General features: G+C 69.3%; 61 protein-coding genes (1 of these 61 only partly in view). 44 read left to right on the plus strand and 17 right to left on the minus strand.

What is annotated here, in order from left to right:
* Window positions 1-35 precede the first annotated feature (35 nt).
* The 7 genes from ACIRON_RS13820 (at window position 36) to rplI (ending at window position 5,716) form a co-directional block, all read left to right on the plus strand.
* The gene (locus tag ACIRON_RS13820; RefSeq protein ID WP_045550265.1) at window positions 36-356 is read left to right on the plus strand and encodes a metal-sensitive transcriptional regulator; all 321 of its coding nucleotides are present in this window, start codon (window positions 36-38) and stop codon (window positions 354-356) included.
* Between the two features lie 33 nt (window positions 357-389).
* Entirely contained in the window at window positions 390-593 is a 204-nt protein-coding gene (locus ACIRON_RS13825; protein WP_402992851.1) for a heavy-metal-associated domain-containing protein, read from the plus strand.
* Between the two features lie 5 nt (window positions 594-598).
* Window positions 599-3,823: a heavy metal translocating P-type ATPase gene (locus tag ACIRON_RS13830; RefSeq protein WP_402992852.1), complete on the plus strand. Its 3,225-nt coding sequence runs from the start codon at window positions 599-601 to the stop codon at window positions 3,821-3,823.
* Window positions 3,824-3,927: 104 nt separating this feature from the next.
* Window positions 3,928-4,215: a 30S ribosomal protein S6 gene (gene rpsF, locus ACIRON_RS13835; protein WP_091044123.1), complete on the plus strand. Its 288-nt coding sequence runs from the start codon at window positions 3,928-3,930 to the stop codon at window positions 4,213-4,215.
* Between the two features lie 107 nt (window positions 4,216-4,322).
* The gene (locus tag ACIRON_RS13840) at window positions 4,323-4,919 is read left to right on the plus strand and encodes a single-stranded DNA-binding protein (RefSeq protein WP_091044125.1); all 597 of its coding nucleotides are present in this window, start codon (window positions 4,323-4,325) and stop codon (window positions 4,917-4,919) included.
* A 96-nt stretch (window positions 4,920-5,015) separates the two neighbouring features.
* Entirely contained in the window at window positions 5,016-5,252 is a 237-nt protein-coding gene (rpsR, locus tag ACIRON_RS13845) for a 30S ribosomal protein S18 (RefSeq protein WP_008355445.1), read from the plus strand.
* A gap of 11 nt (window positions 5,253-5,263) precedes the next feature.
* On the plus strand, window positions 5,264-5,716 hold the full coding sequence (gene rplI, locus ACIRON_RS13850) for a 50S ribosomal protein L9 (RefSeq protein WP_091044128.1): 453 nt from the start codon (window positions 5,264-5,266) through the stop codon (window positions 5,714-5,716).
* A gap of 147 nt (window positions 5,717-5,863) precedes the next feature.
* Here the strand turns inward: rplI and ACIRON_RS13855 are convergent, their stop codons facing one another.
* Entirely contained in the window at window positions 5,864-6,439 is a 576-nt protein-coding gene (locus tag ACIRON_RS13855) for a DinB family protein (RefSeq protein ID WP_402992853.1), read from the minus strand.
* 150 nt (window positions 6,440-6,589) lie between these two features.
* Between ACIRON_RS13855 and ACIRON_RS13860 the strand changes: the two genes are divergently transcribed.
* Window positions 6,590-6,916: a helix-turn-helix domain-containing protein gene (locus ACIRON_RS13860; protein WP_402992854.1), complete on the plus strand. Its 327-nt coding sequence runs from the start codon at window positions 6,590-6,592 to the stop codon at window positions 6,914-6,916.
* Window positions 6,917-7,030: 114 nt separating this feature from the next.
* Window positions 7,031-7,702 carry a hypothetical protein gene (locus ACIRON_RS13865; RefSeq protein ID WP_402992855.1) on the plus strand — a complete coding sequence of 224 codons (672 nt, stop codon included), beginning with the start codon at window positions 7,031-7,033 and terminating at the stop codon, window positions 7,700-7,702.
* Between the two features lie 40 nt (window positions 7,703-7,742).
* Here ACIRON_RS13865 and ACIRON_RS13870 read toward each other — a convergent pair whose 3' ends face one another.
* Window positions 7,743-9,098, minus strand: coding sequence for an MATE family efflux transporter (locus ACIRON_RS13870; protein ID WP_402992856.1), 1,356 nt, complete (start codon window positions 9,096-9,098; stop codon window positions 7,743-7,745).
* Window positions 9,099-9,568: 470 nt separating this feature from the next.
* Here ACIRON_RS13870 and dnaB point away from each other — a divergent pair, with 470 nt between their 5' ends.
* Both dnaB and ACIRON_RS13880 read left to right on the plus strand, forming a co-directional pair.
* A complete protein-coding gene (dnaB, locus tag ACIRON_RS13875; RefSeq protein WP_402992857.1) occupies window positions 9,569-10,999 on the plus strand; it encodes a replicative DNA helicase in 1,431 nt (476 codons plus the stop codon).
* Window positions 11,000-11,076: 77 nt separating this feature from the next.
* Window positions 11,077-11,823, plus strand: a complete 747-nt coding sequence (locus ACIRON_RS13880) for a GNAT family N-acetyltransferase (RefSeq protein ID WP_402992858.1) — start codon at window positions 11,077-11,079, stop codon at window positions 11,821-11,823.
* A 40-nt stretch (window positions 11,824-11,863) separates the two neighbouring features.
* On the opposite strand, the gene ACIRON_RS13885 is transcribed toward ACIRON_RS13880, so the two are convergent.
* Together ACIRON_RS13885 and ACIRON_RS13890 are read right to left on the minus strand one after the other, a co-directional pair.
* Window positions 11,864-14,893 carry a family 16 glycoside hydrolase gene (locus ACIRON_RS13885; RefSeq protein ID WP_402992859.1) on the minus strand — a complete coding sequence of 1,010 codons (3,030 nt, stop codon included), beginning with the start codon at window positions 14,891-14,893 and terminating at the stop codon, window positions 11,864-11,866.
* A 112-nt stretch (window positions 14,894-15,005) separates the two neighbouring features.
* A complete protein-coding gene (locus tag ACIRON_RS13890) occupies window positions 15,006-15,611 on the minus strand; it encodes a TetR/AcrR family transcriptional regulator (protein ID WP_402992860.1) in 606 nt (201 codons plus the stop codon).
* An 82-nt stretch (window positions 15,612-15,693) separates the two neighbouring features.
* On the opposite strand from ACIRON_RS13890, the gene ACIRON_RS13895 reads away from it, so the two are divergent.
* The gene (locus ACIRON_RS13895) at window positions 15,694-16,179 is read left to right on the plus strand and encodes a DUF1992 domain-containing protein (RefSeq protein WP_402992861.1); all 486 of its coding nucleotides are present in this window, start codon (window positions 15,694-15,696) and stop codon (window positions 16,177-16,179) included.
* A gap of 14 nt (window positions 16,180-16,193) precedes the next feature.
* On the plus strand, window positions 16,194-16,541 hold the full coding sequence (locus tag ACIRON_RS13900) for a hypothetical protein (protein ID WP_402992862.1): 348 nt from the start codon (window positions 16,194-16,196) through the stop codon (window positions 16,539-16,541).
* On the opposite strand, the gene ACIRON_RS13905 is transcribed toward ACIRON_RS13900, so the two are convergent.
* The gene (locus ACIRON_RS13905; RefSeq protein ID WP_402992863.1) at window positions 16,538-16,978 is read right to left on the minus strand and encodes an iron chaperone; all 441 of its coding nucleotides are present in this window, start codon (window positions 16,976-16,978) and stop codon (window positions 16,538-16,540) included. The two genes, ACIRON_RS13900 and ACIRON_RS13905, sit on opposite strands and share 4 nt — an antisense overlap.
* A gap of 75 nt (window positions 16,979-17,053) precedes the next feature.
* Window positions 17,054-17,731, minus strand: a complete 678-nt coding sequence (locus ACIRON_RS13910) for a TetR/AcrR family transcriptional regulator (protein WP_091044157.1) — start codon at window positions 17,729-17,731, stop codon at window positions 17,054-17,056.
* Window positions 17,732-17,834: 103 nt separating this feature from the next.
* Between ACIRON_RS13910 and ACIRON_RS13915 the strand changes: the two genes are divergently transcribed.
* The 4 genes from ACIRON_RS13915 to ACIRON_RS13930 are packed head-to-tail and all read left to right on the plus strand — an operon-like array spanning window position 17,835 to window position 22,323.
* Window positions 17,835-18,992, plus strand: a complete 1,158-nt coding sequence (locus tag ACIRON_RS13915) for an acyl-CoA dehydrogenase family protein (RefSeq protein ID WP_402992864.1) — start codon at window positions 17,835-17,837, stop codon at window positions 18,990-18,992.
* Between the two features lie 13 nt (window positions 18,993-19,005).
* On the plus strand, window positions 19,006-20,007 hold the full coding sequence (locus ACIRON_RS13920; RefSeq protein WP_402992865.1) for a diiron oxygenase: 1,002 nt from the start codon (window positions 19,006-19,008) through the stop codon (window positions 20,005-20,007).
* Window positions 19,994-20,818 carry an alpha/beta fold hydrolase gene (locus ACIRON_RS13925; RefSeq protein WP_402992866.1) on the plus strand — a complete coding sequence of 275 codons (825 nt, stop codon included), beginning with the start codon at window positions 19,994-19,996 and terminating at the stop codon, window positions 20,816-20,818. Before ACIRON_RS13920 ends, ACIRON_RS13925 begins: the two co-directional genes overlap by 14 nt.
* A complete protein-coding gene (locus tag ACIRON_RS13930) occupies window positions 20,815-22,323 on the plus strand; it encodes a flavin-containing monooxygenase (RefSeq protein ID WP_402992867.1) in 1,509 nt (502 codons plus the stop codon). Before ACIRON_RS13925 ends, ACIRON_RS13930 begins: the two co-directional genes overlap by 4 nt.
* Here ACIRON_RS13930 and ACIRON_RS13935 read toward each other — a convergent pair.
* From ACIRON_RS13935 to ACIRON_RS13945, 3 genes are read right to left on the minus strand one after another with little or no spacing between them, the layout of a single operon-like run.
* Complete coding sequence (locus ACIRON_RS13935; RefSeq protein WP_402992868.1) at window positions 22,320-23,201, minus strand: RimK family alpha-L-glutamate ligase; 882 nt, start codon at window positions 23,199-23,201, stop codon at window positions 22,320-22,322. The two genes, ACIRON_RS13930 and ACIRON_RS13935, sit on opposite strands and share 4 nt — an antisense overlap.
* 32 nt (window positions 23,202-23,233) lie before the next feature.
* The gene (locus tag ACIRON_RS13940) at window positions 23,234-23,875 is read right to left on the minus strand and encodes a class I SAM-dependent methyltransferase (protein ID WP_402992869.1); all 642 of its coding nucleotides are present in this window, start codon (window positions 23,873-23,875) and stop codon (window positions 23,234-23,236) included.
* A 16-nt stretch (window positions 23,876-23,891) separates the two neighbouring features.
* The gene (locus ACIRON_RS13945; RefSeq protein WP_402992870.1) at window positions 23,892-24,611 is read right to left on the minus strand and encodes an IclR family transcriptional regulator; all 720 of its coding nucleotides are present in this window, start codon (window positions 24,609-24,611) and stop codon (window positions 23,892-23,894) included.
* Between the two features lie 152 nt (window positions 24,612-24,763).
* On the opposite strand from ACIRON_RS13945, the gene ACIRON_RS13950 reads away from it, so the two are divergent.
* The 10 genes from ACIRON_RS13950 to ACIRON_RS13995 all read left to right on the plus strand — a co-directional run bounded on the left by ACIRON_RS13950 (window position 24,764) and on the right by ACIRON_RS13995 (window position 33,175).
* Window positions 24,764-25,348, plus strand: a complete 585-nt coding sequence (locus tag ACIRON_RS13950) for a tripartite tricarboxylate transporter TctB family protein (protein ID WP_402992871.1) — start codon at window positions 24,764-24,766, stop codon at window positions 25,346-25,348.
* A gap of 4 nt (window positions 25,349-25,352) precedes the next feature.
* A complete protein-coding gene (locus tag ACIRON_RS13955) occupies window positions 25,353-26,858 on the plus strand; it encodes a tripartite tricarboxylate transporter permease (protein WP_402992872.1) in 1,506 nt (501 codons plus the stop codon).
* A 36-nt stretch (window positions 26,859-26,894) separates the two neighbouring features.
* Window positions 26,895-27,890, plus strand: coding sequence for a Bug family tripartite tricarboxylate transporter substrate binding protein (locus ACIRON_RS13960; RefSeq protein ID WP_402992873.1), 996 nt, complete (start codon window positions 26,895-26,897; stop codon window positions 27,888-27,890).
* On the plus strand, window positions 27,890-28,573 hold the full coding sequence (locus ACIRON_RS13965) for a methyltransferase (RefSeq protein ID WP_402992874.1): 684 nt from the start codon (window positions 27,890-27,892) through the stop codon (window positions 28,571-28,573). Before ACIRON_RS13960 ends, ACIRON_RS13965 begins: the two co-directional genes overlap by 1 nt.
* Window positions 28,570-28,971: a universal stress protein gene (locus tag ACIRON_RS13970; RefSeq protein ID WP_402992875.1), complete on the plus strand. Its 402-nt coding sequence runs from the start codon at window positions 28,570-28,572 to the stop codon at window positions 28,969-28,971. The genes ACIRON_RS13965 and ACIRON_RS13970 overlap by 4 nt, the downstream gene beginning before the upstream one ends.
* Window positions 28,972-29,004: 33 nt before the next feature.
* On the plus strand, window positions 29,005-29,823 hold the full coding sequence (locus ACIRON_RS13975) for an NAD(P)-binding domain-containing protein (protein WP_402992876.1): 819 nt from the start codon (window positions 29,005-29,007) through the stop codon (window positions 29,821-29,823).
* Window positions 29,820-31,163 carry a TRAP transporter large permease subunit gene (locus ACIRON_RS13980; protein ID WP_402992877.1) on the plus strand — a complete coding sequence of 448 codons (1,344 nt, stop codon included), beginning with the start codon at window positions 29,820-29,822 and terminating at the stop codon, window positions 31,161-31,163. The genes ACIRON_RS13975 and ACIRON_RS13980 overlap by 4 nt, the downstream gene beginning before the upstream one ends.
* Window positions 31,164-31,178: 15 nt before the next feature.
* Window positions 31,179-31,427, plus strand: a complete 249-nt coding sequence (locus ACIRON_RS13985) for a hypothetical protein (RefSeq protein WP_402992878.1) — start codon at window positions 31,179-31,181, stop codon at window positions 31,425-31,427.
* A complete protein-coding gene (locus tag ACIRON_RS13990) occupies window positions 31,424-32,401 on the plus strand; it encodes a cyclase family protein (protein WP_402992879.1) in 978 nt (325 codons plus the stop codon). Before ACIRON_RS13985 ends, ACIRON_RS13990 begins: the two co-directional genes overlap by 4 nt.
* A gap of 66 nt (window positions 32,402-32,467) precedes the next feature.
* Complete coding sequence (locus ACIRON_RS13995; protein WP_402992880.1) at window positions 32,468-33,175, plus strand: CPBP family intramembrane glutamic endopeptidase; 708 nt, start codon at window positions 32,468-32,470, stop codon at window positions 33,173-33,175.
* A gap of 7 nt (window positions 33,176-33,182) precedes the next feature.
* Here the strand turns inward: ACIRON_RS13995 and ACIRON_RS14000 are convergent, their stop codons facing one another.
* Both ACIRON_RS14000 and ACIRON_RS14005 read right to left on the minus strand, forming a co-directional pair.
* Window positions 33,183-34,094, minus strand: coding sequence for an NAD(P)H-binding protein (locus tag ACIRON_RS14000; RefSeq protein WP_402992881.1), 912 nt, complete (start codon window positions 34,092-34,094; stop codon window positions 33,183-33,185).
* 65 nt (window positions 34,095-34,159) lie between these two features.
* Window positions 34,160-34,546 (minus strand): pyridoxamine 5'-phosphate oxidase, encoded by a 387-nt coding sequence (locus ACIRON_RS14005; RefSeq protein WP_402992882.1) that lies wholly within the window; start codon window positions 34,544-34,546, stop codon window positions 34,160-34,162.
* A 58-nt stretch (window positions 34,547-34,604) separates the two neighbouring features.
* Between ACIRON_RS14005 and ACIRON_RS14010 the strand changes: the two genes are divergently transcribed.
* Window positions 34,605-35,525 carry a patatin-like phospholipase family protein gene (locus tag ACIRON_RS14010; protein ID WP_402992883.1) on the plus strand — a complete coding sequence of 307 codons (921 nt, stop codon included), beginning with the start codon at window positions 34,605-34,607 and terminating at the stop codon, window positions 35,523-35,525.
* Window positions 35,526-35,550: 25 nt separating this feature from the next.
* The gene (locus tag ACIRON_RS14015; protein ID WP_402992884.1) at window positions 35,551-36,327 is read left to right on the plus strand and encodes a pentapeptide repeat-containing protein; all 777 of its coding nucleotides are present in this window, start codon (window positions 35,551-35,553) and stop codon (window positions 36,325-36,327) included.
* A 13-nt stretch (window positions 36,328-36,340) separates the two neighbouring features.
* Here the strand turns inward: ACIRON_RS14015 and ACIRON_RS14020 are convergent, their stop codons facing one another.
* Window positions 36,341-37,387, minus strand: coding sequence for an NAD(P)-dependent alcohol dehydrogenase (locus tag ACIRON_RS14020; RefSeq protein WP_402992885.1), 1,047 nt, complete (start codon window positions 37,385-37,387; stop codon window positions 36,341-36,343).
* Between the two features lie 33 nt (window positions 37,388-37,420).
* A complete protein-coding gene (locus tag ACIRON_RS14025) occupies window positions 37,421-37,879 on the minus strand; it encodes a MerR family transcriptional regulator (RefSeq protein ID WP_402992886.1) in 459 nt (152 codons plus the stop codon).
* A 103-nt stretch (window positions 37,880-37,982) separates the two neighbouring features.
* Between ACIRON_RS14025 and ACIRON_RS14030 the strand changes: the two genes are divergently transcribed.
* Complete coding sequence (locus tag ACIRON_RS14030; RefSeq protein ID WP_402992887.1) at window positions 37,983-38,372, plus strand: DUF1801 domain-containing protein; 390 nt, start codon at window positions 37,983-37,985, stop codon at window positions 38,370-38,372.
* An 8-nt stretch (window positions 38,373-38,380) separates the two neighbouring features.
* Here the strand turns inward: ACIRON_RS14030 and ACIRON_RS14035 are convergent, their stop codons facing one another.
* Window positions 38,381-39,040 (minus strand): LysE family translocator, encoded by a 660-nt coding sequence (locus ACIRON_RS14035; RefSeq protein ID WP_402992888.1) that lies wholly within the window; start codon window positions 39,038-39,040, stop codon window positions 38,381-38,383.
* Window positions 39,041-39,103: 63 nt separating this feature from the next.
* Between ACIRON_RS14035 and ACIRON_RS14040 the strand changes: the two genes are divergently transcribed.
* From ACIRON_RS14040 to ACIRON_RS14055, 4 genes are all read left to right on the plus strand, one after another.
* On the plus strand, window positions 39,104-39,562 hold the full coding sequence (locus ACIRON_RS14040; protein ID WP_091044191.1) for an Lrp/AsnC family transcriptional regulator: 459 nt from the start codon (window positions 39,104-39,106) through the stop codon (window positions 39,560-39,562).
* An 81-nt stretch (window positions 39,563-39,643) separates the two neighbouring features.
* Window positions 39,644-40,441 (plus strand): ABC transporter ATP-binding protein, encoded by a 798-nt coding sequence (locus ACIRON_RS14045; protein WP_402992889.1) that lies wholly within the window; start codon window positions 39,644-39,646, stop codon window positions 40,439-40,441.
* Entirely contained in the window at window positions 40,438-41,202 is a 765-nt protein-coding gene (locus ACIRON_RS14050; RefSeq protein ID WP_402992890.1) for an ABC transporter permease, read from the plus strand. The genes ACIRON_RS14045 and ACIRON_RS14050 overlap by 4 nt, the downstream gene beginning before the upstream one ends.
* Before the next feature lie 53 nt (window positions 41,203-41,255).
* Window positions 41,256-42,029 (plus strand): MerR family transcriptional regulator, encoded by a 774-nt coding sequence (locus tag ACIRON_RS14055; protein ID WP_402992891.1) that lies wholly within the window; start codon window positions 41,256-41,258, stop codon window positions 42,027-42,029.
* A gap of 12 nt (window positions 42,030-42,041) precedes the next feature.
* On the opposite strand, the gene ACIRON_RS14060 is transcribed toward ACIRON_RS14055, so the two are convergent.
* Complete coding sequence (locus tag ACIRON_RS14060; protein ID WP_402992892.1) at window positions 42,042-43,040, minus strand: AraC family transcriptional regulator; 999 nt, start codon at window positions 43,038-43,040, stop codon at window positions 42,042-42,044.
* A 114-nt stretch (window positions 43,041-43,154) separates the two neighbouring features.
* Between ACIRON_RS14060 and ACIRON_RS14065 the strand changes: the two genes are divergently transcribed.
* Genes ACIRON_RS14065 through ACIRON_RS14090 form a run of 6 tightly spaced genes read left to right on the plus strand, consistent with a single transcriptional unit; the run spans window position 43,155 to window position 48,484 of the window.
* Window positions 43,155-44,129, plus strand: a complete 975-nt coding sequence (locus tag ACIRON_RS14065; RefSeq protein ID WP_402992893.1) for a quinone oxidoreductase family protein — start codon at window positions 43,155-43,157, stop codon at window positions 44,127-44,129.
* A 20-nt stretch (window positions 44,130-44,149) separates the two neighbouring features.
* Window positions 44,150-45,052 (plus strand): TauD/TfdA dioxygenase family protein, encoded by a 903-nt coding sequence (locus ACIRON_RS14070; protein ID WP_402992894.1) that lies wholly within the window; start codon window positions 44,150-44,152, stop codon window positions 45,050-45,052.
* Between the two features lie 49 nt (window positions 45,053-45,101).
* Entirely contained in the window at window positions 45,102-46,154 is a 1,053-nt protein-coding gene (locus ACIRON_RS14075; RefSeq protein ID WP_402992895.1) for a 3-keto-5-aminohexanoate cleavage protein, read from the plus strand.
* Between the two features lie 8 nt (window positions 46,155-46,162).
* Window positions 46,163-47,467, plus strand: coding sequence for an MFS transporter (locus tag ACIRON_RS14080; protein ID WP_402992896.1), 1,305 nt, complete (start codon window positions 46,163-46,165; stop codon window positions 47,465-47,467).
* 28 nt (window positions 47,468-47,495) lie between these two features.
* On the plus strand, window positions 47,496-48,098 hold the full coding sequence (locus ACIRON_RS14085) for an RBBP9/YdeN family alpha/beta hydrolase (RefSeq protein WP_402992897.1): 603 nt from the start codon (window positions 47,496-47,498) through the stop codon (window positions 48,096-48,098).
* Window positions 48,095-48,484 carry a carboxymuconolactone decarboxylase family protein gene (locus tag ACIRON_RS14090; RefSeq protein ID WP_402992898.1) on the plus strand — a complete coding sequence of 130 codons (390 nt, stop codon included), beginning with the start codon at window positions 48,095-48,097 and terminating at the stop codon, window positions 48,482-48,484. Before ACIRON_RS14085 ends, ACIRON_RS14090 begins: the two co-directional genes overlap by 4 nt.
* Here the strand turns inward: ACIRON_RS14090 and ACIRON_RS14095 are convergent.
* Window positions 48,481-49,368 carry a LysR family transcriptional regulator gene (locus tag ACIRON_RS14095; protein ID WP_402992920.1) on the minus strand — a complete coding sequence of 296 codons (888 nt, stop codon included), beginning with the start codon at window positions 49,366-49,368 and terminating at the stop codon, window positions 48,481-48,483. The two genes, ACIRON_RS14090 and ACIRON_RS14095, sit on opposite strands and share 4 nt — an antisense overlap.
* Before the next feature lie 76 nt (window positions 49,369-49,444).
* On the opposite strand from ACIRON_RS14095, the gene ACIRON_RS14100 reads away from it, so the two are divergent.
* The 4 genes from ACIRON_RS14100 to ACIRON_RS14115 all read left to right on the plus strand — a co-directional run bounded on the left by ACIRON_RS14100 (window position 49,445) and on the right by ACIRON_RS14115 (window position 53,238).
* A complete protein-coding gene (locus ACIRON_RS14100; protein WP_402992899.1) occupies window positions 49,445-50,563 on the plus strand; it encodes a TDT family transporter in 1,119 nt (372 codons plus the stop codon).
* 33 nt (window positions 50,564-50,596) lie between these two features.
* A complete protein-coding gene (gene glpK / locus ACIRON_RS14105; RefSeq protein WP_402992900.1) occupies window positions 50,597-52,114 on the plus strand; it encodes a glycerol kinase GlpK in 1,518 nt (505 codons plus the stop codon).
* 136 nt (window positions 52,115-52,250) lie between these two features.
* Complete coding sequence (locus ACIRON_RS14110; RefSeq protein ID WP_402992901.1) at window positions 52,251-52,841, plus strand: hypothetical protein; 591 nt, start codon at window positions 52,251-52,253, stop codon at window positions 52,839-52,841.
* 10 nt (window positions 52,842-52,851) lie between these two features.
* Window positions 52,852-53,238 (plus strand): VOC family protein, encoded by a 387-nt coding sequence (locus tag ACIRON_RS14115; RefSeq protein ID WP_402992902.1) that lies wholly within the window; start codon window positions 52,852-52,854, stop codon window positions 53,236-53,238.
* Window positions 53,239-53,261: 23 nt separating this feature from the next.
* On the opposite strand, the gene bfr is transcribed toward ACIRON_RS14115, so the two are convergent.
* Window positions 53,262-53,695, minus strand: the 3' portion of a protein-coding gene (gene bfr / locus ACIRON_RS14120; protein ID WP_402992903.1) for a bacterioferritin. The gene runs 55 nt beyond the window's last position; 434 of the gene's 489 nt are visible here — the last part of the coding sequence; the start codon falls outside the window, past its right edge; its stop codon occupies window positions 53,262-53,264.

Below are 53,695 nucleotides of genomic sequence, written 5' to 3' on the forward strand. Positions count from 1 at the left end.
TTGACTTCATACCTTACGGGGGTATGGTAGAAACCATGGACGAGCACACCGGGCACGAAGGCCACGCGGATCACGGATACCTCCACAACAAGAACAAGGAGGCCTATCTCAAGCGCCTCAAGCGCATCGAAGGTCAGGTGCGCGGGCTGCAGCGGATGGTCGAGGACGAGGCCTACTGCATCGACATCCTCACCCAGGTCTCCGCCTCGACCAAGGCGCTCCAGGCGGTCGCTCTCGGGCTGCTCGACGAGCACCTCGGTCACTGTGTCGCCGGCGCGGTCCAGAACGGTGGTGCCGAGGCTGACGAGAAGCTCGCCGAGGCCTCTGCCGCCATCGCTCGCCTCGTCCGGTCCTGATTGTCAACAATCCAACAACCCAGAGAGATTCTCATGAGCACCCAGAACTTCACTGTCGTCGGTATGACCTGCGGACACTGCGTCTCCTCCGTCACCGAAGAGGTCACCGAGATCGCCGGCGTGAGCGACGTCGACGTCGACCTGGCCTCCGGCAACGTCACCGTCACCGCCTCCGAGCCGATCTCGGACGACGCCATCCGTGCGGCCGTCGAAGAGGCCGGCTACTCGCTGGCCTGATCACGATGACCCCCACCGCCGCGAACCCGACCGAACAACAGCTCGAGATCGAGGGCATGACCTGCGCGAGCTGCGTGCGCCGCGTCACCAAGGCCATCAGCCGTGTCGAGGGTGTCGAGGACGCAAACGTCAACCTCGCCACCGAGACCGCCCTCGTGCACTTCGACCCCGCCCGCACCGACCTCGCCGAGATCAGCGCCGCCATCGAGAAGGCGGGCTATCAGGCTGTCTTGAGATCGTCGACTGTCGACAATCCACAAGAGCCTGAGGCAGAGGACGATCGGGACGTACGCCGCGAGACCGAGCTCGTCCAGCTCAAGCGGCGGTGGATCACGGCCCTGGCGGTGGGGCTCGGTCTGATGGCCTTGATGTACGTCCCGCTTCCGGTCGACGCCATGGAGCCGGTGATGTCGATCGTGCTCGTGGTCGCCGCGGTCACCCAGTGGTGGGCGGGCCGCGACATCTACGTCGCGGCGGTCCGAGGCATACGCCACGGATCGGTCGACATGAACACCCTGGTCACGCTCGGCACTGGCATCGCCTTCGCCTACAGCGCCTTCGTGACCCTGTGGATGGGCCAGGCCGAGGCGTGGGGCCTGCCTCTCCACCTCTACTTCGAGACCGCCCTGGTCATCGTCGCGCTCGTGCTGATGGGCCGCTGGCTGGAGGCGCGGGCCAAGTCGCGTACGGCTGACGCGGTCAAGGCCCTCGTCGGCCTGATGCCGGAGACGGCCACGGTCGTCCGCAACGGTCGCGACGTCACGGTCCCGGTGGCGAACCTGCGGGTCAACGACCGGATCCGGGTGCGCGCCGGGGAGAAGATCCCGGTCGACGGGCGGATCGTCGCCGGGACGTCCTACGTCGACGAGTCCATGCTCACCGGTGAGAGCGACCCGGTGCGGAAGGCCGAGGGCGACATCGTCATCGGCGCCACGATCAACCAGACCGGCTCGTTCGAGATCGAGGCGACCGCGGTCGGCTCCGAGACCACGCTGGCGCAGATCATCGCGATGGTCGAGTCCGCCCAGGGCTCCGGCACCAAGCTGCAGCGCCTGGCCGACCGGGTCTCCGAGGTGTTCGTACCCGCCGTCCTGGTGGTGGCCGCGCTGACCTTCGTCGGCTGGCTGGTTCTCGGCCCCGACGCCGAGCGCCTGACCAGCGCCGTCACCGCCGCGATCGCGGTCCTCATCATCGCCTGCCCCTGCGCCCTCGGCCTGGCCACGCCGGCCGCCGTCATGGTCGGCGCCGGCCGCGCGGCCGAGCTCGGCGTACTCGTCGGCTCGGGCGAGACCCTCGAGCGCGCCCGCTCCGTCACCGCCATCGTCTTCGACAAGACCGGCACGATCACCCACGGCAAGCCCGAGGTCTCCGAGATCAGTCCGGCGCCCGGCTGGACCCGCGACGAGCTGGTCCGGATCGCCGCCGCCGCCGAGACCGGCAGCGACCACCCCCTCGCCTCCGCCCTCAAGACCCGAGCCGAAGCGTCAGCCCGGTCGGCCGAGACGTCACCGAGTGCCGCCTCGACCGGCGTACGTGACGCCTCGGCCGCCGCGCCTGACGTCTCGGCGTTCGAGGCTCACCCCGGGCGCGGGATCAGTGCCGTCGTAGACGGTCGCCGGGTCGTCGTCGGCAACTCGGCGATGCTGGCCGAGGAAGGGATCGATGCCGCCGACAACGGGGCGGTCCTGGTCGCCGTCGACGGGGCGTACGCCGGGTCGATCCGCGTCGAGGACCAGGTCCGCGACGAGGCCAAGGAGACGGTGCGTCTGCTCGAGGACTCGGGCGTCGAGGTGCACATCCTCAGCGGCGACGCGGCCGCGACGGTGGCGAAGGTGGCCGACGAGGTCGGCGTACGCCACGCGGCCGGCGGCCTGCTGCCCGAGCAGAAGCTCGCCCGGATCCAGCAGCTCCAGGACGAGGGCAAGGTCGTCGCGATGGTCGGCGACGGGATCAACGACGCCCCGGCGCTGGCTCAGGCCGACGTCGGGATCGCGATCGGCACCGGCACCGACGTCGCCCTGGCCGCCTCCGACATCACCCTGGTCGGCGGTGACCTCCGCGGCGTGGCGACCGCGCTGGCGCTCTCCCGGCGCACCGTCGCGACGATCAAGCAAGGCCTGTTCTGGGCGTTCGCCTACAACGTGCTCCTCATCCCGGTCGCCGCACTCGCGCTCCTCGACCCGGTCCTCGCCGGCGCAGCCATGGCGATGAGCTCGGTCAGCGTCGTCACCAACGCCCTGCGTCTGCGTGGCTTCCGCCGACCCGAGACGCCTGAGGCGTACGCCGGTCGGGGTTTCGTCACGCGCGTCCGCGACGGTGGATATCTCCTGGTCACGGCCGTGATCGCGATCTCGATCGGTGCCGGTCTGACCTACCTGTCGCGCACCGAGCCGGCGCAGCGCGGGATGAACGGCATCCTGGAGTGGGCGCAGGGGATGAGCCCGATGCGGCCGTCGATGACGGAGATGCACGAGGTCGACATCGCCCCTGTCGCCTCGGCCGAGTCGGGCATCGACGTCGCGATCACGCGGCGCGAGGGTGGGCTCCGGTTCCTCGTCACGGACGCCGCGACCGGCGACCCGGTGACCGACCTCGGTCGCACCCACCAGGCCTGGATGCACGTCATCGTGACCAGCCAGGACCTCTCCTGGTTCCGCCACCTCCACGCCGAGCCGACCGGCCGACCGGGCGAGCTCGAGACCGACGTGACCTTCCCCGCCGGAGGCACCTACCGCATCGACACCGAGTTCCGACGCCGGGCCGACATGGCCGACGTGCTCGACCGCCAGCAGCTCACCGTCGAAGGTACGCAGCCCCCTGCCGTCCCGCTGGAGGCGAGCCCGAGATCGTCGACTGTCGACAATCTCACCGTCACCCTCGAGGGCACGCCGGTCGCCGACCAGCAGAGCGACCTGCACTTTAGGTTCGAGCACAGCCGGTTCGAGGACAGCACCGGGAAGGTTGTCGACGATCTACAGCCCTACCTCGGGGCGGCCGGCCACGTCGTGGTCATGAGCGCGGACGGCGAGACGTTCGTGCACGGCCACGCCGAAGGCGACGAGCTGGCGGTCCCCGGCGCCTCGTTCGGGCCCGAGCTCGGGCTGCACCTGGACGTACCGAAGGCTGGTCTCTACCGCCTCTGGGCCCAGTTCCGGCTCGGCGACGGCGAGGTGATCACGGTGCCGTTCACGGTCGAGGCCGTGGATTCGGCCACGGGTTCCGCTGGTTGATACGCTGACGCGTCCCTCTCCACAGATTGGAGATGGGACATCGCATCAGCCCTCCTGCCATGGAGAGACCATGGCCGCCGAGTCCGTAGGAGGTGGAGAACGCTATGCGCGCCTATGAAGTAATGGTGATCCTCGAGCCCAGCCTCGATGAGCGCACCGTCGCCCCGACCCTTGACAAGTTCCTGAAGGTCGTCACCACTGATGGTGGCACCGTCGAGAACGTTGACGTCTGGGGACGCCGTCGTCTGGCCTACGAGGTCAACAAGAACGCCGAGGGCATCTACGCCGTCGTCAACCTGACCGCCGAGCCGAAGACCGTTCTGGAGCTCGACCGCCAGCTTGGCCTCAACGAGCAGATCCTGCGTACGAAGGTCATCCGCCCGTCCAAGTGACGCGGATGTCATCGTCGGAAATGTCGGCGGTGCGTCCTATGTTTGGTCGCACGAGGAACAACTCCTGAACCGACACCGACACCCAGATCAGACTCAAGGGAGATCTCATGGCAGGCGACACCGTCATCACCGTGATCGGCAACCTCACCGACGACCCGGAGCTTCGCTTCACGCCGTCCGGTGCAGCCGTTGCCAACTTCACGATTGCTTCGACGCCCAGCACCTTCAACCGCCAGACCAACGGGTGGGAGGACGGGGAGACCCTCTTCCTGCGCTGCTCGATCTGGCGCCAGGCTGCTGAGAACGTCGCCGAGTCCCTGCAGCGCGGCATGCGTGTCGTCGCTCAGGGTCGCCTGAAGTCGAGGTCCTACGAGACGCGTGAGGGCGAGAAGCGCACTGTCTTCGAGCTCGAGTGCGACGAGATCGGTCCTTCGCTCCGCTACGCGACCGCCAAGGTCACCAAGGCCAGCCGCCAGTCCGGCGGCCAGGGTGGTGGCGGCGGTTACAACCAGGGCAACCAGGGCGGTGGCTACAACCAGGGTGGCGGCTACGGCGGCCCCCAGGGTGGTGGCCAGCAGGCCCCGGCCGGCAACGACCCGTGGGCCTCGCCGGCTCCGCAGCAGCCCGCCAACGCGGGCGGCGGCGCGCCGGCCAACGACCCGTGGGCGACCCCGGGCGTGGGCAACGACGAGCCTCCCTTCTGATCAACAGATCCACATTCCGAATCCCTCAACCATTCCGGCGCTCCACCCATATGCCGCTCCGCGGCGGGGCCGGGCTTCTAGAAAGGAAGCACCACAATGGCCAAGGCAGTGATTCGCAAGCCTAAGAAGAAGGTTTGCCAGTTCTGCAAGGAGAAGGCGACCGGCGTCGACTACAAGGACGCCACCCTGCTCCGTAAGTTCATCTCCGACCGCGGCAAGATCCGCGCCCGTCGCGTGACCGGCAACTGCGTCCAGCACCAGCGCGACGTGGCCATCGCCGTCAAGAACGCGCGCGAGGTTGCTCTGCTGCCCTACACCTCCACCGGTCGCTGAGGAGGATCGACATGGCTACCAAGATCATCCTTCAGCAGGAGGTCACCGGGCTGGGTTCCGCCGGTGACGTCGTCGAGGTCAAGGACGGCTACGCCCGCAACTACCTGATCCCGCGTGGCGACGCCATCCGCTGGACCCGCGGCGCCGAGTCGCAGGTCGAGTCGATCAAGGCTGCGCGCTCGGCTCGCTCCGTGCGCGACGAGGCTCACGCCGCCGAGATCAAGGGCAAGCTCGAGGCCAGCACGGTCAACGTGAAGGTCCGCGCCGGCAAGGACGGTCGCCTCTACGGCGCCATCACCGCCGCCGACATCGCCGCCGCGGTCTCCGAGACCACCGGCGAGTCGATCGACAAGCGCACCATCGCGCTGGGCAACCCGATCAAGGCCCTCGGTTCTCACGAGGTCTCCGTCAAGCTCCACGACGAGGTGTCCGCCAAGCTGGCCCTCAACGTGGTCCCCGCTTGATCTAGGGATTCACCCAGGCCCGCCTCCTTCGGGAGGCGGGCCTGTTCGTTTTCCGGCCGAGGCGTCAGGTACGTCGGCCGAGACGTCACTTACGTCGGCCGAACCGGCACCCGGATGCCATCTCGGCCGACGGGGGTGACGCTTCGGCTAGAACTTGTTCGCGATCTCGGTCAGCTTGGCGACGTACGCCGGCCAGTCGTACTCCGAGGGGATGTTGTCGCCGGGTCTGCGCCAGCCGACGGCGCCGTCCGCCTCTTCGCGGAGGATGTCGGCCTGTCCGCCGTGACCGGCGAGGTCGGCGAAGAGATGCACCAGGATCTGGTGGAGGGTGACTTCCTCGTCGCCCCAGTGGGGTACGTGGCCGATGGCATCCAACCCCAGCGCCTCGATCGTCTCGTCGCCGTGGGCGATGACCCGACGGTAGAGATCGATGATCCCTTCGATGGTCTCGTCCTCGGTGGCGTACCAGTCCGCCTGCGGATCCACCTCGAAGACCTCGTCCGAGACCAGCTCCTCGGGATGCGGGAACGGACGGCCGAACGTCGCGCCGAGATAGACGGCCTCGACGCCGGTGACGTGCTTGATGATGCCGAGGAGGTTGGTGCCGGTCGGCGTACGCGGCAACCTGGCCTCGCGCTCCGGCAGGTCCTCGACCTTGGAGATCAGCGCTTCGCGACGCGCATCGATATAGGTCTTCAGGGTGCTCTTCGGGTCCGCGGGCATGCTCCGACCTTGGCCCCAAGCCGGGTTCGGCGCAACCGAGTAACTGGGACCGGTTGTCCCGAAACCTCATCGAGACCAGAGGCCGATCTATAACCTGTTCTCTTGCGGATCATCGGGGATCCGCTGGCGGCCACTCGGGAGGTCCCCCACATGTTGACCCATGACAGCGGAGCCGTGCTGGGGAAGCTCGAAGAGGTCAAGCCGCACTCCAGGTGGATTCTCGGCGAGACCCTCGAGGTCATGTTGCACAACGGCGTCGATCGCCCTGCCGACGTGGCGGCACGGATGCAGGTGCCGCCGTCGACGGCTGCCTACCGGGTCCGTCTGCTCCGAGAGCTCCTGGGACCGGACCTGCACGATCCGGCCCTGAGGCTGGCGATGATGCGGGCGTTGCGATCAGCGCTGCCCCGGTGGCGGGCGGAGGCGGCGTACGCGAAGCGGCGGCGGGCGACCCGCAAGCCGGACACATGTTGTTGATATGGACGAAATAGTGCGGGGCCCTGGTCCGGATCAGCCCGCGCCCGTCGAGCCGCTCCTAGCGTGACCGGAGGCCGAGACCCTCGGCCGACCCCACCACCAGAGGAGCGTGTCATGACAAACATGTCCAAGCTGGCCAGATTCACCGTCGTACCTGTCGCGGCGGTCGCCGCGATCGGCCTCGCCTCACCGGCAGCCTTCGCCGCCTCGAGCTACAACCTCAGCGCCGGGTCCGCGGCCGCCGGATCGAGCGTCGCCTTCGGAGCACAAGGGAGCGGCATCACGTTCACCGACGTCACCGCCGGGGCCTCGGTCACCTGCAGCGGCAGCTCGATCTCCGGCACCGCGACCCCGGGCGCCGCGATCAGCGGGACCGGGATCGCCGCCCTCGACGGCTCCAGCGTCTCCTTCTCCGACTGCACCGGCCCGGTGGGGATCGAGTTCACCGTCACCGGATCCGGTACCTGGTCGCTCGACGCCACCGGCGACACCGACGCGAACGGCTCCACCGCCGGCAACATCAGCGGGGTCTCGGCCAGGGTCAGTGGATCCGGCTGCTCCTTCAACGCGACCGGCTCGGTGGCCGGCGCCTACGCCAACGGCGACTCGTCCGGCACCCTCACCCTCAGCGGTAGCGAGCCCACCTTGACGCTGTCCAACGTGTCCGGCTTCCTGTGCGGTGTCGCCGGGATCTCCAACGGCGACCAGGTCTCCTTCGCGGCGACCTACGCGGTCAGCGCGACCGACGCCGCCAACAACCCGATCCAGGTCACCAGCAACCCCTGATGTCCGGACTGATCTGAGGACTGGCTGGTCACCGGCGGGCTCAGGCGCCGGTGACCAGCCAGCGGTCGCTCCGCGCACGGAGCGTCAGCACCACGAAGCGGGCGCCCATGAAGCCGACCGCGAAGGTGATCCACACCCACACCAGCCCACCGCCGAGAGCGACGGCCAGGGCGACGAGCGGGACGTACGCGACGAGGGTCCAGACTCCGCCCCAGGCGAGGTAGCGCCCGTCGCCGGCGCCGATGAGCACCCCGTCGAGCACGAAGACGACCCCCGCGATCGGCTGCGCGATCGCGGCCACGAGCACCACCGGCACCAACAGATCCCGCACCGCCTGGTCCTCGGTGAAGAGGGCGCCGAGGAACGGTGCGAGAGCAGCCAGGAGTACGCCGGCCACGACCCCGATGACGACGCCCCACCACACCATCCGGGCCGTGATGGCTCGGGTCTCCCGGGTGTCGCCGGCCCCCAGCGACCGCCCGGTCAGCGCCTGCGCGGCGATAGCGATCGCATCGAGCACGAACGCCAGGAACGTCCACAGCGTGAACGCGATCTGGTGGGTCGCCAGCGCCACGGCCTGATCGCCGACGGCGAGATGGGTGACGGCGAACGTCGTGACGAGCAGTGCCATGCGCAGCGTCAGCGTGCGGACCACGAGGGCCACGCCGGCCCGCGCGGAGGCACGGATCCCGGGAGCGTCGGGGCGCAGTGGCACGCCCTGGCCGCGGGCGGCCCGCACCACGACGTACGTCAGCATCGCGGCCGCCAGCACCTGCGCGATCACCGACCCGATCGCCGAACCGGCGATGCCGAGCCCGGCGCCGTAGACGAGGGCGAGGTTGAGCACGATGTTGAGGACGTTGGCGACGACCGCCGCGACCAGTGGAGTCTTGGTGTCCTGCAGCCCGCGGAGCACACCGGTGGCCGCGAGCATCATCAGCAGCGGCGTCACCCCGAGGACGGCGATCCGGAGGTAGGTCGTCGCGGGACCGACGACCTCGTCGCCCGCGCCGACCGCCCGGCTGAGCGGCTCGGCCAGGACCATCACCGGGACCGTGACGACGACCCCGATGATGACCGCGAGCCAGATCCCGTCGATGCCCTGCCTTAACGCACCGGCGGTGTCGCCGGCGCCGATGCGGCGGGCGACTGATGCTGTGGTGCCGTACGCGAGGAAGACGCAGAGACCGACGATCGTCTGGAGCACGACGCCCGTGACGCCGAGGCCGGCGAGCTCGCGGGTGCCGAGGTGGCCGACGATCGCGGAGTCCGCGAGCAGGAAGAGCGGCTCGGCGACGAGGGCCAGGAAGGCGGGGATCGCGAGCCGCCAGATCTCCTTGTCGAGGCCTCGGCGGTCGGTCTTCGAGTAGTTCTTCGCATCCGCCCGGCTCGTCACGGTCTCAAGGTTAAACACCGCTGGCGCAGGGCGTTGTTCAGGGCAGGTGGAAAACCTGTGGAAAACGTCGTTGCGGCGCTATGTCGACAAAACGCCCAAGGGGGTACGACGATCTCGGCGATGAATCCCGCTAGGCCGCCAACTTTCTTTCGTCCACAACCTATGGACAACAAAATCGCAGGTCAGAGTAGCATTGCCGATCGGACGACCCTAGTTATGCACAGGCAGTTCCCCAGGCTGTTCACATTGACCAGGGTGTCGTCCACCGCTATCCCCCGGTTATCCCCAGGTCCTGTGGATAACCTGCTGTCGCCGATGTGGTCTGCGACGTAGGGTCGCGGAGACTTGAGGTGTCGTCGAGGGTGGGCGCAGGACTGTGGGAGCAGAACTGTCGGTGCCCACCCGTAGCGTGGGACCGAATCGACCGAGATCACGCCGCGACGATCCGCAGACCACGGAGGGGCAAGGGAATGAGCGTCACTGAGACCGGCTCGATGGACGGTCCGGGCGACTTCCCGGAGCCGCCGTTCGAAGAGTGGGGCGACGGGCCCGCGGCGTACGAACCGGGCAACGCCCCGCGCGCGGTCAACGACCGCACGCCGCCGCAGGACATGGCTGCTGAGCAGGCGGTCCTCGGCTCGATGCTGATCTCGAAGGACGCCATCGCCGACGTCTCCGAGACGCTGCGCGGCACCGACTTCTACCGCCCGACCCACGAGTCGATCTACGACTCGATCCTCGATCTCTACAGCCGCGGCGAGCCCGCCGACATGGTCACCGTCGCCGACGACCTGCGCCGCAAGGGCGAGCTGGAGCGCATCGGCGGCGCCCCCTATCTGCACACGCTCGCCTCCAACGTCCCGATCGCCGCCAACGCCGGTTACTACGGTGAGATCGTCCGCGACAAGTCGGTCCTGCGCCGCCTGGTCGAGGCCGGCACCAAGATCGTGCAGATCGGCTACGCGGGCGAGGGCGAGGTCGACAACATCGTCGACGAGGCCCAGGCCGAGGTCTTCAAGCTCACCGACAAGCGCTCCGGCGAGGACTACTCGCCGCTCGCCGACATCATGGACGGCGTCCTCGACGAGATCGAGGCGATCTCCAACCGTGAGGCCGGCCTCTACGGTGTTCCCACCGGCTTCGCCGACTTCGACGAGCTCACCAACGGCTTCCACGGCGGTCAGATGATCATCGTCGCGGCGCGACCCGCGATGGGGAAGTCAACGCTCGCGCTCGACTTCTGCCGCGCGGCCTCGATCCACAACAACCTGACCAGCGTCTTCTTCAGCCTGGAGATGAGCCGCTCCGAGATCACCATGCGCCTCCTCTCGGCGGAGGCCAAGGTGCCGCTCAACCACATCCGCAACGGCAACATGTCCGACGACGACTGGAACAAGCTGGCTCGCAAGATGGGCGAGGTGTCCAGCGCGCCGATGTTCATCGACGACAGTCCCAACATGACGATGATGGAGATCCGCTCCAAGGCCCGCCGCCTCAAGCAGCGCCACGACCTCAAGCTCATCGTCATCGACTACCTCCAGCTGATGAGCTCCGGCAAGAAGGTCGAGTCCCGCCAGCTCGAGGTCTCCGAGTTCTCCCGCCAGATCAAGCTGCTGGCCAAGGAGCTCGAGGTCCCGATCATCGCGCTGTCCCAGCTCAACCGTGGTTCCGAGCAGCGCGCCGACAAGCGCCCGGCGGTCTCCGACCTTCGTGAGTCGGGCTCGCTCGAGCAGGACGCCGACATGGTCGTCCTGCTGCACCGCGACGACGTCTACGAGAAGGAGTCGACCCGCCCCGGCGAGGCCGACGTGATCATCGCCAAGCACCGCAACGGCCCCACCCGTGATCTCGTCGTCGCCTTCCAGGGTCACTACAGCCGCTTCGTCGACATGGCCCACTGAGCCTCGGCGACTGACCCGACCGGCACCGGTCAGGAAAACCCGTCGCTGGTGTCCGCCGCATCGGCAACGATGGCCGCATGGCGCTCACCATCTCTGTCCTCGCCGACCGACCCGATCTCGCCGAGGCGATGTGGGACATGCCCAGCTCATGGCCGGAGTTCATGCGCCAGGATCCGATCGGTGGGCTCTACTACGGCAACGTCGAGACTCGGTTCAGCGCGTTCGTCCTGGTCGCCCAGGACGAGACCGGCGAGGTCGTCGCGTGCGGGTACTCGATCCCCTTCGTGCGCGGCAACCGCGAGGAGCTGCCCGACAACGGGTGGGACTTCGTCATCCGCGAGGGCCTGCTGGCGAGTATCCGAGGCCAGGAACCCGATGCGATCTCCGCGGTCGAGATCGCAGTTCGCCCCGACCACCAGGGAAGGGGAATCTCGGCACAGATGCTCGGCGCGATGCGCGACAACGCCGCCCGGCACGGCTTCCCTGAGCTCGTCGCGCCCGTACGTCCCAGCGCCAAGACCGACGCCAACGAGCCGATGTCCACGTATGCGACCCGGGTTCGCGAGGACGGTCTCCCCGTCGACCCGTGGCTGCGGGTTCACGTACGGGCCGGCGGGCACATCGCGCGGGTGGCTCCTCGGTCGATGGTCATCCCCGGCACCCTGACGGAGTGGCGGGCATGGACGGGGCTGCCGTTCGACAAGACGGGCCCGGTGCTCGTGGAACGCGCGCTCGCTCCGGTGCACTGCGACCTCGACCACGATGTCGCCACCTATGTCGAGCCGAACGTGTGGGTCGTGCACCGCACCGGCGCTCCGTCGTGAGTCGACGGATCACTGGTGCGGCACGCTGTCCGATCTGGCGTCAGTCGGTGAGCTCCTTGACCCGTACGTTGCGGTAGTAGACGGTCTCGCCACCGCCGTGGTTCTGCATGCCGACGAAGCCGGCCAGGTCACGCGCGGGGTCGGTGCTTGTGAAGTCGTTCACCTGCGTCCCGTTGAGGAAGACCTGGACGCGAGAGCCCGAGACGCGGATGTCGTACGAGTTCCACGACCCGACCGGCTTGAGCGCAGCTGCGACGGCCGACGGGTCGGCGCCTTGGAAGGTGTAGATGGCGCCGGTGGTGCGGTCCGGGGCGTCGGTGGCGTCGATCTGGACCTCGTAGCCCTGGTTGACCGCGACCCAGGGGTCGTTGCCGGGGTTCGGGAAGCCGATGAAGACGCCGCCGTTGTTGTCGTTGATCAGCTTCCAGTCGAGCTTGAGGCTGTAGTTCGTGAACTCCTGACCGGTGTACCAGAGCAGCCCCATGCCGTTGGTCGTGCGCAGCGAGCAGTCCTCCTGCCGCCCGAACGAGCCCGATCCGGCCATTCGCCATGACGTCAACGAGGTCAGGGTGCCGTCGAAGAGCGGCTGGTAGCCCCGGTCGGGTCGCTGCGGCGAACAGATGTCCTCGCCGCCGCCGACCTTGAGGGAGTCGAAGTTGACGTTCCCGTCATCGCCCTCGTCGTAGCGGAGCGAGATCCGGTTGACCCCGGCCTTCAGCTGCATCGACCGGGTCGCGGTGCCCCAGGTCTGCCAGTCGTCGGTGGACTCCAGTGCCCACGGCTCGACCTTCGTGCCGTTGACGTAGACCGAGACCTCCTTGGTGCCGGGCGCCGGGTTCGGGCCGTTGGCGTAGCGCAGCCGGACCGGGTACGTCCCGGCGCGAGCAACCTTCGCGTCGAAGGTGACCGAGGCGCCGACGTTGCCGAAGCCGTCCACGAACCCGGAGCCGGAGTAGCCGTTGTGCTCGACATCGACATCGGCGCTACCACCCAGGGTCGCCTGCTCGGCCTCGAGATAGTTGCGATCGGCCGGCGACTGGTAGCCAGGAATCGAGTTGAGCGTGTACCAGGCCTCGGTGTTCCACAGCTCGTCACCGCCCTCGGCAGCGAACGGCCGCGGCGAGCGCAGGTGCACGACCCGGCCCTCCTCGAGACCGTCGACGGTGAGCGTCACCGACGTCCGATCACGAGACACCTTGGCTCCGGAGACGAACAGCGGTCGCTCGTCGACCTTCGGACCGCCGTACGTCGGGCGCGGCACGTAGCGCCAGTGCGTCATCCGGAAGGCGGCGTTCGGGTCGGCGGCGATCTTGTCGACGGTCTCCTGGGACAGCGGCTGGGTGTACCGGATCTTGAAGCCGTTCCTGGTCGCGCGCATCTCGCGCATGTCGAACGCCGCGCCGTTGTCGGGGCTCATCCGCTGCAGGCCGTAGCGGAGCTTGCCCGGCTCGCTCCAGTTGCCGGCCTCGCCGACGCCGCCGACGTAGATCGATCCGTCGGGACCGAGCAGCGTGCGGTTCACGCCCGCCTCGAGGCCGGCGGAGTAGCGGAAGACCGCGCCCTGGTACTCACCCTCGACCTTCTCCAGGAAGCCGCGCTGCAGGCCGCCGTAGGTGACGTCGCCGAAGATCATCTGACCGGCGTACGCGCCCTTCTGCAGCATCACCGGGCTGCTCGGGGAGTTGCCGATCTCGCCCTGCGGCACCCACAGGGTCGGGTCCGTGACCGGCTGGTCGTCGAACGGGCCGGACGGGTTGGTGTAGTGGTTGAAGAACCGGCCCGGCTTGACGTGCACGAGCTTGGAGCTGGGCAGCCAGCCGCCCTGGTTGTCCATCACGAACAGGTCGCCACCGGGTCCGCGCACCATCCCGTTCGGCGTACGCAGCCCGCCGGCGAGGTAGGTGACCTTGCCCGTCTTGCGCGAGATCTTCAGCGTCGTCCCGCGATCGGCGGCCGGCTGCGGGTCGGTGGTCGCCCCGCCGAAGTTGATCGCGACGGAGAGGTTCACGTAGAAGCTCTCCTTGTCGTGGAGGAGACCGAAGGCGAACTCGTGGAAGTTCCCGCCGAAGGGCCACTCCGCGACCTTCCGGTGCCGGTCGTAGAAGCCGTCCCCGTCGGGGTCGGTCAGCTCGGTGAGCTGGTCGCGCTCGGAGACGAAGATCGACGTGCCGATGATCGCCACGCCCATCGGGTTGAACAGGTCGGTCGCGACCTTCTCCACCGTCACGTCCTCGGGGCCGGTGGCGGTCCCGGGGTTGCTGAGCAGGAAGATCTCGCCGGGCTCGGGGTCCTCCACCCAGCCCGACGGGCTCACCGACCCGGTGGTCACCACCGCGAGCCGGCCGTCCGCGGCCCAGTCCAGCGCGGCCACCATCGGCTCGAAGCCGTCCGGCCGGAGGTCGGTCAGGTCGTACGCCGGGTGGACGCTGTCCAGCTGCATGCCGTCACCGGCGGTGTCGCTCTGGCCCTCGCAGTACTTCGTGCCCGGCGAGGTCACCCGCACCACCCCTGCCTCGGTGCTCAGGACCTCGGTCGGCACCAGCGTGAAGTCAGCCGCGCCCGGAGGCCGCCACTGCAGGCGCAGCACCTCGCCGCCACCGTCCTCGAAGTGCTCCACACGCAGATCGTGATATCCCTCGCTCAGGTTGACGGCGCCGTCCTTGGCGGTCTCCCCGTGCAGCCCGTCGTGGTCGATGACCTCGGAGCCGTCGATGAGCAACCGGGAGCCGTCGTCGCTGATCAGCCGGAAGTCGTACGTCCCGGCAGCATCGATGCGCAGGTTGGCCAGGGCTTCGGAGATGAACCGGTCGCCGAGGCCGAAGTCGGCCGGCGAGTCGTAGTCGATGAGTGAGGTGAGCCTGTCGACGTTGGGCGTCTGGCCCGCCTTCAGCGTGCACAGCTCCGCGATCGGACGACCCATGTCGTAGGTGCGCAGCGTGACGCCGGGCTCCTGCGGTGGCAGGTCCGCCGCCTCCGCGGCGGTGGCGGGGGCTCCGCCGAGGAGTGCGGCGGTGACCGATAGGCCGACGAGTGAGCCGAGCACGGCTCTGGACGGGGGGATACGAGACATGCGGGCCTCCGTGGGGTGTGGCGAGCGTCACACATGAAGGTAGGGGGCTCGATGAGACTTCGTCAAGAAGGTTTTGAACTTTCGCAAGTTGGTTGAAAATGTCGCTCGCCGGTCACATTGCCGGCGGCGCGAAGAGCCGATCGAGGTGCTGATCGACGGCCGCCAGTGCGGCTCGAGGCGTGATCACGCCGAGCTCGAGGAGCGGTGCGAAGCCGGTCAGCGCCAGGATCAGGTCCGTCTCGATGTTCGGGTCGCGGTCGGCGGGGATCTGACCGTGGGTCAGTGCTTGCCGGATGAGGCGCTCGACCAGGGCCCGCCCCTCGTCGAGGCCGACGCGAGCCTGCTCGCGCAGCTCCGGATCGTGAAGAGCTTCCAGGACGTACGCGGTGTTCATGCGGCTGGTGGCGCGCGCATCGGGGTGCAGCGGGAGCATCTCGGTGAGCACCACCCGCAGTACGTCGCGAGGGTGTGGAGGCTGGTCGAGACCGGTCAGGCCGCGCGTGACTCGGGCCGAGGTCTGTTCGGCGGCGAACTCCATCGCGAAGGTCAGTATCGCGGTGCGGGACGAGAAGTAGTGCTGGAGCTGCCCGAGAGAGACATCGGCTTCGCGGGCGACCTCGCGCATCGTCGCTCGCGGCCAGCCCTGTTGCTCGACCACCCGCCACAGGGCGTGCGCGATCGCTTCTCGTCGCTCGCGGTGGTCGACCACCTTCGGCATCGCGGCCCCTTTCGGTTTTCAATACGCGTGACATAATACAGGTGACTTTTATCCGCTGCCGACGGAGGGATGGTGAAGAAGCGTGCACGACCCGTACGCCTTCGCGATCGATGATGCGGTGGCTGTCGCGTTGCTCGCGGACTTCCAGGTGCGCAAGGCGATCGCCCGTGGCGACTTCGACGACCTGCCGGGCGCAGGTGAGCCGATCGATCTACCGGATCACCACGACCCGGAGTGGTGGGTCAGGAGCCTCATCGAGCGTGAGCACATCGCGCTGCTCCCGCCGTCCATCCAGCTCCGCAAGGACGATGCTGCGCTGGACGCGCGCTTGGATCAGCTGGCGGACGAGAAGGCCGTACGTCGCGAGATCGACGACTTCAACGCTCTCGTGATCCGCGCCCGCTACGAGCCGCCGGCGGGACCGCCGCTGATCACGATGCCTCGCGACCCCGACGCCACGGTCGCCGGATGGGCCGACCGTCGGGCGGCGCGAGGCAGGAAGCCGCGCGAAGCGGCAGGCACAGATGTTCGGCGAAGCCGCAGGTTCCGGCTCTTCCGTCGCCGCTGAGCTACGCTCCCTCAATGGCCGACCTCGATGCCGTCGAAGACCGGATCTGGGCGCTTCTCGAGCGTTACCGCAACGAGCTCGAGGACGCGACGATCTACGGGATGCCGTCGTTGCGCTGGCCGGGCGCCGGCGCACATGACTACTTCGCCGCGGTCAAGCGAAGCGCGCAGAAGGTGAGCCTCTACGCGATCGCCGTCGACACCTGGCCGGAAGCGCTGGAGGACTCATCGGAGGCGTTCCGCAAGCGGCGTACGGGCAAGGCGACCTTCTCCTTCCCCACGTTGGACGAGGAGATGGCCGCCGAGCTCGCAGGGTTCCTGGAACGGCTCTATCAGCCCTACCGCGAGCATCACGCCGGCTAGCGGACCGCCCGCTTCACCAAGTCGGTGAGCTTCTCCTCGACGGCCGAGGTCATCGCGGTGACGGCGAAGACGGTCGGCCAGATGTCGCCGTCGTCGAGGTTCGCCCACTCCTGGAAGCCGACCTCGGCGTAGCGCATCTTGAACTTCCCGGCGCACTTGTAGAACACCACGACCTTGCCGTCGGCGTTGGCGTAGGCGGGCATGCCGTACCAGGTCTTCGGGGCGAGATCGGCCGCGTGCGTGGTGACGATCCGGTGGAGCGTCTCGCCGATCGCGCGGTCGTTGTCGTCCATCGCCTCGATCTTCTCGAGGCAGTCGGCGAGGTCGGCCTCGGCCTTCCTGCTGCCGGTGCCACGCTTGGCGGCCGTCCTGCGCTCGGCGGCGGCCTCCTTCATGGCCGCCTTCTCTTCCTCGGTGAACGTGCTGCTCTTCGCCATGGTCTTTCCTTCCTCGGTCGGTCTGTTGATACGAGCCTAAGGAGGTGGGGGCTCCGTGCGCTTCTTCGTTCCTGATCAGTCCAGCGGTCTGAAGACCATGTCGTCACGGACCTCGAGCCCGAGGTCGTCGAGCATGTCGATGAGCACGACGACGACCTGCCGGGTGAGCCGGTCGACGAGCTGGTCCCGGGTCTCGTCGTGGTGGTCGAGCCACCAGATGATGCTCGCGTCGACCATGCCCATGAGGCCGGCGAGGATGCCGTCGGAGGGGGTGCCGCTCACCTCGGAGGCGCGGAGGTAGGAGCCCATGGCATCGATGAGCTCGTCGAGGAAGCGGTTGCGTCCCATCCGGGCCCGGTGCAGCGCCCTGGTCTGCTGCTGCGCGGCGACGAACCGGTAGAGGTTGGGATGCTCGTCGGCCCAGACGACGCAGGGCTCGATGACCCCGCCGATCACCTCGCGCGGGGTCCCGGCGCGGGCGAGATGAGGACGTACGCGTCGGATCAGCTCGGTCGACGCGAACCGGACGACCTCGGCGTCGAGCTGCTCCTTGCTGGCGAAGTGCCGGTAGACGTTCGGGCGGGGGAGGCCTGCGCGCTCGGCGACCTGCGCCATGCCGATGCCCGGCCCGCGCTCCTCGATCGCCTCCACGGCCGCCTCGACCACCTGGGCTCGCCGCGCGTCGTTGTCGAGCGCCTCCTTCGCCGAGCGGCGCCGGACGGTGGAATCGACCCACTTGACCACGTCAACCACATCGTCACCCTAGCGAGACAGCACCGGCTACACCTTGTATCCAGGAGATAAGTGGGACACCATGTCTCTGGAAACACCCTGTACCCAACCCGAAAGGCCACGCATGTCCCGCCGCTCGCCCTGGATGGACCAGGACCTCGACGACCTTCGCGACCTTGCCCGGACCTTCTTCGAGAAGGAGGTCAAGCCCAACATCGACACCTACATCGCCGACAAGCACGTCGACCGTGGCCTGTGGCGCAAGGCCGGCGATCTGGGTCTGCTGTGCCTCTCCATCCCCGAGGCGTACGGCGGCGGTGGCGGCACCTTCGCCCACGAGGCCGTGCTGATCGAGGAGCAGGCCCGGGTCGGCGACACCGCCTTCGGTGCCTCGCTGCACAGCGGGATCGTGGCCCACTACCTGCTCGCGTACGGCACGGAGGCGCAGAAGAACGAGTGGCTGCCGAAGCTGGCCTCCGGCGAGGTGGTCTCCGCGATCGCGATGACCGAGCCCGGCACCGGCTCCGACCTGCAGGGCATCCGCACCAAGGCGGTCAAGGACGGCGAAGAGTACGTCGTCAACGGAGCCAAGACGTTCATCACGAACGGGCTCCTGGCCGACATGGTGCTGGTCGCGGTCAAGACCAACCCGGAGGAGGCTGCTGCCGGGATCTCCCTGGTCATCGTGCCGACCGACACCCCCGGATTCCGCCGCGGCCGGGTGCTCGACAAGATCGGGATGAAGGGGCAGGACACCTGCGAGCTCTTCTTCGACGACGTACGCATCCCGGCCTCGAACCTGCTCGGCGACAAGGAGGGCGACGGGTTCGTCCAGCTGATGATGCAGCTTCCGCAGGAGCGGCTGATCGTGGCCGTCGGCAGCGTGGCCGCGATGGAGTTCTGCTTCGAGGAGACGCTCCTGTACGTCAACGAGCGCACCGCCTTCGGCCGGCCGGTCTTCGGCTTCCAGAACACCAAGTTCGAGATGGCCGAGATCGCGACCGAGGCCCGGGTGGCGCGCTCCTTCATCGACGAGTGCGTCGAGCTGCACGTCAAGGGCGAGCTCGACATCCCGACCGCCGCGATGGCCAAGTACTGGAGCTCCGAGCGCGCCGGCATCGTCGTCGACAAGTGCGTCCAGCTCTTCGGCGGCTACGGCTTCATGGAGGAGTACCCGATCGCGCGGGCCTTCACCGACCTCCGCGTCCAACGCATCTACGCCGGTACCAGCGAGATCATGAAGGAGATCATCAGCCGATCCCTTCCGGTCCCCACCCGATGAGAAGGAGATCGAGATGAGCACGACGACGAGCCCGACGACGAACCCGACGGCGAAGCAGTCCTACTACGACACGCTGCGGACACTCTCCGAAGCCTCGGTGGACCAGCACTTCCAGGCGTTCAAGGACATCAAGTGGGACGATCCCGAGTTCCACCTCGACCCGAACGACGAGCGCTTCGTCCTCACCGACGCCGACGAGATCGGCCGTCACGAGTGGTACAAGTCGCTCTCGAAGGAGCGGCAGATCCAGATCGGGGTCTACCGCTACGCGCAGATCGCGAAGGTCGGGCGCCAGTTCGAGCAGGTGCTCATCGCGGGCGTGATGCACCACCTGATCCTGGCGAAGGACGGCAACCCCGAGTTCCGCTACGCGATGCACGAGGTCACCGAGGAGACCCACCACATCCAGATGTTCCAGGAGTCGGTCAACCGGTTCGTGGAGAACTCCGGGGTCGACGGCGTCGCCGGGGCACCGGGGTGGTTCGCCTGGCTGGCTCCTCTGGTGACGTCGGCCGGGACCTGGTTCCCGGAGATCTTCTTCGTCGGCATCCTCGGCGGCGAGGAGCCGATCGACCATCTGCAGAAGAGCATCATGCGCGCCGGTGGCAGCCACCCGCTGATCGACCGCGTCATGCAGATCCACATCGCCGAGGAGGCCCGCCACATCGGGTTCGCGCACCAGTATCTCGAGCACCACTGGCAGCAGATGAACCCCCTCAAGCGGCGCGCGCTGACCTATCTGTTCCCGGTGGTCATGCGACTCCTGTGCGACGTGATCATGGTGCCGAGCAAGCAGGCGCGCGAGGACATGGGCATCCCGAAGGACGTCGCCAAGGAGATCTGGTGGGACTCCCAGGACTCCGAGAAGCTCCTGCGCGACCTCTTCTCGGACGTACGCCTCCTGGCCGACAACCTGGGGATCCGCAAGGGACCGGCCAAGCTGGTCTGGCGCGCCCTCGGCATCGACGGGCGGGCCGCGCGCTACCGCGCGCAGCCGTCGAGTGCGGCGGTCTGAGGTGCTGGCGTACGAGAGCACCGGCTCGGGCGAGCCGCTGCTGATGATCCACGGCATCGGTCACCGCCGCCAGGCCTGGCACCCGGTCGTCGACCGGCTCGCCGAGCACCACGAGGTGTTCCTCGTGGACCTGCCCGGCCACGGCGAGTCCCCGGCCCATGTGGCCGACGGCCGCTCGCCCCGGCAGGCGCTGATCGACCCGCTCGAGGAATTCCTGGCCGCGGCCAGCCTGGAGCGTCCGCACGTCGTGGGCAACAGCCTCGGTGGTGTGGTCGCCCTGGAGCTGAGCAAGCACGGGCTCGCTCGCAGCGTCACCGCGATCTCCCCGGCCGGCTTCTGGCGCAACGACGTCGAGTTCGCCTACGTCCGCGCGCTGTTCGCCTCGGTCATCGCGACCTCGGGGGTCCTGCGGCCGGTCGCGCCGTGGCTTCTTCGTCACCCGTGGGGCCGGACGCTCGGGCTCAGCTGGCTGACCGCCCGGCCGGCGGCGATCCCGGCAGACGTCGCGTACGAGGACCTGTGCAACATGCTCGACTCCAAGCAGGCGCTCCGCGACATCATCCGCGGCGGCTACCTGTTCGACGGTGCCGTGCCGGCCGATGTGCCGATCACGATCGCCTGGGGCACCAAGGACCGGGTCCTGCGTCCCTATCAGGCCGACCAGGCACGCGTACGCCTCCCCGGAGCGCGCCACGTCGAGCTGCCCGGCTGCGGTCACGTGCCGATGGCCGACGACCCGGACCTGATCGCCGACACCATCCTCGCGACGACCCTGGACATGACGAACACCGACCTTCGGAGGACCGCATGACCACCCAGCGCCACGTCGACGTCCTCATCGTCGGAGCCGGTCTCTCCGGCGTCGGCGTCGCCAGCCAGCTGACCCGCGAACGGACCGGGCGGACGTACGCCATCCTCGAGCGCCGCACCGCGATGGGCGGCACCTGGGACCTGTTCCGCTACCCCGGGATCCGCTCGGACTCCGACATGTTCACCTTCGGCTACGGGTTCCGGCCGTGGAACGGGACCAAGGTGCTGGCCGACGGCCCGAGCATCAAGCGCTACATCGAGGAGACCGCGGACGAGTACGGCGTCACCCGGCACACCCACTTCGGCCGCAAGGTCGTCTCCGCGTCCTGGTCCAGCGAGCGTGGCCTGTGGACCACCACGGCGCTCGACGAGACCACCGGCGAGACGGAGGAGTGGACGAGCCACTTCCTCGTCGGCGCGACCGGCTACTACGACTACGACCAGGGGCACCGCCCGACGTTCCCCGGCGAGGAGCGGTTCCAGGGTGAGCTGATCCACCCGCAGCACTGGCCCGAGGACCTCGACCACACCGGCAAGCGCGTGGTCATCATCGGCAGCGGGGCCACCGCGATCACCCTGGTCCCCAACATGGCCGAGAAGGCCGAGCACGTCACGATGCTGCAGCGCTCCCCGACGTACGTCGTGCCGGTCCCGGCCGAGGACCCGGTCTCCGCGGCGTTCAACCTGCTCAAGGTGCCGACCCGGGCGGTCTACGGCACCGGCCGCGTACGCAACATCCTGCTGCAGCAGGGCATGTACCGCTTCTGCCGCACCGCGCCCAAGGCCGCCCGGAAGGCGATCCTGGCCGCGATCCGCGCCCAGGTCGGCAGCGCGGTGGACATGAAGCACTTCCAGCCGAGCTACAACCCCTGGGACGAGCGGCTGTGCGTGGTGCCGAACGGCGATCTCTTCTCTGTCCTGCGCCGCGGCGAGGCCTCCATCGTCACCGACACGATCGACACCTTCACCGAGACCGGCATCCGGCTGGCGTCCGGCGAGGAGCTCGCGGCCGACATCGTCATCACCGCGACCGGGCTTCGCATCCAGCTGCTCGGCGGCATGCGGATCGAGGTCGACGGCCAGCCGGTCGACACCCGCGACCGGATGCTCTACAAGGGCACCCTGGTCGAGGGCGTGCCCAACGCGATGATCGTGATGGGCTACACGAACGCGTCGTGGACGCTGAAGGCGGATCTCGCCGGCGCCTACCTGTGTCGTCTGCTCAAGCACATGGCGCGCAGCGGCTACGGGGAGGTCGTGGCGGAGGCGGCCGGGGACGAGCGTGAGGAGGTCTCGGTGATGGGTGCCTCGATGCGGTCGGGCTACATCCAGCGCGGCGACGCCGTGATGCCCCGCCAGGGCAAGCGGGCGCCGTGGCAGATCCGACAGGACTACCTGTACGACACCCGCGAGCTCCGGCTCCGTTCGGTCGACGACCCGAACCTGCGGTTCACGCCGAGGACCGCACCGGTCGCCGAACAGGTCGCCGAGCGGGTGCCTGCCTAGCGCCCGTCCTGCGGTGACGTGAGGACGGCGGCGAGCCGGTCGGCTGCGGCCGGGTCGGCCTGGGGCAGGAAGAGCGAGGGCTCGACGAGCTCGACCTCGAGGACGCAGTAGCGGCCGTCGTTGTCCCGGACCAGGTCGATCCGGGCGTACGTCGGTGTCCCGAACCGGCTGGTGACCAGGTCCACGGCGGCCTGGGCGACCTCGCTCTGGTCCTGGGCGGCGGTGTGTGCCGCGTTGGTCTCCACGGCGAAGAGGTCGTCGACGGCGCCGGCCCGCGGCAGTTCGACCCGCTTGCTGGCGGCGTGGCTGAAACGGCCGTCGAAGAAGACCATCGGCCACTCGCCGTCGACGGGCACCGACTTCAGGAACGGCTGGACCAGCACGACCTGGCCGTCGGCGTGGAGGCGGGCGACGTGAGCCGCGGCGGCCGCGTGGTCCTCGGTTCCGTAGGAAGCCGCGTCCCTGCTCCCGGCCCCGACCGCGGGCTTGACCACGAAGTCGCCGTCGGGAAACTCTGCCGTCGAGCCGGGCTCGACGAAGACGGTCGGCGTGATCGGCACCCCGGCGGCCTCGAGCTCGGCGAGATACCTCTTGTCCAGGCTCCAGCGCACGAGCTGCGGTGGGTTGACCAGCTCGGTGACCTGGGTGACCTCGTCGAGCCAGGACAGGAACTCGGCCAGCCGCTGCGGATAGTCCCAGGTCGACCTGAGCACGACCCGGTCGTACGCCGCCCAGCCGACGGTCCGGTCGTCCCAGTCGACCACATCGACCGTGACCCCGGCGCGGGCCAGCGCAGCCAGGGCGAGCGGCTCGTCGTCATCGCGCCCGCGTGCCTCTCGCGCCGTCACCCATGCCAACCGGTCGATCTCGTTCACCATGCTGCGCACTATGAACGCTGGTTCGTGCGCGATCAAACCGGTGCCCGCGCGAAGACGATCGCGCCCGGCACCTCGTCGTCGGGCCGCATCAGGAGCTCGGCCTCGATGCCGAACCCGGCCTCGCGCAGCCACCCCGAGATCTGCTCCGGCCGACGTCGGTGGCTGTCCACGCCGATCGGCCGCCCGGTGTAGCCCGTCGTCGACCGCCGAGTCTCGTCGCCGACGTGGAACCCGACCAGCACCGACCCGCCCGGCCGCAGCACCCGCCGGAACTCCTCGAACACCCCGGGCACCGCCGCGTCGGGGATGTGGATGACCGACCAGAAGGCGAGTACGCCGCCGAGCGAACGGTCCGCCAGCGGAAGGTCGGTCATCGACCCGACCTCGAAGGCGAGATCCGGATGATCCCGCCGGGCGATCGCGATCATCTCCGGAGAGAGGTCGATGCCGAACGCCTCTATCCCGAGGTCGTGGAGGTGCTGGGTGACGTACCCGGGGCCGCAGCCGACGTCGGCCACCGGCCCGCTCCCGCCATCGCGCACCGCCTCGGCGAACACGGCCAGACCGGCACGCAGGTACGGACGATCGTCCAGCAGGCCGCGTACCTGCTCGGCGTAGCCGGCGGCATCCGTGTCGTAGGACTCGCGGGTCTCGTTCAGCCAGCGGTCGGACATCGGGAGCGACTCCTCGTCAGCCGAGCCGGGCCATGAGCGCGCCGGCGGCCTGGCGCACCTCGTGCCCGAGGGGAGTGGGATCGGTGAACGCCGGGTTGCTGGTCTGGCCGGAGACCTGGATCGCCGCGAGACATTCACCCTCGGGACTGAGCAGGGGTGCTCCGACGGAGGATGCGCCGACGACGCGCTCGTCGTGGGAGGCCACCCAGCCGCGCCGGCGGATCTCCTCGAGCTCGTGCCGGAAGTCGTCGGGGGAGATCTGGGTCCCGTCGGCCCTGGTGAACTCGCTGAAGCCCTCGAGCTCCTCGGGATCCATGTACGCCGCGATGACCTTGCCCGCGCCGAGGTGGAGCGGGAGCCGCTCGCCGATCGGGAGGACATAGCGCAGCGGGTCGTCGCCCTCGACCCGGGCGATCACGGCGCGGGAGGATCCGGAGCGCACGAACACCGACGCGGTGAGCCCGGTGGCGGCGGCGAGCTGCTGCAGGATCATCGGCGCGGTGGCGGCGAGCCGGTTGGTGGCCAGGTAGGCGTGCGCGCCGAACAGCATCGCGACACCGGTGCGGTAGCCGGTGCCGTCCTGCTCGACGCGCCCTCGCGCCTCGAGCGTGCTGAGGATGCGCTGCGTCGTGGCGACGTGCAGTCCGGCACGGCGGGCGACCTCGCTCAGCCGCAGCGGCGTACGTGTCGCCTCGAGCACCTCGAGGACGTCGATGGCTCTCTCCAGAGAGCGCATCGTGCTTGACGGTTTCTCCTCGCTCACGTGCCTCCTTCGTTTCGTCGCGACGCATCGAATCCTCGCACCCCTGAGCGCGAGGGCTTGACAGGGTGACGGCCGTCACGGATAGTTCCTCATGCCGTGATACATCTTATCACAGAATGAGAAACATGAGCGACTACACCAACATCCCCGCCACTACGGCGGTAGCCGGTCCAGCGACCGTCGACGAGCGACGCCGGTCCGTCCTGCCGTTGCTCGTCGCAGCGCTCGTCGTCGCGATCGGAGCAGCCGCGTTCATCGGCTCGCGCTCGCTCGGCTACTGGGACGACCTCGGGCCGGGGCCCGGGTTCTTCCCGCTCTGGCTGGGGGTGCTCCTGGTCGTACTGGGGCTCATCTGGTTCGGCCAGGAGCTGCGGGCACGACTGCGCCCGGCCGGCTCCGGCGGCCAGGACGGGCCGGCCGCCGAGACCCGGACGGACGAGGAGGAGACACCCGACTACTCGCCGCGGACCGTGCTGGCGATCCTGGTGAGCCTGTGCGTGCTCGCCGCCTGCCTCGAGCCGGTCGGCTACCAGGTCAGCATGCTGGTCTTCCTGCTCTTCCACCTGCTGGTGGTCGGGCGCCGGGGACCGCTGCAGTCGCTGGTCATCGCCGTGATCGGAAGCTTCGGCGTCTTCTACGCCTTCACCCGGCTGCTGACGGTGCCGCTACCGGTCTCCAGCATCCCGTTCCTGCGCGACCTGGGGCTGTGAGGTCATGGAATCGTTCACCGCACTCCTCGACGGCTTCGCCTCCGCGCTGACCCCGCAGAACCTGCTCTTCGCCCTGATCGGCTGCCTGCTCGGCACGATCCTCGGCATCCTGCCCGGGATCGGGTCGACCGCCGGCATGGCGATCCTGATCCCGCTCACCCTGACGATGGACCCGGCGAGCGCCATCATCATGCTGGCCGCGATCTTCTACGGAGGTGCGTACGGCGGGACCATCACGAGCGTCCTGCTGAACATCCCGGGCGAGGGCGAGTCGGCGATCACCTGCATCGACGGCTATCAGATGACGCTGCGTGGCCGGGCCGGGGCAGCACTGGCCACGGCCGGGATCGGCTCGTTCATCGGCGGCACGATCGCGACCCTCGCGCTCGTCGTGGCGGCGAAGCCGCTCTCGGAGCTCGGCCTGCGTATCGGGCCCCCGGAGTTCTTCTCCCTGGTGCTCATCGGCCTGGCGCTGCTGGTCGGCCTGGTGGGGCGCTCGGTCCTCAAGGGGCTCATCTCGGCCTGCCTCGGCCTGCTGATCGCGATGGTCGGCATCGACCCGGTCCTGGGCATGCCGAGGTTCACCTTCGACCAGCCGCACTTCTTCGACGGCATCAGCTACGTACCCGTCCTGGTCGGCATCTTCGGGCTCGGTGAGCTGCTCGCCACCAGCGGTGGCGCGGCTCCGAAGCCCACGGCCCCGACGCTCCGGCAGCTGCTCCCGACGAGAACCGACCTGCGCCGTGCCGCACCGGCGATCGGGCGAGGTGCCTCGATCGGCACCGTCATCGGCCTCATCCCGGGGGTGAGCTCGGCGATCTCGTCGCTGCTGGCCTACAGCACCGAGAAGAAGGTCTCCCGGCACCGCAAGGAGCTCGGGACCGGCGCGATCGAGGGCGTGGCCGCTCCCGAGACCGCCAACAACTCCCACAGCAACGCCGCCTTCATCCCGCTCTTCACGCTCGGGATCCCGGCCTCGCCGGCGATCGCGGTGCTCATGGGCGCCTTCCTCCAGAACGGGCTTACCCCGGGACCGCAGCTCTTCACCGAGGCGCCCGACCTGGTCTGGACGGTGATCGCGAGCCTGTTCGTCGGCAACCTCCTCCTGCTGGTGCTGAACGTCCCGATGGTCGGGCTGTGGACCCGGATCCTGGCGATCCCCTACTCGGTCCTGCGCGCGGTGATCTTCGCCTTCATCGTGATCGGCTCGTACGCCGTCAACAACAGCGTCATCGACATCTACGTGATGGTGTTCTTCGGCGTCGTCGGCTTCGTCTTCCGCCAGGTCCACCTGCCGCTCGCGCCGCTGGTCCTCACGCTCATCCTCGGCCCGTTCATCGAGAGCGCGCTGCGGGAGTCCCTGCAGATCTCCCAGGGCGACTTCGGGATCTTCGTCGACCGCCCGCTCTCGCTGGTGTTCCTGCTGGTCGCTCTCGCGATCCTCGTCGCCTCGGTGCTCAGCGCCGGGCTGAAGAGAAAGGCGGGACTGCCCACCGACGCCGAAGTCTGATCCCGCCTCCCCAGAAACCGACGAAAGGTCATCTCCATGAACCGCGCACCCCGCGCACTCACCCTCACCGGCATCGGCCTGGCGTGCCTCTCGCTCGCCGCCTGTGCCCAGTCCGGAACCAACGCAGCGACCGGCGACTACCCGGGCAAGCCCATCGAGCTCGTCGTCGGGTACGACGCAGGCGGCCCGACCGACATCGGCGCTCGCATGCTCGCCCAGGAGCTCGAGGACAAGCTCGATGCCACCATCACGGTGGTCAACAAGCCCGCGGCCAACTCCCAGGTCGCCTACACCGCGCTGACGCAGGCCGAGCCGGACGGCTACACGATGGCCGCCACGACGTTCCCGTCGGCGATCATGACCGTGCTCGACGAGAGCCGGGGCGCCTCCTACGAGCGCGACAGCTTCGCCCCCGTGGCCCTCCAGGTCGTCGACCCCACCGCTGTCGCGGTCGCTCCCGACAGTGACATCAAGACCCCGAAGGACCTGGTCGAGGCCGCCAAGGCGGAACCCGGCAAGCTGCGCGCGACCACGACCGGCGTCGCGAGCAACGAGCACTTCGCCCTCGCCAGCCTGAAGGAGGTGACCGGCGCCGATCTCGCCCCGGTCCACTTCGCCGACGGCGGCACCGCCGCCACCACCGCGTTCCTGGGTGGCAACACCGAGGTCCTGCTCGCCAACGTGAGCGACCTGCAGCCGCTGGCCGACTCCGGCAAGGTCCGGATCATCGGCGTCATGGACGCCGAGCGTGCCGAGTCCCTGCCCGACGTACCGACGTTCGAGGAGTCCGGCTACGACGTGGAGATCTCCTCCTCCCGCGGCTACTCCTTCCCGGCGGGCACGCCCGACGAGGTCGTCGAGGAGATGTCGACCGCCATCGGCGAGGTGATGGAGGACCCGGCGTTCCAGAAGAAGATGACCGACGCCGGCCTCGCCCCGTCCTACCTGGACGCCGACGAGTACGCCACCTACTGGGACGAGACCGAGAAGACCTTCGGTGACCTGTTCCCGCTGGTGAAGGCGGACGACTGATGACCGACAGCATCCTCGCCGACCAGCAGTTCAACCCCGGCGGCCGCGTCGCCACAGTTCGGCCGCAGCGTCCCGACGACGCCCTGCTCGACAGGTTCCGCCGTCTCCCCACTGCCAACATCGGCGACGCCATGGATCGGCTGGGCTCGGTCGACTCCGTGATCACGCCCGCCTGGCCCGGTGCCGGCATGGTCGGCACCGCGTTCACCGTCTGGACCCGCCCCGGCGACAACCTCGGCATCCACGAGGCGCTCACCCAGGTCGAGCCCGGTGAGGTGATCGTCGTCAGCGGCGGCGCCGACGAGTCGCGCGCGCTCATCGGTGAGCTCATCGGTGGCAAGGCCAAGGCGCGCGGTGTCGCCGGGTTCCTCCTCGACGGCGCGGTCCGCGACGCGGAGGGCCTGGCCGAGTACGACATGCCCGTCTTCGCCCGCTCGCGCACACCAGCCGGCCCCTACAAGGACGGCCCGTACGCCCTCTCGGTCGATGTCGCCGTCGCCGGGGTGGTCGTACGTCCCGGCGACATCATCGTCGGGGACGCCGACGGCGTCGTCGTGGTTCCCCTCGAGTCCGCGGCCGTGATCGCGGACCGTGCCGAGGCCAAGCACGCCGCCGAGGAGGCGACCCGTCGCGACATCGACGTCTCGCTCGGCCTCACCGAAGCCGCGGGACAGCGGCCATGACGATCCTCGTGGGCTACATGCCCGGCGACGCCGGCGAGCGTGTCCTCGCCGGCGCTGTCCGGGAGGCGAAGACACGTGGCGGTCCCCTCCTCGTCGTGAACTCCTCGACGGGCGGCGCCTATGCCGACCGCGGCCTCGTCCCGGCCGCGGAGCTCGAGGCCGTGCGGCAGCGACTGGCCGACCAGGGCCTCGAGGTCGAGGTACGCCAGTGCGCCGAGGCCGTCTCCGTCGCCGAGTCCCTCGTCGACGAGGCGGAGCGGGTGAGCGCCGACCTCGTCGTCGTCGGTCTCCGCCGCCGCTCGCGCACCGGGAAGTTCCTCCTCGGAAGCACGGCTCAGACCGTGCTGCTGCGCGCCCCCTGCGACGTCCTGGCCATCCGGATTCCCGCGGACGACTGACCCTTGACCCTCCCCAGCACCGAAAGTTCGACGATGTCACACAGCACAAGCTCCGACAGTCCGCTCCAGGGCGCCAGCGTGGCGATCCTCGGCCTCGGCGAGGTCGGCCGCATCTACGGCACCGCTCTCGCCGAGGCCGGCCACCGGGTGACCGGCTTCGACCCCTACCTCAGCGAGGCGCCGGGAGGCGTCGAGGTCGCGGACACGCTGGAAGAGGCGGTCGCGGGCGCCCAGATCGTGGTCGTCCTGACCGCGGCCTCGGCGAGCCGCTCGGTCGCGGAGACGGCCGCCGCCGCACTCGCCCCGGGTGCCGTCTACGCGGACTTCACCTCCTCGGGACCGTTGGAGAAGCGGGCGCTGGCCACGGTGTTCGAGGGGCGCGAGGACGTACGCCTGGTCGATGTCGCCATCCTCGGACCGGTCATCCAGATGGGCACCGCCACGCCGCTGATGGCAGCGGGGCCGGCCGGTGACGCGGTGGCGGCGCTGATGCGGCCACTCGGGACCCCCGTCGAGGTGGTCCACGGAGACCTCGGCGACGCCATGGCGCACAAGCTGCTGCGCAGCGTCTTCATGAAGGGGCTGGCCTCGGTCGTCGTCGAGGCGGTCGGTGCCGGTCGTGGCGCCGGGATGGAAGAGTGGGTCCGTGGCCAGATCGCGGGCGTTCTCGCCGGGGACGGACAGGCGGTCATCGACCGCTTCCTCACCGGTACGTCGAAGCATGCCGCCCGGCGGGCTGCGGAGATGCGTTCGACCGGCGCCTACCTCGCGGCCCTGGGGGTTCCTGCCGAGATGACGGATGCCTCGATGACAGCGATGGAGCGGATGGCCGCTGACGGGAGCCGGTCGTGATCGGCGTCTGGGCGCTCGGCGTCTACCTGGCGGTGATCCTGGCCTGGACGACCGTTCTGCGCCGCAACGTCGGCGAGGCGATGGTGGTGGGGTTCGTCGTCGCCGCGTTGTTCAACGGCAGCCAGTTCCTCAGCGCGGGCTGGGACGCCCTCTACGCCGCGATCGTCGACGAGATCGTCTACGCCACCGTCATCTTCGTCTTCATGGGCTACGTCCTGGAGAAGGCAGGCGTCACCCACCGGATGATCGACCTGCTCGACGCCCTGATCGGTCACCGCCGCGGCGGCCCGGCGTACGTGTCGACGGTCGCCTCCGCGGGGCTCGGCAGCATCGTCCACAACCAGGCGGCGATCGCCGCCACCGTCGGGTCGGTGACGATCCCGTGGATGGAGCGCACCCGCGTCGACCGCACCACGGCCGCCACGATCGTGGCCGGCAACGCGGGCATGGGCATCACCTTCCCGTTCAGCGCCTCGATGTTCGTCCTGGTCGGCTCCTCGGTCGGCGGCGCCCTCGTCGACATCGACTCGCTGATCGTGCCGCTGCTCATCGGTGGGCTGTGGTGCGTGCTGCACCGCTTGATCGTCACCTACCTGCTCGTACGCCGCTCCACCGCCGGCGGCGGTCCGACCGTGTCGCGCAGCGGCCGGGACGTACGGGCTGCGTTCTCCAACGGCTGGCCGACGCTGCTGCTGTTCGCGGGGATCGCGATCCCCATCGTGCTCACCACCGGCGCCGTGGCGACGGCGCTCACCGAGCGGATCGACTCCGATGTCACGGAGGCGTTGAGCCCGATCTTCTGGATGCCCGTCATCCTCATCCTGATCGGGCTGTTCCTCGGGCGTGATCGACTGCCGCGCAGCGGCCGCGGCTGGGTCGAGCTGATCGGCGGCTCGGCACCGCGGTTCGGGGTGGTGGGGCTGACCGTCCTGTTCGCGTTCGCGGGTGCGAACGCGCTGGCGACGACCGGTCTCCCCGATCAGCTCGCCGGCCTGCTCGGTGACCTCGACCTGCCCGTGTGGCTGCTCGCCCTCGTCATCGGGATCATCGTCGTCGCCGTCGCGGCACCCCTCTCGAGCACCGCGACGATGGCAGCGGTCGGCGTGGTCGGCGTGGCCGCGCTCGCAGCCGCGGGCGTACCCGCTACGACCGCCGCGGTCGCGGTCCTGATCTTCTCCTCCTGCGAGGCCGCCGTGCCGCCGGGCGGAGCGCCGCTGTACGTCGCCTGCGGCATCGCCGGCGTGGACCCGCTGCACACCTTCCGCAGGATGCTCGCCTACTACGCTCTTCCGCTGCTCGGCATCGGGGTGCTCGTCGCCTCCGGCGTCCTGCCTGTCTGAGAAAGGGATGGAACCATGACTCGATCGATCCTCCGCACCGTCTTCACCGCGTCGTTGATCGTCGCGCTGCTCGGCGGTGTCGCGCTCATCGGCCTGCAGGCCGTGGGCCTGGTCGTCGGCAGCCAGGCAGTCGTCGTCGGCCCGAACGGCCTGTTCAAGACGATCCTGTGTGTCGCCGCCTCGACCTCGGCCGTGACGGCCTACCTCCTCACCCACGTCGGTTCCGAGGCGACGGTACGTGACGACGCGGAAGCAACCAGATGACCACGCACGACCGCCCGAGCAGGGCCGAGCTCCACGACCGACCCGGCCAGCTGCGAGGGACGTCCTGGGAGCTCTTCGAGGACCCGTGGCGCGGCACGCCGTCGTTCGCGGACGAGGAGAGCGTGGTCGCCGCGGCCGGACTCGTCCAGCTGGGCGAGACCTTCGGGATGGACTACCCGATCAACGCGTTCATGCCCGGGATGTCCAGGGCCAGGAAGCCTGCCGAGCACGTCATCTACGGCAACCACCCGGCTCACCGCGACGACTACCTCGACGGCTACTACCTCCAGTCCTCGACCCAGGTCGACGGGCTGCGGCACCGGCGTGCCGACGACGTCGGGTTCTACGGCGAGACCGCCGACGAGCTGATCGTCCCCGGCACCGAGGAGATCGGCATCCAGGTCTGGGCCGACCGCCCCATCGTCAGCCGGGGAGTCCTCGTGGACATCGCCGGCCTCCTCGCCCGTCGCGAGGAGACTCTCGACCACGAGGCGGGCCAGCCGATCCCGTACGACTACATCGATCAGGCTCTCACCGCGCAGGCGGTCGAGCTGCGTGCCGGTGACGTCGTCATGCTCCACACCGGATGGTGCGAATGGTTCCTGGAGCTCACCGCCGAGCAGAAGCTGGCTCAGCAGGCCCTCGGCCGCGCCACGGGCATCGAACAGAGCGAGGAGGTCCTCGACTGGGCCTGGGACACCGGCCTCGCCCTGCTCGCGGCGGACACCTTCGCGGTCGAGTGCCTGCCGCCCGTCCCCCACTCGCCCTTCGTCCGGTCGGCGCCGAACGACCGCGGCATGATGCACCAGGAGTTCCTGGCCAAGCTCGGCATGCCGCTGGGTGAGCTGTGGAGGCTCGGCCCGTTGGCCCGCCGCATGGACGACCTGCAACGGTGGGAGGCCTTCCTCAGCGTCAAGCCGCTCAACGTCACCGGCGCGACCGGCTCACCGGCGAACGCCGTCGCGATCATCTGATCGGTGCCTCGATCGCCCGCTAGGTTGGACGGTGAACGCAGCCGTCACCGGAGCGAGGGGAGTGCCGTGCGCAGCTGGGTGCGCAGGTCCTTGTGGGACGTCGTCCCGCGCGATCACCGGCAGGGTGACGCCGCGCTACGTCGCCGCCAGCTGGTCACGGTCTGCTTCGTCGTGCTCGGCGCGGTCGTGCTCGGGGTCTCGCTGCGGATCGAGCCGGGCAGCGTCTGGTTCTATCCGGCGGCCTTCGCCCTGGCCGGAGTCTGGGTCATCGGCGCCTTCGCGTCGGGGCCGCTCCATCTCGGCCGGATCGACGCCTGGCGCCGACGGGGGCAGGGAGAGCGCCGGTTCGTACGCCCCGTGCTGCCGCCGATCCTGCTCGGCCTCGGTCTGGCCGGGATCTTCGTGATCGGCGGTCTCGTCGTGCGCGAGATCCCGTGGCTGGACCGACAGGTGCGCTCGGTGCTCGACTTCGCCGACCAGGGCTCGCTGCCGATCCTGGTCGTGGTGACGGCAGTCAACGGGGTGGCGGAGGAGCTGTTCTTCCGCGGCGCGGTCTACGCCGCCCTCCCGCGCCACCCGGTCGCCTGGACGTCGGTGGCCTACGTGATCGCGACGCTTGCGACCGGCAACGTGATGCTGGCCTTCGCGGCGATCCTGCTCGGGGTCGTGGTCGGGCTCGAGCGGCGTGCGTCCGGTGGTGTGCTCGCGCCGATCCTCACCCACTGTGCGTGGTCCCTGTCGATGCTGCTGGCGCTGCCGCTGCTCTTCGGGTGAGACGCCCTCAGAGCCCGTTGCCCTCGGCCAGCCGCTCGGCCAGGGCACGCCGCACGGCCTCTCGATAGGGCAACGGCTCGCCGGGCACGACCTCGAGGATGCGTCGGTCCTGCACGACCACCTCGGTGCTCATCGAGTCGATCAGGTTGCGCCCCGTGGTCAGGTCGATGTCGGTCACCAGCGCCAGCCAGTACGAGGACAGCCGCGGCGTCAGCACCGGCACCGGGACGACGGGGATCGACCGGCCGGTGGCCACCTGGGAAGCGACGGTCAGCATGTCGACGTACGTCATCGCCTCGGGACCGCCGATCTCGAAGACCTCGCGGATCGCGTCCTCGTTGTCGATGACACCCGCGAGATAGCGGATCACGTCGTCGACGGCGATGGGCTGGGTCCGGGTGGCGGTCCACCTCGGCACCACCATCGCGGGGAGGTTCTTGACCAGCTGCCGGGTCAGCTCCCAGGAGACGCCGCCGTGGCCGACGACGATCGCGGCGCGCAGCACCGTGACCGGGACGCCGGCCTCGCCGAGCAGGGTCTCGACCTCGCGGCGGGAGCGCAGGTGGGGAGAGAGGTCCCCGTCATCGTCGCCGAGGCCGCCGAGATAGACGATCTGGCGCAGCCCGGCCCGAGCCGCGGCGGCCCCGAAGGCCCGCGCGGCCCGGGCGTCGCGCTCCTCGAAGTCCTCGTGGTCGAGCGAGTGCACCAGATAGACCGCCACGTCGACCCCGTCGACCGCGGCCGACAGGGTGCTCGGATCGTCGACGTCGGCACCCACCGCTTCGCCGGGGCCGTCGTAGGCGTCGGGGCGTCGGGTCATCGCCCGCACCGTGGTGCCGCGGCGGGTCAGCTCGGCGACCAGCCGCCGACCGATGAAGCCGGTCGCGCCGGTGACGAGCACGGTGGGCGAGGTCTCCATGGGTCGAGCCTACGGACGCCGCCGCGTCCGGCGATGCCGTGACACGGCCGCTTCTCCGGTTCCGCTCAGGCCTGGTTCGGCGGGTTGACCGGTCGGCAGTCCTGCCCGCAGCCCTCCTCGGGCACGGGACCGGACGCGTGCGACGCCGGCCGATGCAGCACGGCGCCGGTGGGTGTCACGAGGACATCGGATCCCTCGACGCGGCCGGTGCCGTCGACGATCAGCGCATGGTCGCGCGGCGTGAGCGGGGCGTACGTCAGGGTGAGCACCGGGTTCGCGGCGAGGTTGGCACGGGTGCCGCCGCCCGGATCCGAGACCCGCAGGGTCGAGCCGTCGACGACCGGGTCCACGACCACGACCTTGATCCGCTCGCCCGCGGTGGTCAGCAGGAAGCCGCTGCCGAAGCGTTCGAGCGTGGCGGCGAGATCGGACAGCGCGACCGGGATGCTCATATCCGGCACAGTAGTCCGACGTGCAGAGCGCCCGCGACGTATCGGGGATCATGAAGGCATGGCGATGAATGGCAAGCGGGTCGCCCTCGCCCTGGGGGCAGGCGGTGCACGGGGCTACGCCCACCTGGGCGTCGTCCAGGAGCTGCGGGAGCGGGGACACGAGATCGTGACGGTCGCGGGCACCTCGATGGGGGCGCTGGTCGGCGGCCTGATCGCGGCCGGCAAGGACGAGGAGTTCGCCGACTGGGCGGCGGCGCTGCGGCAGATCGACGTGCTGCGGCTGCTCGACCCGAAGTGGCGGGCGGGTGGTGCGTTCAACGCCGACGGCGTCGTCGCGGAGCTGGAGAACCTGCTGGGCGAGCAGCTCATCGAGGATCTTCCGGTCCCGTTCACCGCGGTCGCGACCGACCTGGAGTCGCACCGAGAGGTGTGGTTCCAGCGCGGCCCGCTGGTCAAGGCGATCCGGGCCTCGATCGGCATCCCGGGCGTTTTCCTGCCGGTGATGTGGAACGGCCGGGTGCTCGTCGACGGCGGCCTGCTCAACCCGCTGCCGATGGCCCCGACCGCCGCCACGCCGGCCGACCTGACCATCGCGGTCTCGCTGCAGGGCCCGCGCACCCAGCGCGGGACGCAGTCGCCGGTGGTCGAGAACTCCGCCGACGTCACCGCTGACGAGGAAGGTACGACGGTCTTCCGGCGGCTCCGCGACAAGCTGGGCGTCGGCGGCGAGACGACCAAGGCCCCGAAGGCGGAGCCGAGCCGCGCTCAGCCAGATCTGCGCATCGCCGACGTCATGACGCTGTCGTGGGATGTGATGCAGGAGATGATCGCGCGCTACCGGCTGGCGGGGCTGCCGCCCGACGTCCTGATCACCGTGCCGGTCGACGCCGCCCGCACGCTCGACTTCCATCGCGCCAGCGAGATGATCGAGCTCGGGCGGCAGTTGACGGCCAAGGCGCTCGACGACGCCGGATGCTGACGCCCAGCGGCGTAACCTGCGTCCGATGAGCACCTACCGGTCTGACTGCTCCCGCTGCGCGGGCCTGTGCTGCGTGGCGCTGCCCTTCACCCGCTCGGGGGACTTTCCGGAAGACAAGGCGGGCGGCGATCCCTGCCGCCACCTCGGACCCGACTTCGGCTGCGGGATCCACGACCGGCTGCGGGACCGCGGGTATGCGGGTTGCACCGTGTTCGAGTGCTTCGGCGCAGGTCAGCAGGTCACCCAGGTGACCTTCGGCGGTGCCGACTGGCGCACGGAGCCGGCGTTGCGGCAGGAGATGTTCGACGTCTTCGCCGTGATGCGGCACCTGCACGAGATGCTGGCGCTGCTCGAGGAGGCCACCGATCGGAGCCCGTCGCCCGACCTCGCCGAGCTGACCGTGCAGGTCTCCGCCGCGGCTGCCGGCGCCGCCGACGACGTGCTCGCCACCGATGTGGGCGCACTCCGCTCGGTGGTCGGGAACGCGCTTCGCCGGGTGAGTGCAGAGGTACGCCGCCCCGCCGGCCAGTCGCTGGCCGGAGCCGATCTGGTCGGCCGCGACCTGCGCCGGCGGGACCTGCGTCGCGCCGACCTCAGAAGCGCACTCCTCATTGCCGCCGATCTGCGGGGCGTCGACCTCGCCGATGCCGACCTGCTCGGTGCGGATCTACGGGATGCGACGGTCGCGGGCGCTGACCTCTCCCGGGTTCTCTTCCTCAGCCAGGCGCAGGTCAACGCCCTGCGAGGAGACGGGAGCACCCGCCTTCCCGCAGCGCACGACCGGCCACCCCACTGGGGCTAGAACCGCAGCGGACTCAGGCCAGCGTGGCGGTGTCGATCACGAAGCGGTAGCGCACGTCGGAGGCGAGGACCCGGGCGTACGCCTCGTTGATCTGGTCCGCGGCGATCACCTCGATCTCGGAGCCGATGCGGTGCTCGGCGCAGAAGTCGAGCATCTCCTGGGTCAGCGCGATGCCGCCGATCATCGAGCCGGCGAAGTTGCGCCGGTTGGTGATCAGCGAGAACACGTTGACGCTCAGCGGCTCCGCGGGCGCGCCGACGTTGACCATCGTGCCGTCCACGGCGAGCAGGCCGAGGTAGGCGTCGAGGTCGATCTTCGCGCTGACGGTGTTCACGATCAGGTCGAACGAGCTGGCCAGCTGCTCGAAGGTCGCCGGGTCGGAGGTGGCGTAGTAGTGGTCCGCGCCGAGCCGCAGCCCGTCCTCCTGCTTCTTCAGCGACTGCGAGAGCACGGTGACCTCGGCACCCATCGCGTGGGCGATCTGGACGCCCATGTGGCCGAGGCCGCCGAGGCCGACGATCGCGACCTTCTTGCCGGGGCCGGCGCCCCACTTCTTCAGGGGTGCGTACGTGGTGATGCCGGCGCACAGCAGCGGCGTGGCGGCCGCCGGGTCCATGCCCTCGGGCACCTTGAGCGCGAAGTGGGCGTCGACGACGACGTGGGTGGAGTAGCCGCCCTGGGTGAACGAGCCGTCGCGGTCCTTCGCGGCGTACGTCCCGACCCCGCCGCCCGGGGTCGAGCAGTGCTGCTCGTCGCCGTTGCGGCAGTTGGCGCACTCGCCGCACGAGTTCACGAAGCAGCCGACGCCGACGCGGTCGCCGACCTGGTGGTCGGTGACGGACGAGCCGACCTCGGTGACACGGCCGACGATCTCGTGGCCGGGAACGACCGGGAACGGCTGCGGGCCCCAGTCGCCGTTGACGGTGTGGATGTCGGAGTGGCAGATGCCGGCGTACTCGATCGCGATGAGCACGTCGTTCTCACCGACCGAGCGGCGCTCGATGGTGATCGGGGCCAGCGGCTCGCCGGCGGAGGGTGCTGCGTACGCGTTGACGCGCATGGGGGTTCTCCTGAGTCTGAGATGGGTGGTGGATCAGTGGTTCTCGCGGCTGCGGATCTGGTCGGCCAGCGCGTGTGCCCGCTCGCCGATCTCCTCGGCGCGGGCCTCGTCGCCCGCCGCGACGGCTCGCCAGTAGTCGGTCTTCAGCCCGACGTAGCGGCGCCGCAGCTCGAGGTGCTCGGCCTCCCGGGCCAGCCGGTCGGCATGGCCGGTGAGCAGACCGATCTGCTCGGCGGCACCGCCCTGACCGAGGCGGCCGTTGGTGACGTACGTCCTCATGTCATCGATCGAGAGGCCGATCGCGGCCAGGCAGGCGACGCCGGTCAGCTGGTCCAGGTCGGCCTCGTCGTAGACCCGGTGTCCGCTGCTGGCACCGCGGCTGACCGGCGAGATCAGCCCGATCGTCTCGTAGTAGCGCAGCGTGCTGGCCGGGAGTCCGGTCAGCGTCGCCACCTCTCGGATCGTGTAGGTCCGAGTCGTTGATGCAGTCACACCAAAGACGCTAAGAACTTCAAGTACTTGAAGTCAAAGGGATGATTTATCGACTTGTTTATAGCCTTGCCCGGCACCTGCGGGCCGGGCGTACATTGCGATCATGGCCATCCGCACCCATGCCGGCGTCGACAGCTACCTCGACGGTCTGCCCGAGTGGCAGCGCGACATCTGCCGCGAGCTGCGCGAGATCATCCACGAGGCCGACCCGGAGATCGAGGAGACGATCAAGCGGACGGTCCAGCCCTACTTCGTGCTGCAGGGCAACGTCTGCGCGCTCCTTGCCGCCAAGGACCACATCAACCTGTTCCTCTACGACCCGACCGTCCCCGACCCCGCCGGGATCATCAACCAGGGGCACGGCAACGCCACCGGGCGAGCCATCCAGATCTACCGGGACGACCCGATAGACCGCCCCGCGCTGACCGAGCTGCTGCGCGCCATCGTGGCCAACAACCGCGCCGGTGGCTGGCGCCGCCTGCAGAAGGGCTGAGCCCGGGGTCAGGCCGACCCGGTGAGCACGAGCGCGCCGAGGCCCATCATGGCGGTCCCCGCCAACCCTTCGGTACGCCGTGCGAACGCCGGTGACTGCAGGCTGGGCGCGAGCCGGGTGATGACGGTGATCAGCCCGGCGTACCAGACCAGGCAGAGCACCCAGAACGTCGCCGCGAGCGCGATGTGCTGGGCGAAGGGCGCCAGCGGCGAGAGGTCGAACTGCGGGAACAGCGAGAGGTAGAAGGCCGCGACCTTCGGGTTGAGGAGGTTGCTCAGCAGCCCCTGGCGGAAGCACGTCGAGCGCGCGATGCCGCCGGATCCGGGGCGGACGATCGCCGCCGCCGCGACCGATACACCCGGGGTCCGGTGCTCCCGGCGGGCGCGCACGTAGGCGCGCAGCGCCTGGACGCCGAGGTAGACGAGGTAGATGCCGCCGGCGACCCGGACGATCTGGAACAGCGTGGGGGAGGCGGTCAGCAGGGCGGTGATGCCGAGAGCCGCCGCGGTGCCGAGGACGGCGAGGCCGGTCATGATGCCCGCCGCGGTCCACAGCGCCCCGGCGCGGCCGCCCCGGGCGGCGTTGCGCAGGGTCAGCATCATGTCCGGACCAGGGACGAGGATGACGACGAGCGAGGTGGCCGCGAAGGCGACCAGTTGTTCCAGCATGGGCGCCATTCTATCGCTCGTTTCGAGCACTTTGATTGCCGATGATGTCCCTTCTGATGGAGTATGAGCAATGTGACGAGCATTGATGCCACTGATCGAGCAATCCTGCGTGAACTGACCATCGACGGCCGGTTGAGCAACGTCGAGCTCGCTTCCCGCGTGGGGCTGACGCCCGCGCCGTGCCTGCGCCGGGTCAGGCGCCTGGAGGAGTCCGGGGTGATTGCCGGCTACCGCGCCCGGCTGGACCCGGTGGCCTCGGGTCGGGACTTCTGTGTCTATCTGCTGGTGCAGATCACGATGACCAGCAAGGAGGTCGTCGACCAGTTCGAGGAGATGGTCGCCTCCTACGACGAGGTCACCGAGATGCGCCGGGTCTACGGCGAGATCGACTACGTCATCCGCGTCGACGTCGCCGACAGCAACGCCTTCGAGCGCTTCCAGACCGAGAAGATGTACCCGCTCCCGGGCGTCCACCGGATGGTCTCCCACCCCACGATGAAGGCCGTCAAGAGCAACGACTGACCCGCCCGATCGGGGCCGTCGAAAAAAGGTCGGAACTTTCGCTTGACCTTGACCCAAGGTCAACCCTCGACGCTTATCGACATGAACCCGACACCAGCAATCGAGATCGCCGGACTGACCAAGTCCTACGGCGACGTGCACGTCCTCCAGGGCGTCGACATGAGCGTCGAGAAGGGGAGCATCTTCGCCCTCCTCGGCTCCAACGGCGCCGGCAAGACCACGACCGTGAAGATCCTGACCACGCTGCTCAAGGCGGACGGCGGCCAGGCGACGGTCAACGGCTTCGACGTGGCGACCCAGGCCGACGACGTACGTCGGTCGATCAGCCTCACCGGCCAGTTCGCCGCCGTCGACGAGATCCTGACCGGTCGCGAGAACCTCATCCTGGTCGCCAAGCTGCTCCGCCAGAAGAACCCGGGCGCCGTGGCCGACGACCTCCTCGCCCGGTTCTCGCTCACCGAGGCCGGCAACCGCAAGGTCTCGACGTACTCCGGTGGCATGCGCCGACGGATCGACATCGCGATGAGCCTGATCGGCAACCCGCCGGTGATCTTCCTCGACGAGCCGACCACCGGTCTCGACCCGGAGGCCCGGATCGAGGTGTGGCAGGCGGTCAAGGAGCTCGCCGAGAGCGGCACGACGGTCCTGCTCACCACGCAGTACCTCGAAGAGGCCGAGCAGCTCGCCGACCGGATCGGGATCCTCCACGAGGGCCGCATCATCGCCAACGGAACCCTCGCCGAGCTCAAGGCGATGTTCCCGCCGGCCAAGCAGGAGTACGTCGAGAAGCAGCCGTCCCTCGAGGAGATCTTCCTCGCCATCACCAGCAAGTCCAACGGCAGGTCCGCCAGCTCGAACAACGTGAAGGAGTCACGATGACCACCCGATTCTTCGGCGACACCGCCGTCCTGACCGGCCGTTCCCTGCGACACATCGGCCGCAGCCCCGACACCATCGTCACCACCGCGATCACCCCGATCGCCATGATGCTCATGTTCGTGTACGTCTTCGGCGGCGCGATCGACACAGGCTCCCACGAGAGCTATGTGAGCTATCAGCTACCCGGCATCCTGTTGATCACCATCGCCTCCGGCATCGCCTACACCGCCTACCGTCTGTTCCAGGACAAGAACAGCGGCATGTTCGACCGGTTCCAGTCGATGCCGATCGCACGGTCAGCGGTGCTGTGGGGTCACGTGATCACCTCGGTGGTGGCGAACATGATCTCGCTGGTCGTGGTGGTGCTCGTCGCCCTGCTGATGGGCTTCCGCACCGGCGCGAGCGTGCTCGAGTGGCTCGCGGTCATCGGCATCCTGGCTCTGTTCACCCTCGCGCTGACCTGGCTCGCGGTGATCCCGGGCCTGACTGCCGGCACGGTCGAGGGAGCCAGCGCGTTCTCCTACCCGCTGATCTTCCTGCCCTTCCTCAGCTCCGCCTTCGTCCCGACCGACACCATGCCCGGCCCGGTGCAGGCCTTCGCCGAGCACCAGCCGGTCACCTCGATCGTCGACACCATCCGGGCGATCTTCGCCGGGGAGGACCCGGGCAACGAGCTGTGGATCGCACTGGCCTGGTGCATCGGCCTCCTGGTCGTCGCGTACGTCCTGGCCACCGCCGCCTACCGTCGCAAGTTCTCCTGAACCACGCGGCAAAACCACGAGACAAAGTACGGCCTTCCCGCCACTATTCGGGGATGCTCACGATCAGCCAGCTGGCGTCGTACGCCGGTGTCACCGTCAGGGCCGTGCGCCACTACCACGCCAAAGGGCTGTTGGTGGAGCCAGAGCGCGACCACTCGGGATACCGGCGCTACGACGCCGCTGCCGTGGTCGACCTGATCAAGATCCGCATCCTCGCCGACGCCGGCGTCCCGCTCTCCCGAGTCAAGGAGCTGCTGGACGCCGGCGACGACGATTTCAAGAAGGCGGTCGCCGAGATCGACAAGCGCCTCCGGCTCGAGATCCGCGAGCGGCAGGGGCACCGCGAGCGGATCGCTCGTCTCGTCCACGGGGACGGCCTCGCCCTCCCGCCGGAGGCGGTCGCCTATCTGGAGCGGATGCGGGAGCTCGGCATCCCGGAGCGGATGATCCAGGGCGAGCGCGACGCCTGGATCCTCGTCGCCGCCCAGCAGCCGCAGAGCATGGAACCCTACATCCGCAGCAAGGTCGGCCAGCTCGACGATCCCTCGATCGTGGAGACGTACAAGGAGCTGGAGGCCATGCTCGACTGGGAGCCAGGTGATCCCCGCCTGGAGACCATCGCCGACCAGATCGTCTCCCAGCTCGAGGCGGTCTCGCCCGAGGACTGGGCTGCCTACACCGACGCCGACCAGGCCATGCCTGACGAGCTCGTCGCCCTGCTGGACTCGATGTTCGTCGAGCAGGTCCCCGTCGCCCGCGACCTCATGCGCCTCGTCGAGAAGCGCGGCTACACCGGCTGGACCAAGCTCGAGCGGATCCCGCGATAAGCAGCCGTATGCCTACTGCCGATCCGCACGCCATCGACTCGGACTGCTGCCGTACCTGTCACGGAACCACCGGGTGAAGTTGCTCGGGGCAGAGAACGACAGGAGCTCGGAGATCTCTGTGAGCGTGTAGTGACCGCCCGCGAGCATGCGTTCGACGAGTGCGGTGCGCGTCTCGTCGAGCACCGAGGAGTAGGTCAGGCCGTGCGCGGCGAGCTGGCGATGGACTGTTCGACGGTTCACCCCGAGACTGCGAGCGACCTGCTCGATCGAGCAGCGTCCCGTCGGCAGCAGGACCTCGATCAGCTCGCGCACCCGGTCGGGGACGGTGCCCACGCGCGACGGCTCGACCGACTCGAGCAGGTGGTAGGCGTACTGGTGGAGGCCGGGGTCGGCCATCCGGTTGGGCGCGGCGAGGTCGGCGGCGGAGAACACCAGGCCGTGGAACTCGTGGTCGAAGGTGACCGTTGTGCCGAACACGCGTCGGTGGGTCGCGGTGTCGGCCGGCGGGTGGTGTGCGAAGCAGACCGCGAGCGGGCGCCACTCCTCCCCGAGGAACCCGCGGAGCAGCCGGTGGAGCACCGCCGCCGCGAGCTCGATCGCCTGGCGTGACTCGGCTGGTTCGCCGAAGTCGAGGTCGACCCGGATCGTCGCCGTCCCGCTGGACTCGGTGAGCCGGGTGCGCAGCGACTCGTTGTACATGTGCTCGTAGCGGCCGAGGATGCGAAGCATGCTGCGTACGTCCGGCTCCTCGCGGATCACCAGGCTCACCGGACCGAGGTTGGAGAACCGGCGCAGCTCCGCGAGCCGGAGCCCGAAGTCCTCGCGGCCGGACTGCCGAGCCGACTCCTCGAGGAGGCCGGCGACGGCGACCGCGGGCACCCACCGATCCGGCATCGCGAGCCCCGCCGGGTCGAGCCCACAGCGGCGCATCAGGTCGCGTGGGTCGATCCCGAGCGACCTGCTGAGGTCGTTGTACCCGTTGAGCGCCGCGTAGCGGGCCAGTGGTTTCACACGTTTCTCCGGCTGTCCCTGAATGATAAGCAAGCTGTCCCGTCAGGATAAGCGAGGATGCCTTGCGGTCCCTAGTGTTGCGTGCGTCACATTGTCAGTCGGAGGAGAGCGAACGTGGCGTACGCCGTACGGATCGACGAGGCCGGAGGCCCCGAGGTCATGCACTGGGAGCCGGTCGAGATCGGCACCCCCGGACCCGGAGAGGTCACCGTCCGCCATGGCGCGGTCGGGCTCAACTTCGCCGACACCTACTTCCGCACCGGGCTCTACCCGGCACCGCTCCCGAACGGCCTCGGCGTCGAGGGCGCGGGTGTGATCGAGGCCGTCGGACCGGGGATCACCGACTTCACGCCGGGTGACCGGGTGACCTACACCGGCAGCCCCCTGGGTGCGTACAGCACCGAGCGGGTGATGCCGACCGACTCGTTGATCAGGCTCCCCGACGACATCGACTTCGAGACCGCGGCCGCGATGACCATGCGGGGGCTGACCACCGCCTACCTGCTGCGTCGCATCCACCCGCTCCAGGCCGGTGACACGGTCCTGCTGCATGCCGCGGCCGGCGGCGTCGGTCTGATCTTCTCGCAGTGGGCCGCGCTGCTCGGCATCCGGGTGATCGGCACTGTGTCGACGCCGGAGAAGGCCGAGATCGCCCTGGCCCACGGCTGCGCCGAGGTCGTCCTCTACCGCGAGCAGGACGTGGCCGCCGAGGTGCGTCGCCTCACCGACGGCGCCGGCGTACCCGTGGTCTACGACAGCATCGGGGCGACCACCTACGAGACCTCGCTGAGCTCGCTGGCCCGTCGTGGCCTGCTGGTCTGCTTCGGCACCTCCTCCGGCCCGATCCCGCCGATCAACGCGATGGACCTGGCCGTCAAGGGGTCCGTGTTCGTCACCCGGCCGGCGCTCGCCGACTACATCGCCGACCCGGCCGAACGCGCCGAGCTGGCCGGTGAGCTCTTCGACCACGTCGCTTCCGGCCGGATCCGCATCGAGATCAACCAGCGCTACGACCTGGCCGACTGCGTACAGGCGCACCGAGACCTGGAGTCCGGCCGCACCGTCGGCTCGTCGGTCTTCAAGGTCTGAACAGAGAGGAGAGATCAACCATGAACACCACGACGTACGCCGTCCCGGACCGTCTCGCCGCTTTCCCGTCGAGCTTCCAGGTCGAGCCGCTGACCTGCAGCATCGGAGCCGAGCTCTCGGGGGTGGACCTCGCCGAGGTCGCCCATGACGAGTCGCTCTTCGCCGAGCTCAAGGCGCTGCTCCTGCGCTACAAGGTCGTGTTCTTCCGCGAACAGGACATCAGCCGCGCCGAGCACGTTGCGCTGGCCGAACGATTCGGGCCGCTCGAGGACCACCCGGTCGTCGGTTCGGACCCCGAGCATCCCGGCCTGGTGCGGATCTACAAGGACCTCGACAGCCCGCCCGAGCGGTTCGAGAACGCCTACCACTGCGACGCGACCTGGCGGGCGAACCCGCCGATGGGCAGCGTCCTGCGCTGCGTCGAGGGTCCCGAGGTAGGCGGGGACACGATGTGGGTCAACATGGCGCTCGCCTACGAGCAGCTGCCCGAGGAGGTCAAGGCGAAGATCGCCGGTCTCCGGGCCCGGCACAGCATCGAGGCGACCTTCGGGGCCCGGATGCCGATCGAGGACCGGCTCGCGCTCAAGGAGCGGTTCCCCGACGCGGAGCACCCGGTGGTGCGTACGCATCCGGAGACCGGCGAGAAGGTCCTGTTCGTCAACAGCTTCACGACCCACCTGACCAACTTCCACACCGCCGAGAACGTACGCACCGGCATCGACTATGCGCCCGGCGCTGGTGAGCTGCTCCGCTACCTCACCAGCCAGGCAGGCATCCCCGAGTACCAGGTGCGTTGGCGCTGGACCAAGAACAGCTTCGCGATCTGGGACAACCGCTCCACCCAGCACTACGCCGTCCAGGACTACTGGCCCGCCGTCCGAAAGATGGAGCGCGCCGGGATCGTCGGCGACCGCCCGTTCTGACCGCTCTGACCTGATCTGCCACCAACCCACCCGGAAAGAGAGAACGACCATGCACTTCCACGACGACGCCCTGTTCCCCGAGCTCCAGGACAAGCTGGTCATCACCTGCGCCCCGTACGGCCCCGAGTGGGAGCCGGACGACTTCCGCGAGGACCTGCCCCTGACCATGGAGGAGCACATCCAGCAGGCGGTCGACTGCTTCGACGCCGGCGCCACCGTCCTCCACATCCACGTCCGAGAGCTCGACGGCAAGGGCTCCAAGCGGCTCTCCAAGTTCAACGAGCTGCTCGCCGGTCTGCGCGAGGCCGTCCCAGAGATGATCCTGCAGGTCGGCGGCTCGATCTCGTTCGCCCCCGAGGGTGAGGGCGCCGACGCCAAGTGGCTCTCGGACGACACCCGGCACATGCTCGCCGAGCTCGACCCGAAGCCCGATCAGGTGACCATCGCGATCAACACCAGCCAGATGAACATCATGGAGCTGATGACCGCCGACGACATCGCCGGCACCTCCATGGAGCGCCCCGAGCTCGCCGAGGCATACCGCGAGATGACGGTGCCGGCCGGCCCGGCGTGGGTCGAGGAGCACCTGCGTCGGCTGCAGGCCAACGGCATCCAGCCGCACTTCCAGCTCTCCAGCATCCCCCAGCTCGAGACCGTCGAGCGGCTGATCCGCCGCGGCGTCTACACCGGCCCGCTCAACCTGACCTGGGTCGGCATCGGCGGCGGCTTCGACGGCCCCAACCCCTACAACATCATGAACTTCATCCAGCGGGTCCCCGACGGTGCGTGCCTGACCCTGGAGACGCTCATGCGCAGCGTACTTCCGGTCAACGCGATGGCCATCGCGATGGGGCTGCACACCCGGTGCGGCAACGAGGACACGATCTGGGGCCGCAAGGGGGAGAAGCACACCTCGGTCGAGCAGATCAGGCAGCTGGTTCGGATCGCCGACGAGCTCGGGCGCGAGGTCGCCGACGCCAAGGACGCTCACGACATCTACCGGATCGGACAGACGTACGCTGATGCCGACGAGACCCTGGCCAAGCTGGGCTACGCACCGAACCGCCGCCCCGGCCAGGTCGGCTTCACCCAGCACGCGTAGGCAATGTCATGACGACGCAGAACGCTGTCAGCGCCCCGGTGCCGGTCGCTGGCCGGCCTCGGAGAAGCGCCTACCCCTGGATCGTGTTCGCCCTCGCCTTCGGGCTGCTGCTCTCGGACTACATGTCCCGCCAGGTCTTGAGCGCGGTGTTCCCCGTGCTCAAGACCGAGTGGGCGCTCTCCGACTCCCACCTGGCGTCGCTGAGCAGCGTCGTCGCGCTCATGGTCGGGCTGCTCACGCTGCCGCTGTCCATCGTCGCCGACCGCTGGGGACGGGTTCGGAGCCTGGTCATCATGGCGGTGCTGTGGAGCGTGGCCACGCTGCTCTGCGCGCTGGCCGCCAACTATGAGCAGATGCTCGGTGCGCGTTTCCTGGTCGGCGTGGGCGAGGCCGCCTACGGCAGCGTCGGCATCGCGCTGGTCCTCAGCGTCTTCGCGCCGCGGCTGCATGCGACCCTGAGCGGTGCCTTCATGGCCGGCGGCTCGTTCGGCTCCGTCGTCGGGGTCGTCCTGGGCGGCGTCATCGCCGTCCAGGTCGGCTGGCGATGGTCCTTCGTCGCCATGGGCGTCTTCGGTCTGCTGCTGGTCGCGGTCTTCCGGCTGGTGGTCACCGAGCGGAGGCTGGCCGCGCACAGCGCTGAGAAGGACGGCGACAAGGCTGAGCCCGGCCTACGGGCACCGCTGTCGAGCCTCTACACCAATCCCGCGGTGCTGTGTGCGTACGTCGGTGGTGGCCTGCAGATGTTCACCGCCGCGGTGATGCTCGCCTGGATGCCCAGTTTCTTCAACCGCTACCACGGCATGGCTACCGATCGGGCGGCCGCGGCCGCGGCGATCTTCGTCCTGCTGATCGGCAGCGGCATGGTCGTCTGCGGGATGATCACCGACCGGGTGGGCCGCCGCGACGTCACCCACAAGTGGCTCGCCGCGGTCGCGTTCTGCACGGTCTCACTGGTCTGTCTCCCGATCGGCTTCCATCTCGAGGCCGGGCCGGCGTCGTCGGTGCTTGTCGGCGTGGGCGCCTTCTTCGCGGCCGGCTCCTCCGGCCCGACCGCGGCCATGGTCGCGAGCCTCACCCACGCCTCCGTGCGTGCCACCGCGATGGGCACCCTGACCCTCTCCAACAACCTGCTCGGCCTGGCCCTCGGCCCGTTCGTGGTGGGGGTCCTGGCGGACCGGCTCGGTCTGCTCTCCGCCCTCCAGTTCGCTCCGGTCGCCTACCTGCCCGCCATCGCGGTGCTCCTGCTCGGCCGTCGCCTGCACCCCTCAGGCGTACGACGGCTGCAGGCCGTGACCACCGCGACCACCCCCTGACCCATCTCAGAACCGTGAGGAGCAACCCATGACCTCCGCAGACTCCCCGAGGATCGTGATCGTCCCCGGGCTCCGCGACCACGTCGCCGACCACTGGCAGACGTTGTACGCGGACCGGCTCGACAAGGTACGCATCGTGCCGCCCCTCGAGCGTGACGAGCTGAGTCTCGCCGCGCGGGTGGCCGCCCTCGACGAGGCGCTCCACGAGACCGACGAACCAGTGGTCCTCGTGGCCCACAGCGCCGGCTGCCTGATCGCGGTGCACTGGGCGCAGACTGCGACGCGGCCCGTCCGGGCCGCGCTGCTGGCGGCACCACCCGACTTCGAGGTGCCGCTGGCCGACGGATATCCCACGCTGCCCGAGCTCCGCGCCCACGGCTGGGCCCCGGTGCCGAGACGTCGGCTGCCCTTCCCGACCACGGTCGCCGCGAGCAGGAACGACCCGCTGGCCCGCTTCCGGCGGGTCGCCGGGATGGCCGAGACATGGGGCTCGCGCCTCGTCGACCTGGGCGAGGTCGGTCACCTCAACCCCGCCTCGGGCTACGGCCCGTGGCCCGAGGTCGACGACCTCGTCGAGGACCTGCTCCATCGCTCCGCGACGGTGGGCGGGAGCGAGCTGGTGCGGTCGTGACCGGCCCCGACGCTCTTCCCGAAGCGTCGCCTGAGGGCGTGGTCTCGGGGATGCGCGCGGCCGGGCAGTGGAACGGCCTGTGGGACGGGCTCGCCGAGCTCGACCCGGAGTGGACCGAGGACTACCTGTCCCTGGCCACCCGGTCCTGGCACAACGGCGTCCTCTCCCCACAGGTCGTCGAGCTTCTCTGTATCGCGGTCGACGCCGCATGCACGCACCTGTACGCCCCCGGCGTACGCCGTCACATCCGGGCCGCGCTGGACCTGGGTGTCACCGGCGAGGAGATCCTCGAGGTGCTCAAGCTCGCCACTGTGGTCGGCATCCACGCGTGCAACGTCGGCGTGCCGATCCTGATCGAGGAGCTGGCCTCGCACGGATCCGCCTAGACGCCGGCGATCCCGAGGAGGTCGCGGACGGGACCGGCGGGGGGCCGCGCCCCGCCGACCCAGACCGCGCGGAACTCCCGGGACAGGTCCAGCTCGGCCACCGGAACGATGACGAGTGTGCCCAGGTCGATGTCGGCCTGGGTCGCTCGTCTGGACACGAACGCCGGCGACCCGCCGGCCCGGACGGAGGCGAGGATCGCGGTGTTCGTCGCGAACTCGACCTCGGGATCGGCCAGGTGCTCGCCGGCCAGGGCCAGCGCGGACTCCACGACCGCACGCGTCCCGGAGCCGCGCTCGCGGCACGTCAGCGGACGGGTCGAGAGCTCGCGCGTGGTGATCCCGGCGCGCCGGCGGGCCCACCGGTCATCTGGTGCCGCGACCAGCACGAGCTCGTCGGTTCCGACACCCGCGGTGGCGAGCCCGGTGGTGTCGACCGGACCCTCGACGAAGCCCAGGTCGGCCTCACCGTGACGTACGGCGGCGACGACGTCCTCGGAGTTGGCTGCGCGGAGGCTGACCGCGACCCGACGCTGCTGCCGCAGACGTACGAGCCAGCGGGGGAGCAGGTATTCGGCGGTTGTCATCGAGGCATGCACGTGTAGCTCGTCGGAGCGGCCACGGCGCAGCGTCTCCAGCGCGGTCTCGATCTCGTCGGCGCGTTCGAGCAGGTCAGCGCTCCATTCGACGAGCAGCCTGCCTGCCTGGGTGACTTCCGACCCGCGATGAGCCCGCTGCACCAGCACGAGCCCGACCTGGGTCTCCATCGCGCGCAGCCGCTCCGAGGCGGACTGCTGCGAGATGCCCGCCGCGCGCCCGGCGGCGCCGATGCTGCCCAGCCGGGCGACGTCGACGAGCAGGCGGAGGGACGGGATGTCGGGCAGCATGGTCACAGGATATCCCTGTGGGTCCACAGCGAAGTGGCCGCTACCGGTGCCTCGCGGCGCCGCCGAGCATGGAGGCATGAGGCTTCCGTATGGTCCGAACTGGTACGCCGCCACCATGGGCACCGGCATCGTCGCCGTCGTCCTCCCCGGTCTTCCCTTCCGGGTGCCGGGGGCGGTCCCGGTCGCGTTGGCGTTCTGGGTGGCCGCCTGTCTTCTCCTGGTGGCCACGACGACAGCGATGCTGCTCGGCATCCGCGCGGAGCGCTCGCTGCTGCGGCGCCAATACGACGACCCGGTGATGTCCCACTTCTACGGAGCCCCGGCCATGGCGCTGATGACGGTCGGTGCCGGCGCGGTCGGCGTCGGCCAGATCGTCCTCGGTGCTCCGCTGGCCGTCGGGCTGAACGCGGTGCTCTGGGTCGCGGGCACCGTCCTCGGCCTGTGGACCGCGGTCGCGGTGCCGTACCGGGCCATCACCCGTCACGAGGTGGCCGACGACGGCGCCACCGGTGGCTGGCTGATGCCGGTCGTACCGCCGATGGTCTCGGCGACGACCGGGGCCGCCCTGGTGCCGCACCTTCCGGCCGGCCAGCCCCGCGAGACCCTGCTGATCGTCTGCTACGCCTTCTTCGGGCTGACCGTGATCGCCGGGCTGCTCGTGCTCAACCAGCTCTGGCAGCGGCTGGTCCGCCACGGCGCGCTCGCCCCGGCCGCACTGCCGACCGTCTGGATCGTGCTGGGCTTCCTGGGGCAGTCGACCACGGCCGTCCACCACCTCGGTGAGCTCGCGCCCACCGTGGTGCACGGCTACGGGCACGCGCTCAGCATGCTCGCGATCTGCTACGGCGTACCGGTGTGGGGCTTCACGGTGCTGTGGATCGCCCTCGCCGTCTCCCTGACGGCTCGTCAGGTCCGCGACGGACTGCCGATCGCACCCACCTGGTGGTCGTTCACCTTCCCGATCGGGACCGTCGCCACCGGCAGCAGCGCCCTCGCCTCCGCGACCGGCCTGGCGCTCTTCGAGGTCGGCGCCGGACTCGCGACGCTCGGGCTGCTGGTGGGCTGGCTCGCCGCTGCGTACGCGACGGTTCGCCTGTTCACCCGGGTGACGCCACCGGCCCCGGAACGCGACCTGCGCCTCGGCGGTGTCGAACTCGCGTTGTCAGGGCCGCGGAGCAGGAGGGTGAAAGGATAGGAAGATCTCCCGACGCAGAGAGGACCCGACGGCATGCCCGACTACGTCGCAGCCATCGACCAAGGCACCACGAGCACCCGCTGCATGATCTTCGACCACGGCGGCAAGGAGGTGGCGCGCCACCAGCTGGAGCACCAGCAGATCCTGCCGCAGGCCGGCTGGGTCGAGCACAATCCGGTGGAGATCTGGGAGCGCACCAGGGCGGTGATCCAGATCGCGCTCGGCAGCAAGGGCCTGACGGACGCGGACATCGCCGCGCTCGGCGTCACCAACCAGCGCGAGACCACCGTGGTGTGGAACAAGAGGACCGGACGGCCCTACTACAACGCGATCGTCTGGCAGGACACCCGCACCGACCGGATCGCCTCCACCCTCGACAAGGACGAGCGCGGCGACATCATCCGCCGCAAGGCCGGGCTCCCACCTGCGACCTACTTCTCCGGAGGCAAGATCCAGTGGATCCTGGAGAACGTCGACGGTGTCCGCGAGGCCGCGGAGAGCGGCGACGCCATCTTCGGCACCACCGACAGCTGGATCGTCTGGAACCTGACCGGTGGGCCCACCGGGGGCGTACACGTCACCGACGTCACCAACGCCAGCCGCACCATGCTGATGAACCTCGAGACCCTCGACTGGGACGAGGAGCTCCTCGGTTTCTTCGACATCCCGCGCCAGATGCTCCCCGAGATCCGGCCCTCCTCCGAGCCCCAGGCCTACGGCACTACGCTGACGAACGGCCCGCTCGGCGGCGAGGTCCCGATCACCGGCATCCTCGGCGACCAGCAGGCCGCCATGGTCGGCCAGGTCTGCCTGGACGCGGGCGAGGCCAAGAACACCTACGGCACCGGCAACTTCCTGCTTCTCAACACCGGCCAGGAACTCGTACGCTCCCAGAACGGCCTCCTCACCACGGTCTGCTACCAGTTCGGCGACCAGCCACCGGTGTACGCGCTGGAGGGCTCGATCGCCGTCACCGGCTCCGCGGTGCAGTGGCTGCGTGACCAGCTGAGGGTGATCAGCAACGCCGGGCAGGTCGAGACCCTGGCCAAGGAGGTCGAGGACAACGGCGGGGTCTACTTCGTCCCGGCCTTCTCCGGCCTCTTCGCCCCCTACTGGCGCTCGGACGCCCGCGGCGTGATCGTCGGCCTGTCCCGGTTCAACACCAGCAGCCACATCGCCCGCGCGGCCCTGGAGGCGATCTGCTACCAGAGCCGTGACGTCGCCGAGGCGATGGAGAAGGACTCCGGCGTACGCCTCGAGGTCCTCAAGGTCGACGGCGGGATCACCGCCAACGAGCTGTGCATGCAGATCCAGGCCGACGTCCTCGGTGTCGAGGTCAGCCGCCCGGTCGTCGCCGAGACCACCGCGCTCGGAGCCGCCTACGCGGCCGGGCTCGCCGTCGGCTTCTGGAAGGACACCGACGAGCTCCGCCGGAACTGGAACGAGTCCAAGCGCTGGAAGCCGGCCTGGAACGAGGAGCAGCGCGAGACCGGGTACGCCGGCTGGCGGAAGGCCGTCGACCGCACCCTGGACTGGGTCGACGTCGACTGACGGCGTCGTTTCAAAACCGCCTGTTTGGGGTATGTGCGAGGCACCCGGTCGGACGTACGTTGCGAGAGGGCCCGGCCGGGGCCCAGGACCTGCCTCGACCGGTCCGTTGGCACACCGACGACCGAGGAGGCAGCACATGTTCATCCAGATGATCCAGGGTCCCTGCACCCGGCAGGACGAGGCCCACCAGTTGCTCGACGAGTGGCGGCGTGACCTCGCGCCGGGTGCGACCGGGTGGCTGGGCGGCACGTACGGATTCACCGACGACAACCAGCTCGTCGGCGTGGTCCGCTTCGAGTCGCGGGAGCTGGCGATGGCCAACTCCGACCGCTCCGAGCAGGGGGAGTGGGCCGCGAAGATGGCCGAGGTCATGGACGGCCCGATGGAGTTCCACGACTGCGACGACGTCTCACTGATGATGGACGGCGGCTCCGACGACGCGGGGTTCGTGCAGATCATCCGTGGCCGCGTCGACGACCCGAGCCGGCTCAAGGCGATGATGGCCGACACCACGATGCTGCACGAGGCCCGCCCCGACATCCTCGGCGCCACCCTCGCGATCGAGGCGGACGGCAGCTTCGTCGAGACCATCGCGTTCACCAGCGAGGCCGAGGCGCGCAAGGGTGAGCAAGTCGAGCCCCCGGAGGACGTACGCAGCGAGCTCGAGTACGCGATGAAGGGTGCGACCTACTACGACCTCCACCACCCGTGGTTCGAGAGCGCCTGAGGAGGCCGAGATGCTGACCGACAGCAGCGTGCGGGCGAACATCCCGGCTGCCGACCTCGGGCGGGCACGCCGTTTCTACGCCGACAAGCTCGGGCTCGAGCCGAGCGAGGAGAGCGAGGGCTGGCTCGTCTACACGACCGCCGGCGGGACGTCGTTCCACCTCTACGAGACCGAGCAGGCAGGCAAGGCCGGGCACACGATCGCCCAGTTCCACGTGGCCGACGTCCGCAAGGAGGTCGACGACCTGGGAGCCAAGGGCATCACCTTCGAGCACTACGACATGCCCGGGATGACCTGGGACGGCGACGTCGCCGGGATGGGCCCGGCCGGGCACGCCGCCTGGTTCAAGGACAGCGAGGACAACATCCTCTGCATCGACGACGCGATGCCTGCCTGAGGAGGAGCACGGAAGGGCCCGGCTCAGCCGGGTCCTTCACCCGCACCGACGTGCTGAGCCAGGTACGCCTGGAGGCCGACCCGATCGATCGCGTCGAGCTGGGACTCGAACCAGTCGGCGTGCTTCTCCTCGTCGCGGACCATCTCCTCGAAGACGGCAGCGGTGCCGTGGTCGCCGAGCCGGTGACACTCGGCGCCGCCGGCGTTGAACTGGGCGACCGCGGCGCGCTCGCTCGCCAGGGCGAGGGAGAGCATCTCCTCGGCGGTCTCACCCACCTCGATGGCGTTGAGCCGCTGCACGTTGGGGTGGCCGTCGAACATCAGGATCCGGTTGATCAGGTCGTCGGCGTCGCGCATCTCGTCGATGGAGAGGTCGTAGAAGACCTTGCCGAGCTTGGGCAGGCCCCAGTTGTCGAGCATTCGAGCATGAAGAAAGTACGTGTTGGTGACCGTGAGCT

It is taken from the genome of Nocardioides sp. NPDC101246 (assembly GCF_044767415.1).
GTDB lineage: Bacteria > Actinomycetota > Actinomycetes > Propionibacteriales > Nocardioidaceae > Nocardioides.

Coding starts and splice junctions, on each gene's coding strand:
- ACIRON_RS13820 (WP_045550265.1), top strand. CDS start 36: ATGGACGAGCACACCGGGCACGAAGGCCACGCGGATCACGGATACCTC.
- ACIRON_RS13825 (WP_402992851.1), top strand. CDS start 390: ATGAGCACCCAGAACTTCACTGTCGTCGGTATGACCTGCGGACACTGC.
- ACIRON_RS13830 (WP_402992852.1), top strand. CDS start 599: ATGACCCCCACCGCCGCGAACCCGACCGAACAACAGCTCGAGATCGAG.
- rpsF (WP_091044123.1), top strand. CDS start 3,928: ATGCGCGCCTATGAAGTAATGGTGATCCTCGAGCCCAGCCTCGATGAG.
- ACIRON_RS13840 (WP_091044125.1), top strand. CDS start 4,323: ATGGCAGGCGACACCGTCATCACCGTGATCGGCAACCTCACCGACGAC.
- rpsR (WP_008355445.1), top strand. CDS start 5,016: ATGGCCAAGGCAGTGATTCGCAAGCCTAAGAAGAAGGTTTGCCAGTTC.
- rplI (WP_091044128.1), top strand. CDS start 5,264: ATGGCTACCAAGATCATCCTTCAGCAGGAGGTCACCGGGCTGGGTTCC.
- ACIRON_RS13855 (WP_402992853.1), bottom strand. CDS start 6,439: ATGCCCGCGGACCCGAAGAGCACCCTGAAGACCTATATCGATGCGCGT.
- ACIRON_RS13860 (WP_402992854.1), top strand. CDS start 6,590: ATGTTGACCCATGACAGCGGAGCCGTGCTGGGGAAGCTCGAAGAGGTC.
- ACIRON_RS13865 (WP_402992855.1), top strand. CDS start 7,031: ATGACAAACATGTCCAAGCTGGCCAGATTCACCGTCGTACCTGTCGCG.
- dnaB (WP_402992857.1), top strand. CDS start 9,569: ATGAGCGTCACTGAGACCGGCTCGATGGACGGTCCGGGCGACTTCCCG.
- ACIRON_RS13880 (WP_402992858.1), top strand. CDS start 11,077: ATGGCGCTCACCATCTCTGTCCTCGCCGACCGACCCGATCTCGCCGAG.
- ACIRON_RS13885 (WP_402992859.1), bottom strand. CDS start 14,893: ATGTCTCGTATCCCCCCGTCCAGAGCCGTGCTCGGCTCACTCGTCGGC.
- ACIRON_RS13890 (WP_402992860.1), bottom strand. CDS start 15,611: ATGCCGAAGGTGGTCGACCACCGCGAGCGACGAGAAGCGATCGCGCAC.
- ACIRON_RS13900 (WP_402992862.1), top strand. CDS start 16,194: ATGGCCGACCTCGATGCCGTCGAAGACCGGATCTGGGCGCTTCTCGAG.
- ACIRON_RS13905 (WP_402992863.1), bottom strand. CDS start 16,978: ATGGCGAAGAGCAGCACGTTCACCGAGGAAGAGAAGGCGGCCATGAAG.
- ACIRON_RS13915 (WP_402992864.1), top strand. CDS start 17,835: ATGTCCCGCCGCTCGCCCTGGATGGACCAGGACCTCGACGACCTTCGC.
- ACIRON_RS13920 (WP_402992865.1), top strand. CDS start 19,006: ATGAGCACGACGACGAGCCCGACGACGAACCCGACGGCGAAGCAGTCC.
- ACIRON_RS13930 (WP_402992867.1), top strand. CDS start 20,815: ATGACCACCCAGCGCCACGTCGACGTCCTCATCGTCGGAGCCGGTCTC.
- ACIRON_RS13935 (WP_402992868.1), bottom strand. CDS start 23,201: ATGGTGAACGAGATCGACCGGTTGGCATGGGTGACGGCGCGAGAGGCA.
- ACIRON_RS13940 (WP_402992869.1), bottom strand. CDS start 23,875: ATGTCCGACCGCTGGCTGAACGAGACCCGCGAGTCCTACGACACGGAT.
- ACIRON_RS13945 (WP_402992870.1), bottom strand. CDS start 24,611: ATGCGCTCTCTGGAGAGAGCCATCGACGTCCTCGAGGTGCTCGAGGCG.
- ACIRON_RS13950 (WP_402992871.1), top strand. CDS start 24,764: ATGAGCGACTACACCAACATCCCCGCCACTACGGCGGTAGCCGGTCCA.
- ACIRON_RS13955 (WP_402992872.1), top strand. CDS start 25,353: ATGGAATCGTTCACCGCACTCCTCGACGGCTTCGCCTCCGCGCTGACC.
- ACIRON_RS13960 (WP_402992873.1), top strand. CDS start 26,895: ATGAACCGCGCACCCCGCGCACTCACCCTCACCGGCATCGGCCTGGCG.
- ACIRON_RS13965 (WP_402992874.1), top strand. CDS start 27,890: ATGACCGACAGCATCCTCGCCGACCAGCAGTTCAACCCCGGCGGCCGC.
- ACIRON_RS13970 (WP_402992875.1), top strand. CDS start 28,570: ATGACGATCCTCGTGGGCTACATGCCCGGCGACGCCGGCGAGCGTGTC.
- ACIRON_RS13975 (WP_402992876.1), top strand. CDS start 29,005: ATGTCACACAGCACAAGCTCCGACAGTCCGCTCCAGGGCGCCAGCGTG.
- ACIRON_RS13985 (WP_402992878.1), top strand. CDS start 31,179: ATGACTCGATCGATCCTCCGCACCGTCTTCACCGCGTCGTTGATCGTC.
- ACIRON_RS13990 (WP_402992879.1), top strand. CDS start 31,424: ATGACCACGCACGACCGCCCGAGCAGGGCCGAGCTCCACGACCGACCC.
- ACIRON_RS14000 (WP_402992881.1), bottom strand. CDS start 34,094: ATGGAGACCTCGCCCACCGTGCTCGTCACCGGCGCGACCGGCTTCATC.
- ACIRON_RS14005 (WP_402992882.1), bottom strand. CDS start 34,546: ATGAGCATCCCGGTCGCGCTGTCCGATCTCGCCGCCACGCTCGAACGC.
- ACIRON_RS14010 (WP_402992883.1), top strand. CDS start 34,605: ATGGCGATGAATGGCAAGCGGGTCGCCCTCGCCCTGGGGGCAGGCGGT.
- ACIRON_RS14015 (WP_402992884.1), top strand. CDS start 35,551: ATGAGCACCTACCGGTCTGACTGCTCCCGCTGCGCGGGCCTGTGCTGC.
- ACIRON_RS14020 (WP_402992885.1), bottom strand. CDS start 37,387: ATGCGCGTCAACGCGTACGCAGCACCCTCCGCCGGCGAGCCGCTGGCC.
- ACIRON_RS14030 (WP_402992887.1), top strand. CDS start 37,983: ATGGCCATCCGCACCCATGCCGGCGTCGACAGCTACCTCGACGGTCTG.
- ACIRON_RS14035 (WP_402992888.1), bottom strand. CDS start 39,040: ATGCTGGAACAACTGGTCGCCTTCGCGGCCACCTCGCTCGTCGTCATC.
- ACIRON_RS14040 (WP_091044191.1), top strand. CDS start 39,104: ATGAGCAATGTGACGAGCATTGATGCCACTGATCGAGCAATCCTGCGT.
- ACIRON_RS14045 (WP_402992889.1), top strand. CDS start 39,644: ATGAACCCGACACCAGCAATCGAGATCGCCGGACTGACCAAGTCCTAC.
- ACIRON_RS14050 (WP_402992890.1), top strand. CDS start 40,438: ATGACCACCCGATTCTTCGGCGACACCGCCGTCCTGACCGGCCGTTCC.
- ACIRON_RS14055 (WP_402992891.1), top strand. CDS start 41,256: ATGCTCACGATCAGCCAGCTGGCGTCGTACGCCGGTGTCACCGTCAGG.
- ACIRON_RS14070 (WP_402992894.1), top strand. CDS start 44,150: ATGAACACCACGACGTACGCCGTCCCGGACCGTCTCGCCGCTTTCCCG.
- ACIRON_RS14075 (WP_402992895.1), top strand. CDS start 45,102: ATGCACTTCCACGACGACGCCCTGTTCCCCGAGCTCCAGGACAAGCTG.
- ACIRON_RS14080 (WP_402992896.1), top strand. CDS start 46,163: ATGACGACGCAGAACGCTGTCAGCGCCCCGGTGCCGGTCGCTGGCCGG.
- ACIRON_RS14085 (WP_402992897.1), top strand. CDS start 47,496: ATGACCTCCGCAGACTCCCCGAGGATCGTGATCGTCCCCGGGCTCCGC.
- ACIRON_RS14095 (WP_402992920.1), bottom strand. CDS start 49,368: ATGCTGCCCGACATCCCGTCCCTCCGCCTGCTCGTCGACGTCGCCCGG.
- ACIRON_RS14100 (WP_402992899.1), top strand. CDS start 49,445: ATGAGGCTTCCGTATGGTCCGAACTGGTACGCCGCCACCATGGGCACC.
- glpK (WP_402992900.1), top strand. CDS start 50,597: ATGCCCGACTACGTCGCAGCCATCGACCAAGGCACCACGAGCACCCGC.
- ACIRON_RS14110 (WP_402992901.1), top strand. CDS start 52,251: ATGTTCATCCAGATGATCCAGGGTCCCTGCACCCGGCAGGACGAGGCC.
- ACIRON_RS14115 (WP_402992902.1), top strand. CDS start 52,852: ATGCTGACCGACAGCAGCGTGCGGGCGAACATCCCGGCTGCCGACCTC.